Annotated in this window: 55 protein-coding genes and 1 tRNA gene (2 of these 56 only partly in view); 28 read left to right on the top strand and 28 right to left on the bottom strand. The window is 70.7% G+C overall.

Going from position 1 to position 57109, the window contains the following annotated elements:
- The 5 genes from BEK98_RS02015 to BEK98_RS01995 all read left to right on the top strand — a co-directional run.
- On the top strand, positions 1 to 328 hold the final stretch of the coding sequence (locus BEK98_RS02015; RefSeq protein WP_094214577.1) for a FadR/GntR family transcriptional regulator. The gene continues 368 nt to the left of window position 1, outside the view; only the last 328 of its 696 coding nucleotides appear in the window; its start codon lies beyond the left edge, outside the window; it ends in the stop codon at positions 326 to 328.
- 97 nt (positions 329 to 425) lie between these two features.
- The gene (locus BEK98_RS02010; RefSeq protein WP_094214576.1) at positions 426 to 1865 is read left to right on the top strand and encodes a four-carbon acid sugar kinase family protein; all 1440 of its coding nucleotides are present in this window, start codon (positions 426 to 428) and stop codon (positions 1863 to 1865) included.
- Complete coding sequence (locus tag BEK98_RS02005; RefSeq protein ID WP_094214575.1) at positions 1865 to 2716, top strand: class II fructose-bisphosphate aldolase; 852 nt, start codon at positions 1865 to 1867, stop codon at positions 2714 to 2716. The genes BEK98_RS02010 and BEK98_RS02005 overlap by 1 nt, the downstream gene beginning before the upstream one ends.
- A gap of 250 nt (positions 2717 to 2966) precedes the next feature.
- Positions 2967 to 3914: an NAD(P)-dependent oxidoreductase gene (locus BEK98_RS02000; protein WP_094214574.1), complete on the top strand. Its 948-nt coding sequence runs from the start codon at positions 2967 to 2969 to the stop codon at positions 3912 to 3914.
- The gene (locus tag BEK98_RS01995) at positions 3911 to 5362 is read left to right on the top strand and encodes a GntT/GntP/DsdX family permease (RefSeq protein WP_094214573.1); all 1452 of its coding nucleotides are present in this window, start codon (positions 3911 to 3913) and stop codon (positions 5360 to 5362) included. The genes BEK98_RS02000 and BEK98_RS01995 overlap by 4 nt, the downstream gene beginning before the upstream one ends.
- A gap of 64 nt (positions 5363 to 5426) precedes the next feature.
- Here BEK98_RS01995 and BEK98_RS01990 read toward each other — a convergent pair whose 3' ends face one another.
- The 9 genes from BEK98_RS01990 to BEK98_RS01950 form a co-directional block, all read right to left on the bottom strand.
- Complete coding sequence (locus tag BEK98_RS01990) at positions 5427 to 6104, bottom strand: DUF8185 domain-containing protein (protein WP_094214572.1); 678 nt, start codon at positions 6102 to 6104, stop codon at positions 5427 to 5429.
- On the bottom strand, positions 6101 to 6514 hold the full coding sequence (locus BEK98_RS01985) for an acyl-CoA thioesterase (protein ID WP_094214571.1): 414 nt from the start codon (positions 6512 to 6514) through the stop codon (positions 6101 to 6103). Before BEK98_RS01985 ends, BEK98_RS01990 begins: the two co-directional genes overlap by 4 nt.
- 6 nt (positions 6515 to 6520) lie before the next feature.
- Positions 6521 to 8185 (bottom strand): energy-dependent translational throttle protein EttA, encoded by a 1665-nt coding sequence (gene ettA / locus BEK98_RS01980; protein WP_094214570.1) that lies wholly within the window; start codon positions 8183 to 8185, stop codon positions 6521 to 6523.
- A 219-nt stretch (positions 8186 to 8404) separates the two neighbouring features.
- On the bottom strand, positions 8405 to 10480 hold the full coding sequence (locus BEK98_RS01975; protein WP_244201713.1) for a CDP-glycerol glycerophosphotransferase family protein: 2076 nt from the start codon (positions 10478 to 10480) through the stop codon (positions 8405 to 8407).
- 210 nt (positions 10481 to 10690) lie between these two features.
- Positions 10691 to 11224, bottom strand: a complete 534-nt coding sequence (locus BEK98_RS01970; protein ID WP_094214569.1) for a putative immunity protein — start codon at positions 11222 to 11224, stop codon at positions 10691 to 10693.
- A gap of 89 nt (positions 11225 to 11313) precedes the next feature.
- Positions 11314 to 12723 carry a Cys-Gln thioester bond-forming surface protein gene (locus BEK98_RS01965; RefSeq protein WP_425276576.1) on the bottom strand — a complete coding sequence of 470 codons (1410 nt, stop codon included), beginning with the start codon at positions 12721 to 12723 and terminating at the stop codon, positions 11314 to 11316.
- 298 nt (positions 12724 to 13021) lie between these two features.
- Positions 13022 to 13570: a single-stranded DNA-binding protein gene (locus tag BEK98_RS01960; protein WP_094214568.1), complete on the bottom strand. Its 549-nt coding sequence runs from the start codon at positions 13568 to 13570 to the stop codon at positions 13022 to 13024.
- 601 nt (positions 13571 to 14171) lie between these two features.
- Complete coding sequence (locus tag BEK98_RS01955; RefSeq protein ID WP_107428247.1) at positions 14172 to 16499, bottom strand: YfjP family GTPase; 2328 nt, start codon at positions 16497 to 16499, stop codon at positions 14172 to 14174.
- Between the two features lie 3 nt (positions 16500 to 16502).
- The gene (locus tag BEK98_RS01950) at positions 16503 to 18110 is read right to left on the bottom strand and encodes a dynamin family protein (protein WP_094214567.1); all 1608 of its coding nucleotides are present in this window, start codon (positions 18108 to 18110) and stop codon (positions 16503 to 16505) included.
- A gap of 271 nt (positions 18111 to 18381) precedes the next feature.
- On the opposite strand from BEK98_RS01950, the gene BEK98_RS01945 reads away from it, so the two are divergent.
- Both BEK98_RS01945 and BEK98_RS01940 read left to right on the top strand, forming a co-directional pair.
- Positions 18382 to 18454, top strand: a tRNA-Arg gene (locus tag BEK98_RS01945).
- Between the two features lie 270 nt (positions 18455 to 18724).
- Positions 18725 to 19333 carry a hypothetical protein gene (locus BEK98_RS01940; RefSeq protein ID WP_143684066.1) on the top strand — a complete coding sequence of 203 codons (609 nt, stop codon included), beginning with the start codon at positions 18725 to 18727 and terminating at the stop codon, positions 19331 to 19333.
- 58 nt (positions 19334 to 19391) lie between these two features.
- Here the strand turns inward: BEK98_RS01940 and BEK98_RS01935 are convergent, their stop codons facing one another.
- Positions 19392 to 20543 (bottom strand): tyrosine-type recombinase/integrase, encoded by a 1152-nt coding sequence (locus BEK98_RS01935; RefSeq protein WP_244201712.1) that lies wholly within the window; start codon positions 20541 to 20543, stop codon positions 19392 to 19394.
- A gap of 216 nt (positions 20544 to 20759) precedes the next feature.
- On the opposite strand from BEK98_RS01935, the gene BEK98_RS01930 reads away from it, so the two are divergent.
- Positions 20760 to 21922 (top strand): IS3 family transposase gene (locus tag BEK98_RS01930; RefSeq protein ID WP_094214565.1). Its coding sequence is split into 2 segments (ribosomal slippage): positions 20760 to 21044 and positions 21047 to 21922, totalling 1161 coding nucleotides; the frame shifts between segments, so codons are not numbered across the junction.
- On the opposite strand, the gene BEK98_RS49795 is transcribed toward BEK98_RS01930, so the two are convergent.
- Positions 21891 to 22058: a nuclease-related domain-containing protein gene (locus tag BEK98_RS49795; protein ID WP_244201711.1), complete on the bottom strand. Its 168-nt coding sequence runs from the start codon at positions 22056 to 22058 to the stop codon at positions 21891 to 21893. The two genes, BEK98_RS01930 and BEK98_RS49795, sit on opposite strands and share 32 nt — an antisense overlap.
- Positions 22059 to 23111: 1053 nt before the next feature.
- Here BEK98_RS49795 and BEK98_RS01920 point away from each other — a divergent pair.
- The 7 genes from BEK98_RS01920 (at position 23112) to BEK98_RS01890 (ending at position 29420) form a co-directional block, all read left to right on the top strand.
- Positions 23112 to 23579 carry a hypothetical protein gene (locus BEK98_RS01920; protein WP_143684065.1) on the top strand — a complete coding sequence of 156 codons (468 nt, stop codon included), beginning with the start codon at positions 23112 to 23114 and terminating at the stop codon, positions 23577 to 23579.
- Positions 23580 to 23622: 43 nt separating this feature from the next.
- Positions 23623 to 23997, top strand: coding sequence for a hypothetical protein (locus BEK98_RS01915; protein WP_143684064.1), 375 nt, complete (start codon positions 23623 to 23625; stop codon positions 23995 to 23997).
- Positions 23998 to 24879: 882 nt separating this feature from the next.
- Positions 24880 to 25224, top strand: a complete 345-nt coding sequence (locus BEK98_RS01910; RefSeq protein ID WP_244201710.1) for a hypothetical protein — start codon at positions 24880 to 24882, stop codon at positions 25222 to 25224.
- Between the two features lie 781 nt (positions 25225 to 26005).
- Entirely contained in the window at positions 26006 to 27187 is a 1182-nt protein-coding gene (locus BEK98_RS01905; protein ID WP_094214562.1) for a nucleoid-associated protein, read from the top strand.
- A 49-nt stretch (positions 27188 to 27236) separates the two neighbouring features.
- A complete protein-coding gene (locus BEK98_RS01900; RefSeq protein ID WP_094214561.1) occupies positions 27237 to 28223 on the top strand; it encodes a nucleotidyltransferase family protein in 987 nt (328 codons plus the stop codon).
- The gene (locus tag BEK98_RS01895; protein WP_244201709.1) at positions 28220 to 28855 is read left to right on the top strand and encodes a hypothetical protein; all 636 of its coding nucleotides are present in this window, start codon (positions 28220 to 28222) and stop codon (positions 28853 to 28855) included. The genes BEK98_RS01900 and BEK98_RS01895 overlap by 4 nt, the downstream gene beginning before the upstream one ends.
- A gap of 58 nt (positions 28856 to 28913) precedes the next feature.
- Positions 28914 to 29420: a hypothetical protein gene (locus tag BEK98_RS01890; RefSeq protein WP_094214559.1), complete on the top strand. Its 507-nt coding sequence runs from the start codon at positions 28914 to 28916 to the stop codon at positions 29418 to 29420.
- 741 nt (positions 29421 to 30161) lie between these two features.
- Here BEK98_RS01890 and BEK98_RS01875 read toward each other — a convergent pair.
- The 5 genes from BEK98_RS01875 to BEK98_RS49790 form a co-directional block, all read right to left on the bottom strand.
- A complete protein-coding gene (locus BEK98_RS01875; protein WP_244201708.1) occupies positions 30162 to 31391 on the bottom strand; it encodes a DNA sulfur modification protein DndB in 1230 nt (409 codons plus the stop codon).
- A 485-nt stretch (positions 31392 to 31876) separates the two neighbouring features.
- Positions 31877 to 32179 (bottom strand): hypothetical protein, encoded by a 303-nt coding sequence (locus BEK98_RS01870; protein ID WP_094214557.1) that lies wholly within the window; start codon positions 32177 to 32179, stop codon positions 31877 to 31879.
- Positions 32176 to 32907: a GntR family transcriptional regulator gene (locus tag BEK98_RS01865; RefSeq protein ID WP_094214617.1), complete on the bottom strand. Its 732-nt coding sequence runs from the start codon at positions 32905 to 32907 to the stop codon at positions 32176 to 32178. The genes BEK98_RS01870 and BEK98_RS01865 overlap by 4 nt, the downstream gene beginning before the upstream one ends.
- 8 nt (positions 32908 to 32915) lie before the next feature.
- Positions 32916 to 33140: a hypothetical protein gene (locus BEK98_RS01860; RefSeq protein WP_094214556.1), complete on the bottom strand. Its 225-nt coding sequence runs from the start codon at positions 33138 to 33140 to the stop codon at positions 32916 to 32918.
- Between the two features lie 523 nt (positions 33141 to 33663).
- Positions 33664 to 33942: a hypothetical protein gene (locus tag BEK98_RS49790; protein ID WP_094214553.1), complete on the bottom strand. Its 279-nt coding sequence runs from the start codon at positions 33940 to 33942 to the stop codon at positions 33664 to 33666.
- 78 nt (positions 33943 to 34020) lie between these two features.
- Between BEK98_RS49790 and BEK98_RS01840 the strand changes: the two genes are divergently transcribed.
- On the top strand, positions 34021 to 34776 hold the full coding sequence (locus BEK98_RS01840; protein WP_094214552.1) for a GntR family transcriptional regulator: 756 nt from the start codon (positions 34021 to 34023) through the stop codon (positions 34774 to 34776).
- Positions 34777 to 34826: 50 nt separating this feature from the next.
- The gene (locus BEK98_RS01835) at positions 34827 to 35024 is read left to right on the top strand and encodes a hypothetical protein (RefSeq protein ID WP_094214551.1); all 198 of its coding nucleotides are present in this window, start codon (positions 34827 to 34829) and stop codon (positions 35022 to 35024) included.
- Between the two features lie 212 nt (positions 35025 to 35236).
- Here the strand turns inward: BEK98_RS01835 and BEK98_RS01830 are convergent, their stop codons facing one another.
- Positions 35237 to 35698, bottom strand: a complete 462-nt coding sequence (locus BEK98_RS01830; protein WP_094214550.1) for a GNAT family N-acetyltransferase — start codon at positions 35696 to 35698, stop codon at positions 35237 to 35239.
- Between the two features lie 121 nt (positions 35699 to 35819).
- Entirely contained in the window at positions 35820 to 37877 is a 2058-nt protein-coding gene (locus tag BEK98_RS01825; RefSeq protein WP_094214549.1) for a hypothetical protein, read from the bottom strand.
- 205 nt (positions 37878 to 38082) lie between these two features.
- On the opposite strand from BEK98_RS01825, the gene BEK98_RS01820 reads away from it, so the two are divergent.
- Entirely contained in the window at positions 38083 to 39042 is a 960-nt protein-coding gene (locus BEK98_RS01820; protein ID WP_094214548.1) for a D-2-hydroxyacid dehydrogenase family protein, read from the top strand.
- A gap of 85 nt (positions 39043 to 39127) precedes the next feature.
- On the opposite strand, the gene BEK98_RS01815 is transcribed toward BEK98_RS01820, so the two are convergent.
- Positions 39128 to 39733: a DUF2087 domain-containing protein gene (locus BEK98_RS01815; RefSeq protein WP_094214547.1), complete on the bottom strand. Its 606-nt coding sequence runs from the start codon at positions 39731 to 39733 to the stop codon at positions 39128 to 39130.
- 185 nt (positions 39734 to 39918) lie between these two features.
- On the opposite strand from BEK98_RS01815, the gene BEK98_RS01810 reads away from it, so the two are divergent.
- Positions 39919 to 40218: a chaplin gene (locus BEK98_RS01810; protein ID WP_094214546.1), complete on the top strand. Its 300-nt coding sequence runs from the start codon at positions 39919 to 39921 to the stop codon at positions 40216 to 40218.
- Positions 40219 to 40326: 108 nt separating this feature from the next.
- On the opposite strand, the gene BEK98_RS01805 is transcribed toward BEK98_RS01810, so the two are convergent.
- From BEK98_RS01805 to BEK98_RS01770, 8 genes are all read right to left on the bottom strand, one after another.
- A complete protein-coding gene (locus BEK98_RS01805; RefSeq protein WP_094214545.1) occupies positions 40327 to 41193 on the bottom strand; it encodes a tyrosinase family protein in 867 nt (288 codons plus the stop codon).
- Positions 41177 to 41683, bottom strand: a complete 507-nt coding sequence (locus BEK98_RS01800; protein WP_094214544.1) for a tyrosinase cofactor — start codon at positions 41681 to 41683, stop codon at positions 41177 to 41179. Before BEK98_RS01800 ends, BEK98_RS01805 begins: the two co-directional genes overlap by 17 nt.
- Before the next feature lie 145 nt (positions 41684 to 41828).
- Positions 41829 to 42341 (bottom strand): hypothetical protein, encoded by a 513-nt coding sequence (locus BEK98_RS01795; protein ID WP_094214543.1) that lies wholly within the window; start codon positions 42339 to 42341, stop codon positions 41829 to 41831.
- 132 nt (positions 42342 to 42473) lie between these two features.
- A complete protein-coding gene (locus BEK98_RS01790) occupies positions 42474 to 43058 on the bottom strand; it encodes a vitamin K epoxide reductase family protein (protein ID WP_094214542.1) in 585 nt (194 codons plus the stop codon).
- On the bottom strand, positions 43058 to 43558 hold the full coding sequence (locus tag BEK98_RS01785; protein WP_094214541.1) for a DUF5949 family protein: 501 nt from the start codon (positions 43556 to 43558) through the stop codon (positions 43058 to 43060). Before BEK98_RS01785 ends, BEK98_RS01790 begins: the two co-directional genes overlap by 1 nt.
- 113 nt (positions 43559 to 43671) lie before the next feature.
- Complete coding sequence (locus tag BEK98_RS01780) at positions 43672 to 43965, bottom strand: hypothetical protein (RefSeq protein WP_094214540.1); 294 nt, start codon at positions 43963 to 43965, stop codon at positions 43672 to 43674.
- Positions 43966 to 44200: 235 nt separating this feature from the next.
- A complete protein-coding gene (locus BEK98_RS49785; protein ID WP_244201707.1) occupies positions 44201 to 45082 on the bottom strand; it encodes a hypothetical protein in 882 nt (293 codons plus the stop codon).
- 168 nt (positions 45083 to 45250) lie between these two features.
- On the bottom strand, positions 45251 to 45490 hold the full coding sequence (locus BEK98_RS01770) for a chaplin (protein WP_094214539.1): 240 nt from the start codon (positions 45488 to 45490) through the stop codon (positions 45251 to 45253).
- 340 nt (positions 45491 to 45830) lie between these two features.
- Between BEK98_RS01770 and BEK98_RS01765 the strand changes: the two genes are divergently transcribed.
- Genes BEK98_RS01765 through BEK98_RS01730 form a run of 8 tightly spaced genes read left to right on the top strand, consistent with a single transcriptional unit; the run spans position 45831 to position 55168 of the window.
- Positions 45831 to 47063, top strand: coding sequence for a glycosyltransferase (locus BEK98_RS01765; protein ID WP_094214538.1), 1233 nt, complete (start codon positions 45831 to 45833; stop codon positions 47061 to 47063).
- A complete protein-coding gene (locus BEK98_RS01760; protein WP_094214537.1) occupies positions 47060 to 48481 on the top strand; it encodes a sugar transferase in 1422 nt (473 codons plus the stop codon). The genes BEK98_RS01765 and BEK98_RS01760 overlap by 4 nt, the downstream gene beginning before the upstream one ends.
- Before the next feature lie 3 nt (positions 48482 to 48484).
- Positions 48485 to 49843, top strand: coding sequence for an O-antigen ligase family protein (locus BEK98_RS01755; RefSeq protein ID WP_094214536.1), 1359 nt, complete (start codon positions 48485 to 48487; stop codon positions 49841 to 49843).
- Entirely contained in the window at positions 49840 to 51456 is a 1617-nt protein-coding gene (gene murJ / locus BEK98_RS01750) for a murein biosynthesis integral membrane protein MurJ (protein ID WP_094214535.1), read from the top strand. The genes BEK98_RS01755 and murJ overlap by 4 nt, the downstream gene beginning before the upstream one ends.
- Complete coding sequence (locus BEK98_RS01745) at positions 51440 to 52201, top strand: polysaccharide deacetylase family protein (RefSeq protein ID WP_208642979.1); 762 nt, start codon at positions 51440 to 51442, stop codon at positions 52199 to 52201. The genes murJ and BEK98_RS01745 overlap by 17 nt, the downstream gene beginning before the upstream one ends.
- A complete protein-coding gene (locus BEK98_RS01740; protein WP_094214533.1) occupies positions 52198 to 53361 on the top strand; it encodes a glycosyltransferase in 1164 nt (387 codons plus the stop codon). Before BEK98_RS01745 ends, BEK98_RS01740 begins: the two co-directional genes overlap by 4 nt.
- Positions 53358 to 54014, top strand: coding sequence for a YveK family protein (locus BEK98_RS01735; RefSeq protein ID WP_094214532.1), 657 nt, complete (start codon positions 53358 to 53360; stop codon positions 54012 to 54014). The genes BEK98_RS01740 and BEK98_RS01735 overlap by 4 nt, the downstream gene beginning before the upstream one ends.
- On the top strand, positions 54011 to 55168 hold the full coding sequence (locus BEK98_RS01730; RefSeq protein WP_094214531.1) for a GNAT family N-acetyltransferase: 1158 nt from the start codon (positions 54011 to 54013) through the stop codon (positions 55166 to 55168). The genes BEK98_RS01735 and BEK98_RS01730 overlap by 4 nt, the downstream gene beginning before the upstream one ends.
- Here the strand turns inward: BEK98_RS01730 and BEK98_RS01725 are convergent.
- Positions 55141 to 56109, bottom strand: a complete 969-nt coding sequence (locus BEK98_RS01725; RefSeq protein WP_107428244.1) for a glycoside hydrolase family 26 protein — start codon at positions 56107 to 56109, stop codon at positions 55141 to 55143. The genes BEK98_RS01730 and BEK98_RS01725 overlap by 28 nt on opposite strands.
- Before the next feature lie 173 nt (positions 56110 to 56282).
- On the opposite strand from BEK98_RS01725, the gene BEK98_RS01720 reads away from it, so the two are divergent.
- Positions 56283 to 57109, top strand: the 5' portion of a protein-coding gene (locus BEK98_RS01720) for a carboxylate--amine ligase (RefSeq protein ID WP_094214530.1). 445 nt of this gene lie beyond the right edge of the window; the window shows 827 of its 1272 coding nt (coding positions 1-827); it begins with the start codon at positions 56283 to 56285; its stop codon lies beyond the right edge, outside the window.

Below are 57109 nucleotides of genomic sequence, written 5' to 3'. Positions count from 1 at the left end.
GCACCTCGCCACGATGCGGGAGGCCGCCGACGAGGCCGACACGGAGAAGTTCGTCCAGGCCGACATCGACTTCCACGCCACGGTGATGCGCGCGACGGGCAACCTCTTCGTCCCCCTGCTCTTCGAACCCTTCGGCCCGCTGCTCGCCGAGGGCCGCCGCGAGACCTCCGCGGTCCCCCGGATCCGGGTCAACGCCATCGCCCACCACGAAGTGGTCCTCGCGGCCCTCGAAAGCGGCGACCCGGACAAGGCCCGCGAGGCCATGAACGCCCACATGAACCAGACGGCGCACGACTACCGCACCCACGTACTGAAGTCGGCCGAGTAAACCGACCGCTTCCTCTCCACCACAGCTGCGTCCCGCAGGAGGCGCCGTAGCTGCGGGCGGTCACGCCCGAACCCGCATCCCCACCCCAGGAACCGCCATGTCCCTACCCCGCCATGCCCTCCCGGAGTCCGAAGTGCTCCGGTACGTCCCACCCGTCCGGCCGGTCTCCCCCGCCGACGTGGCCGCCCGTGTCGCCGAGGCCCCCCGCCTCGCCGTCCTCGACGACGACCCCACCGGCACCCAGACCGTGAAGGACATCCCCGTCCTCACCACCTGGACGGTCGAGGACCTGCGCTGGGCCCTGCGCCAGGACAGCCCCGCCTTCTTCGTCCTCACCAACACCCGCAGCCTCTCCCCGCAGGACGCCGCCACCCGCAACCGCGAGATCACCCGCGCCCTGCACGAGGCGTCCCGGGCCGAGAACATCCCGTACGTCATCGCCTCCCGGGGAGACTCCACCCTCCGCGGCCACTTCCCCCTCGAAACCGACGTCCTCGCCGAGGAGTTGACGGCGACCGGCGCCGCCCCCGACGGAGTCGTGCTGGTTCCCGCGTACATCGAGGCCGGCCGGCTCACCGTCGACTCGGCCCACTGGATGCGCACCCCGGACGGCCTCCTCCCGGTCGGCGAGAGCGAGTTCGCCAAGGACGCCACCTTCGGCTACGTCTCCTCCTCCCTCCCGGACTGGATCGAGGAGAAGACCAAGGGCCGCGTCCCCGCCGGCCAGGTCCTCCGCATCACCGTCGCCGACCTGCGCACCGGCGGCCCCGCCCATGTCGCCGACCAGCTCCGCACGCTGCGCGACGGCGCCACGGCCGTGGTGGACGCGGTCGGCGACGACGACCTCCGCGTCCTGGCCCTCGCGGCGGCCGAGGCGGAGGAGTCCGGCACCCGGCTCCTCTACCGCGTCGGCCCCTCCTTCGTCCGCGCCCGGGCCGGCCAGCCCGCCCACCCCCCGCTCACCGCCGCCGAACTCGCCCCACTGCGCGCCCCCGCACCCCACGGCCTGATCGTCGTCGGCTCCCACGTCTCCCTGACGACCCGCCAGCTGAACCGTCTGCGCGAGCGCGCGGGAGACGTCGTCGAGTTCGAGCTCGACGTGGCCCAGCTCCTGGACCCGGCCCGCCGCGACGAGCACATCCGGGACATCGCCACCTCGGCGGCCGACGCCATGAAGACCGCCGACACCGTCATCCGCACCACCCGTACGGTGGTCACGGCCGCCGACCCGGACGAGAGCCTGGCCATCTCCCGCAGTGTCTCCGCCGCCCTGGTGGAAACGGTCCGCCTGATCACGGCCACCCACCGCCCCGCCTTCGTCATCGCCAAGGGCGGCATCACCTCCAGCGACACGGCGACGCACGGCCTCCGGATCCGCCGCGCCTGGGCCCGCGGCACCCTGCTGCCCGGCATCGTCTCCCTGTGGCAGCCCGCCGACGGCCCGGCCGCCGGCATCCCGTACATCGTGTTCGCCGGGAACGTCGGCGGCGACGACGCCCTCGCCGACGCCCTCGCCCTCCTGAGGAGCGCCGCCTGATGCTGCTGACCGGACCCGAGGGCCTGAAGGCCCTGACGACGGCCTACGAAACGGGCCGCGCCCTGCCCGGCTTCGTCGCGTACAACCTGGAGACGGTGCAGGGCATCGTCGCCGCGGCCGAGACCCACCCCGACCACCCGGTCATCCTCCAAGCCGGCTCGAGCCCCTTCAGACACGCGGGCCGCGAGCCGCTCATGCGTCTCGCCCTGGACGCGGCCGCCGCCTCCTCGGCCCCGCTCGGCGTCCACCTCGACCACAGCCGCGACCTGGACGAGATCACCGCCTGCCTGCGGGCGGGCTACACCTCGGTCATGGTCGACGGCTCCCACCTCCCCTTCGCCGAGAACATCGCCCTCACCCGTGAGGCGGTACGCCGGGCCCGCGATCACGGCGCCTGGGTGGAGGCCGAGCTGGGCGCCCTGCCGGGCGACGAGGACGTCTCGACGAACGCGACGGCCGGCGCGACCGCGCTGACGGACCCGTCCCAGGCGGCCGAGTTCGTGGCGGAGACCGGCGTCGACGCCCTCGCCGTCGCGGTCGGCAACGTCCACGGTTTCACCGCCCACCCCGTACGCCTGGACCTGGACCGCCTGACCGCGATCCACTCGTCCGTCCCCGTCCCCCTGGTCCTCCACGGCGCCAGCGGCCTCCCCACCGACCAACTCCACACCGCGCTCACCCAGGGCGTGGCCAAGATCAACGTCAACGCAGAACTCCGCCGGGCCTATCTGCAGGCGGTCGAGTCCAAACTCCCCACGGCTCTCCCGGGCTCGGATGTGGTGGCCCTGTGGTCGGCGGGCCGGGACGCGGTGACGGAGACGGCTTCCCGGATCATCACCCAACTCGCGTAGCCGCAGCAGCTTTCGTACGTAGCTGCTGGCCGCCGTGACGCCGAAGCGCCGCCCACCCAGCAGCGGCTGCCGTACCACCTGCGTAGCTGCGGGCAGTCGTGCCGCTGGGGCGGCACGGGTGGGCGCAGCGGCACCCCGCAAGCGCGGGCAAGCGAAACCCACCCCCCGCCCAGCCCCAACTCCGGCCACCCCACCGGAAACAGCACCACCGCTCCCCGACCCCGCTCAGAAGAAAAGGCACCCCACCCCAATGACCCCCCGTCCCCACACCGCAGTGATCGGCCTGGGCGCCATGGGCCTCCCCATGGCCACCCACCTCTCCGCCCACCTCCCCGTCACCGCCTACGACATCTCCGAACCCCGCCTCGCCCAGCTCGCGGCAGCGAACGGCACCCCCGCCGCCACCCCCGCCGACGCCGCCGTAGAAGCGGACGTCGTCCTCCTCGCCGTACGCGACCAGCAGCAGGTCGAGACCGCCCTCTTCGGCGAGAACGGCGAGAACGGCGTCACCGCCACCCTCCGCCCCGGCGCCACCGTCATCCTCACCAGCACCGTCGGCCCGGAAGCCGCCCGCGCCACCGCCGCCCGCCTCGCGGACCTCGGTGTCCACACCGTCGACGCACCCGTCAGCGGCGGCCCGGTCCGCGCCGGCAACGGCGACCTCCTCATCGTCGTAGGAGCGGACGACAAGGCCCTCGACCTGGCCCGCCCGGTCCTCGACCTGCTCGCCTCCACACTCACGGTCGTCGGCCCCCGCCCCGGCGACGGCCAGGCCCTCAAGGCGATCAACCAGCTCCTCGCCGGCGTCCACATCGCCGCCGCGGCGGAGGCGCTCGCCCTCGCCCGCGGCCTCGGCCTCGACCCGGCGACGGTGGTGGAGAGCCTGCGCCACGGTGCCGCCGGCTCGTTCATGTTCGCCGACCGCGGCCCGCGCATGGTCCAGGCGTACGAGGACGGTCCGGACCCGGAGGTGAAGTCTCGCCTGGACATCTTCGTGAAGGACATGGGCATCGTCACCGGCGTCGCCAAGGACGCCCACGTGCCCGTGCCGCTCGCCTCCGCCGCCCAACAGCTCTACCTGCTCGGTGAAGCCGCGGGCCTCGCCGCCCACGACGACTCCTCGGTCGTCACGGTCCTCTCCCCGAAGTCCCCGAAGTCCTCGAAGTCCCCGAACTCTCCAGAGGGAGGCACCCGATGAGCCACACCGCTCTCCTCCTCATCGCCGCCGTCGGCGTCGCCACCCTGCTCCTGCTCATCCTCCGCGCGAAGGTGCAGCCCTTCGTCGCCCTGGTCGTCGTCTCCATCGGTGTCGCGCTCGCCGCGGGCGTCCCCGCCGCCGACCTGGTGAAGACCATCGAGGAGGGCATGGGCTCCACCCTCGGCCACATCGCCACGATCATCGCCCTGGGCGCCATGATCGGCCGGATCATCGAACTCTCCGGCGGCGCCGCCGCGTTCGCCCACTCCCTCATCGACCGCTTCGGCTCCAAGCGCACCCCGCTCGCCCTCACCGTCGCCGGTTTCGTCCTCGGCATCCCGGTCTTCTTCGAGGTCGGCCTGATCATCCTGATGCCGATCGCGTACGGCGTCGCCCGCGCCTCCCGCAAGCCGCTCCTGGTCTACGCCCTCCCGATGGGCGCGGCCATGCTCACGGTGCACGCCTTCCTGCCCCCGCACCCCGGCGCGGTCGCCGTCGCCCAGGCCATCGGTGCCGACCAGGGCCTCATGCTGCTCATGGGCATCCCGGTCACCGCGGTCGTGATCCTGTTCGGCTACCTGGTCTCCCGCCGGATGACCCGCCGCGAGTACCCGATGGACCCGGCGGTCCACGCGGAGGTGTACGGCGAGGAGCCCACCACCGCCGAGACCGGCGGCGGCTCCGCTCCCGCGTCCACCGGGCCCAAGGCCGACGACGGCCACGGCACCGCCGTACTCACCAGGCCGGAACCGACCACGACCGACCCGGCTTCGCAGCCGCCCTCCGTCGGCACGGTCCTCGCCCTGATCGTCGCCCCGATCCTGCTGATCCTCCTCGGCACCCTGGGCCAGAACCTCCTCGCCGACGGCTCCGCCCCGCGCGCCGTCCTCACGGTGCTCGGCGCCCCGATGGTGGCCCTGCTGATCGACGTGGCCCTGTGCGCGTACGTCCTCGGCGCCCGCCGCGGCTGGGAGCGGGCCCGCATCGCCGACGTGATGACCTCGGCGCTGCCCCCGGTGGCCATGGTGATCCTGGTGGCGGGCGCGGGCGGTGTCTTCGGCAAGGTGCTGGTGGCGAGCGGCATCGGCGACGCGATCGCCGACGTACTGGACCGGACCGGCCTGCCGGCGCTCTTCCTCGCCTTCCTGATGACGCTCGCCCTGCGCGCCGCCCAGGGGTCGGCGACGGTGGCGCTGATCACCACGGCGGGCATCCTCACCCCGCTGCTGCAGCGCGCCGACCTGTCCACCGGCCAGCTGTCCCTGGTCGCCCTGGCGATGGGCGCGGGCGCACTCGCCGTCTCGCACATCAACGACGCGGGCTACTGGATGTTCACCAAGCTGGCCGGCCTGGACGTGGCCTCCGGCCTGCGGACCTGGACGGTCCTGACGACCGTGATGGGCGTGGCCGGATTCGGCCTGACCGCCGCTCTGTGGCCGCTGGTCTGAGCGGTCCGGTGCCTAGGTCCTGTCGTCAAACTCCGCGGGGCAGACGGGAGTTTGACGACAGGGCCTAGCGGACGGTGACGTCCAGCGCGCCGAGTCCCGCACGCCGTACGGCGATCGACCCGTACGGCGTGCGCAGCCGCAGCCACGCGCCCGACGAGAACAGGGCCGGGTTCCCCGCGGTCTGCGTGGGACGCAGGAAGCCCAGCGACTGGGCCGCGTGCACGGCGCGCACCGGAAGGTTCGTGTCCCCGACCGTCCGGGACCAGATCTCCCGCCCGATCCGGTCGAGTTCGGCGCGGGTACGCCGCTCCGGCGCCAGCTCCTGCGTACGGGAGCGGAATTCGGCCACGGCGGCGGCGACCATGGCGTGCAGCGCGTCCGGTGCCGGCAGCCCCGGCTCGGTCCGCCAGCCGCCGCGGGGCGGAAGCAGCCCGGCCCACGGCGGACCGGTCACCGCGGACGGGACGACGGCCGTGGCCGCCGCCTCGTCGATGGACTCCAGCAGCTCACCGGCGGAGACGGTCACGTCCAGCGTGAGGTCGAGACCGTTCTCGTACGGCTTCGCCAGCCGCACCGCGCGGACCGCCAGCACCTCGAAGGACGGCGGCCGCCCGAACACGGCGAGTGCGGTCCCGGTCGCCTGCAGGCGCACCGCGGCCCCACGGTCGTAGTGGAGCAGCCGGGAGAGGAAGGCGGCGAGGTCGGCCGCCTCCGTCTCGTCGGCGAGGTGGAGCACCGTCATGCGGCGACGGCCTCCTCGTCGGCCGCGTCCGTGTACTCCTCCAGGAACTCCCGCTCCTCCTGGGTGATCCGGCGCGGCCGCTGGGTCTCGAAGTCGAACGGCACGACCACCGTCGAGGCCCGTACGTAGACCACGTCCTCGTCCTTCACCTCGTAGGTGATGGTGAAGGACGCTGCCTTGATCGAGGTGACCCACAGCTCGATGTCCACCGGGTGGTGCCGGTGCACGAGCTGGCGCTTGTAGTCGATCTCGTGCCGCGCCACCACGGACCCCTGCTTGAACTCCTTGTCCGGGCGGAACAGGAAGTTGATACGGGCTTCCTCCAGGTAGCGGATGAAGACCGCGTTGTTGACATGGCCGTACGCGTCCATGTCGGACCAGCGCAGGGGGCAGCGGTAGATGTGACGCAAGATCGATCAGCCCCGGGTCAGCTTCTTGTAGGTGGCGCGGTGCGGACGCGCGGCGTCCGGGCCGAGCCGCTCGATCTTGTTCTTCTCGTACGACTCGAAGTTGCCCTCGAACCAGAACCACTTCGACTCACCCTCGTAGGCGAGGATGTGCGTGGCGACCCGGTCCAGGAACCAGCGGTCGTGGGAGACGACGACGGCACAGCCGGGGAAGTCCAGCAGGGCGTTCTCCAGGCTGGACAGGGTCTCCACGTCGAGGTCGTTGGTGGGCTCGTCGAGGAGCAGCAGGTTGCCGCCCTGCTTCAGGGTCAGCGCCAGGTTGAGGCGGTTGCGCTCACCACCGGACAGGACGCCGGTCGGCTTCTGCTGGTCCGGACCCTTGAAGCCGAAGGCCGACACATACGCCCGGCTCGGCATCTCGACCTGTCCGACGTTGATGTAGTCGAGCCCGTCGGACACGACCTCCCACAGCGTCTTCTTCGGGTCGAGGTTCTCGCGGCTCTGGTCGACGTAGGAGATCTTGACGGTCTCGCCGACCTTGATGTCGCCGGAGTCCGGGGTCTCCAGGCCCTGGATCATCTTGAACAGCGTGGTCTTGCCGGCGCCGTTCGGGCCGATGACGCCGACGATGCCGTTGCGCGGCAGCGTGAAGCTCAGCCCGTCGACGAGGATCTTCTCGCCGAAGGCCTTGTTGAGCTGGTCGACCTCGACGACGATGCTGCCCAGACGCGGGCCCGGCGGGATCTGGATCTCCTCGAAGTCCAGCTTCCGCATCTTCTCCGCTTCGGCGGCCATCTCTTCGTACCGCGCGAGACGGGCCTTGGACTTGGCCTGACGCCCCTTGGCGTTCGACCGCACCCACTCCAGCTCTTCCTTGAGCCGCTTCTGCCGCTTGGCGTCCTTCTGGCCCTCGACCTTGAGGCGGGTCGCCTTGGTCTCCAGGTACGTGGAGTAGTTGCCCTCGTACGGGTAGGCGCGCCCGCGGTCCAGCTCGAGGATCCACTGGGCGACGTTGTCGAGGAAGTACCGGTCGTGGGTGATGGCCACCACGGTGCCCGCGTACTTGGCGAGGTGCTGCTCCAGCCAGTTCACGGACTCGGCGTCGAGGTGGTTGGTGGGCTCGTCGAGGAGCAGCAGGTCGGGCGCCTCGAGGAGCAGCTTGCAGAGCGCGACGCGGCGCTTCTCACCACCGGAGAGGTTGGTGACGGGCCAGTCGCCGGGCGGGCAGCCCAGCGCGTCCATGGCCTGCTCCAGCTGGGCGTCGAGGTCCCACGCGTTGGCGTGGTCCAGCTCCTCCTGCAGCTTGCCCATCTCGTCGAGCAGCGCGTCGGAGTAGTCGGTGGCCATCAGCTCGGCGATCTCGTTGAACCGGTCGAGCTTGCCCTTGATCGCGCCGACACCGTCCTGGACGTTCTCCAGGACGGTCTTCTCCTCGTTGAGCGGCGGCTCCTGCAGCAGGATGCCGACGCTGTAGCCCGGAGACAGGAACGCGTCACCGTTCGAAGGCTGCTGCAGTCCGGCCATGATCTGCAGGACCGTCGACTTACCGGCACCGTTCGGGCCGACCACACCGATCTTCGCGCCGGGCAGGAAGCTCAGCGTTACGTCGTCAAGGATGACCTTGTCGCCGTGCGCCTTGCGCGTCTTGCGCATGGTGTAAATGTACTCAGCCAAGAGAAACCGTCCGGCAGCTTGAAATCTGGCAGTGGGCAGATACACCCCATCTTGCCTGACCGCCACCCCTGGATGGAAACCAGTACAGCCGGACGCCTGTGACCTGGGATTTCGCAGATCTCGTCCATGGCTGATCACGGAACGAACGGCCAAAGGGGCCGCCACACCCGGAGACCCGGCGTGTGGCAGCCCCTTCCGCGCTTCCTGGGACCTGCGGACTCAGCCCCTGACGTGCTCGCTGTCCAGCGTCGACTCGGCGTCCCGCTGTGTCGGGATCACCGGGAGCGCGCGCACCGCCATGGCCGCCCGGTGTTCGTCGGCCTCGGCGCACAGCGCACGGGCCGCCTCGTTGAAGCGGACGACGGACGGCGGGTCCGAGGGGCCCAGCAGGTGCAGCTTCAGCTCCGTGCGGGCCTCGGCGTAGGTGTCCTTCTCGGGGTGGCGCACCGACTCCAGCAGGGCCGGTATGCCGGAGGCGTCCGGAGTGAGGACGGCGCCTGCCCGGACCGTCGGGAAGGTGACGCGGAAGTCCTGCTCGGGAAGGCCGCTGGTGTTGGCGACGGCGTACGGCTTCTCGCTCTCCAGGTAGTCGGAGATGACGCTGGAGACATCGCTGATCAGCACGTCGGCCACGTTGAAGCAGGCGTACACGGTCGGCCGCGCCCCGGTGACGATCTGGTGCTCCCACGCGGGGAACGAGGCCCAGTACGCGGCCTCCCAGGCGGCCGTCGCGGCCGTCACGGCCGCGGCCCGACCCGGCTCCGGAGCCGTCTGGAGCAGCATCCGCTCCGCGTCGTCCGCGCCCGGCCGGGACGAGGACGTGGTCAGCCGGTCGAGTTCGGCGGTCCGGGCGGCCAGTTCCGCCGCCGCGGAGGGCGCGGGGCGCTCATCGGCGTGTTCCGCGGCACGGGCGGCGCTCGCGGCGCGGATCATCTCCTGGATCCGGGTGTTCGCGGCTCCCGCCCGGGGCTCGACCGAGCCGGTCAGCGGGTGCGGCTTGTACAGGAGCCGGACCCCGGGGTCGGCCAGGAGGGCGCGGACGATGTTCTCGCCGGCCTCGATGACCGAGGTGTTGCCCGGGTTGCCGTCCCAGCCCTCCCACGTGGGGGCGTAGAGAACCGTGGTGTACGGGCCCGTGGGCGCACCGGCGTACGGCTGGATCACGTCCAGCTGCGGGCGTCCGATCTCCACGACGTCCTTGTCGTCGACACCCACGGCCGCCAGGGCGTACCGCTCGCGCGCCGCGGGACCGGCCACCCACACCTCGTCGTACGCCTTCGCGTACGGGTTGCAGCTGGACAGCTTGTCGCTCTCGCCGTGGTTGACGAACGCGTGCTTGATCGTGGGGATCCGCAGCACCTGCGAGGTCTTACCCGAGTTCGACGGGTGGATCAGCATCTTCAGCGTGGACTGCTCCAGCCTCATCAGGTCGGCGACCTTCGGCAGGCACACGATCGGGATGTCGGTGGACGCGATCTTCCGCACCATGAAGCGCTCACGCAGCACGATCAGCGGACGGCCCTCCAGCCGGGCCAGCGGCTCCAGCCACATGTTCGCCTGGTAGGCCGAGCTGGTGCCGCCGGAGAAGTACATGCCCACCGTCGGCTGGTACTCCGCGAGCCAGGCCTCGAACCACTCCAGCGCCTCCTCGCTCGTCACCGGCCTGCGTCCCGGCCGCAGTCGCAGCAGCAGCACGGCGACGGCCACCACCGCGAAGGCGGCGGACAGGGCGATGCCCGCGGCGGCCAGCCGGGCCGAGCCGGTCACCGCGGCGGCCAGCAGGCCAACCGAAGAGGGCAGACCGAACATGAGGAGCCGCTGCCCGGCGCGCTGCATCAGCAGAGCGGGGGGAGCGGGCCTCAGCCGCAGCGCCGAGGCGTCGATGTTCCGCGTCACCACGGGGAGGGTGCGGGTGCGGCGGACGGAGATCGCCAGCGCCTGGCAGGCGAAGTGCAGGGCGTAGAAGACCAGCAGACCGCAGACGAGAGCCAGGTACTTCGTCTCGTAGTCCTGCTCCTCGATGCGGAGCAGGCCGGTCACCATCAGCAGGTCCCGGACGGCCTGGCGCACGGTCACGGTCGCGTTCAGCTTCCCGAGGGCGCTGGCCATGCCCCGCTGCCACCGGTGCAGGGCGATGTCCGCAGCCAGCCCGACCGCGGCGGCGGCCACGAGCAGCGGAACGCTGGGGAGGAGGGCGCCTACCGCCTGAACGGCGAACGACAGGGCGAGCACCGTCGGTAGGAGGAGGCGTGCCGCTGCGGTGCGCAACCGAGCGGGCAGGGGCGATGCTGACACTTCGCGGGCTCCAGGCAACTCAACATCCTTGGGCACGGACTCGCCGACCGGCGCGCTCAGATGGCCGCGGTTCGGAAGCCGGTGCGTACGGATGTTCTCCTAATAGGTGGTCGGACTTTACCTGTGTGTCAGCTTGTTTGGCTCCTGGGGTGGGCGTGAACAGAGGCACAAGCGGTTGCCGACCCCTCCGAAGCCGGCTGTGGGGGGCTCTCAGACGCGGAGCGCGGCGTCCAGGTCGCGGATGAACTCCCCCACGCGCCCGCCGCCGGGAGGCGCGGCGGGCAGGCGGCCGAGCACCTCGGTGACCGCCGCCGGTGCGTGCTGACGCGCCCATTCAAGGGTCCCCGCGGTGACACCCCGGTCTTCTCCGGATGCCAGCTCCTCCGCTCGTGCCGCATGCGCGGCCGCACCGAGAATGTGCTTCACCTGATGAGCGTCCGCCAGGGGATGCAGATACGCGGCAGCGGCCGCATGGCAGGCCGCTCGGGCCGCGTCCTCCGCGGCCGGTGAAGCGGCTTCCTGAGCCGCCCTGAACGCGGCCCACCCCCGCTGCCGCAGCGCCCCCGTGCGCCGGCCGCCCGCGGCGAAGGCGTCTGCCGCGTCGATGGCCTCGCGAGGGCGCGTGTCAGCGGGAAAGCTCTCTTCGAAGATCGACAGCGCCCGGCGCGCACAGTCGGCCGCGTAGCCCGTGATCTCACGAAGTTCGTGTTCGCTCAGCTCGATCTTGTCCGACTTGGTAGGCACCGCTCAATCCTGCCGCAGGCCGCCGGCGGGCGTGGTTCGCCGCGGTGTCCGTCACTCGCCCGTGGGCGTCTCCCTTACTCCCCTGCGGGCTACTCCCCCGTGGGCGTCTCCTTGCGGCGCAGGAAGACCAGGACCGCGCCACCGATCACCACCAGGCCGATGGCCACTCCGGCGATCATCGGGGTGATCGCGGAACCGCCCGTGGCGGCGAGGTCGGTGTCGGGCGGGGTGGTGATGCCGCCGACCGTGGCCGGGCTGGGCTCGCTGAGGGTCTGGGTGGTCTTGGTGGTCAGCGTGCCCTGGGTTCTGCAGTCGAGGAGGCCGGTGAAGCGGTGGCTGAAGCCGTTCGGACCGGTGATCGTGAAGTCGTAGGGCTGGTCCTCCTGGAGCGGGACCGTCACCGTGCGGGTGGCGCCCGCGGGGATGGTGTGCTCGGCTCCCATCAGCTCGAAGGTGAAGGGCTGGTCGCCCTTGTTGACCGCGGTGATGTCCACGCCGCCCTTGGCGCAGTTCGTCCTGGCCGACACCGCCGGTAGGGCGCCCTTGTCCGCCCAGGTGGCACTCGCGGTCGCGGAGACCGTGGACTCGCTGGAGCCGGCCAGGATCTGAGTCTGGCTGCGGCTCTCGGAGGCGAAGGCCCGGCCCACCGGCACGGTGGTCGACGCCTGCACGGTCAGCTGCGCCGACCCGTCCGCCGCGTCCTCGGGGATGTCGAAGAACAGCTGGCTGCCGTCCTTCGCCGACGTGATCACCTTGCCGGTCCGGTCGATGATCCGCACCCCGCTGGCGGCCGCGTCCGCGGGCGGGCTCACCGTCACGCTGTCCGCGTCGGTGTGCACGGTCACCGGGCCGAGCAGATCACCGGGGTGGCCGGAGACCGCGGGCGGGTCCAGGGTCAGCGAGGCCTGCGGCTCGGCGGTGCCGCGGGCACTCTTCTGCAGGTAGTCGGCCAGCTTCTCGGCCTGCGGGTCGACGGCGTCGACCTTCGCCCCGTCCGAGTAGCGCCAGATGGCCACCTGGGTGCCGGCCGCCGCGTCCTGCTCGGTCAGTCCGCTCGCGCCCGCCTTCCGGGCGAGCGCGGCGAGGTCGTTCACCTGGGGGTAGGAGTTCTGCAGGATCCAGCGGATCCGGCCAGCGTCCTTGTTGGTGCCCAGCGAGGTGCCGCTCCAGGGTGTCTCCTGGTAGCGGGCGTCGCGCTGGGTGGGGTTGTGGAGGTCGACGCAGTACGTCTGCAGGGTGCCGCCGCCGTCCACGGACATCTCGAACAGACCCGCGGCCACCCGCTGGTCGCCGCCGTCCTCGTGGATCACGGCCTCGCCGTAGGTCTTCAGACCGTTGATCGTGGCCGTCGCACCGCCCTGGGTCTGCGGAGTCCCCTCGGCCACGGCCATGCCGGAGCCGGCCAGCACACCCGCGGCCACCACGCCGGACACCAGCGTCACGGCGCCTAGGCGGGCCACTTGGGCGGACCGAGGAAACCCAGAGAACGCAGCAAGCACAGAATTCCCCTTCGAGCAGGACCCGTTGGACGTGGGGGACGGTCCCACCAGCAGAATCGGCAAGCCCCGAGGGGCATGCCGGGCATCCTATGGATCACGCGGACCTCGCCCGGCCGGTCAGATCGTCTGATAGCCGATCCGATCCGGAATCGTTATCGCCTGGACGGGATGTGAGCTGGGCTTATCGACAAATCCACCCATTCGGTGGGGGTGTTCGGAACGCATGCGCCGACAAGCCGCAGCTCGGCCAGGACCCGGGCGGACAGCGCCGACGGAACCGGCGGCGGCTCGACTTACGTCACGTCACCACCGCTGGTTCGGGGTGCTGTTGGGCCAGATCTCCGGCCGGGGCTTCGGCGAGTGGTGTCTCCCAGCTGGGCTCCGGGCTTGCCGCCGCGGACGGTGTCTCCCAGGTCGGCTCCGGGCGTCCGGCCGCGAGCGGTGTCTCCCAGGCCGGCTCCGGGCGTACCGCCGCGGGCGCCTCCGGCCTGGCCGCGCGGCGGAAGAGGGCGGTGCCCCGCGCCAGGTCGTGGCCGATGGCCACCGCGTCGATGTCGGCCGACGCCCAGTTCTGCTGCCCCTCGCGCACCTCCGAGCGCACCTTCAGCCGCCCTTGGACCACGACGGGCTGCCCCACCTCCACCGACGCCGCCACGTTGACGGCGAGCTGGCGGTTGGCCCACACCGTGAAGAAGTTGGTGTGCCCGTCCGTCCAGGCGCTCTTCTCCCGGTCCCAGTACCGCGAGGTCACCGCCAGCCGGAACCGCGCCGACGGGCCCGCCGACAGCTCCCGGTACACCGGCCGCGTCGCCACGTTGCCCACCACGCACACCACGGTCTCGTTCATCGCGAACCCCTCCCTCACCCGGCCCTTCGACCGGGCTGACACGCGTACGGGCCCCTCCCGTACGGCTGCGTCTGCCGCGCCGGCGCACCCGATCCGCGCACACCGGCTCCCGACACGCCGATCGCCGGCGCCGCCCGCCCTCCACTCGTCGGACGTGCGACGCGATCGCCGTGGCACCAGACTGCCTCCGCCGGGCCGAGCCCGCTGAGCGCTGTGGACGGCCAGCCGCCTGTGGAAAATCCCCTCACCCGAACGAGTGGCCAACGTGTTCCCCGGCGCCTCACCCACCCTCGCCGGGGTCACTCGATGCCGACGGCTCGGCGCCGGCCGGCTTCATCCCACCCCGGCCTCTCAACCAGCCCCGCCGGGCTCGCCTCTTCCCGCCAGCCTCATCCGGCCCCGACGGCCCGGCGCCGGCCGGCTTCATCCCACCCTGGCCCCTCGACCACCGCCGCCGGGCTCGCCTCTCCCCGCCAGCAGCCTCATCCGACCCCGACTGCCCGGCGCCAGCCGGCTTCCACCTCCGGCCCCTCAACCACCCACGCCGGGCTCACCTCCCCCGCCAGCCTCACCCGACCCCGACGACCGGCCCCGGCCAACCTCACCCCACCCCGGCCCCGCTCCGGATCACCCGCCCGTACTGCTCCCGTACCTCCCGGTACCGCAGCAGCTCCGCCGCCACCGGATCGAGCACCCGGGCCCGGCCGCAGCTCGAGGCCGCCTCCCGCAGCCGCCGTTCCGCCTCCATGCCGTACCGGCGGGCCGGCCCCCGCGCCGCCATCCGGCAGCCCCACTCCACGAGCGGCCCGCCGACGATCCCGCACACCATCAGCAGCACCGGCACGCCCAGGTTGGGCGCCATGGCCCCGGCGATCTGGCCCACCAGCCACAGGCCGCCCACGATCTGCAGCAGGGTCATGGCCGCCTGGACCAGCACGGCCACCGGCCACCACCCCGGGCGGGGCGGCCTGCCCGGCGGCATCCCGGCCCGCGCCGCCAGCTCGTCCAGCGTCTCGGACAGCCCCTGGGAGCCGCGTACGGCCGCCTCGCGCACCGCCGCCGCCCACGGCGTCGGCAGACCCGCCGAGGCGCGGTCGGCGACCGTACGGACCGCCTGTTCGACCCGCTGGCGGGCCGTGGCCTCCTCGTCCGTCTGGGCGCGCACCCGGACCCGCCCCGTCGTCGGTCCGCCACGGTCCTGGTACCAGCGCCACAGCCGCAGCCAGGGCGTGCCGCAGGCGCGGTTGGCATTGCGCATCCAGGCGCGTTCGGCGGCCTCGCCGGCCGCGGTGGCGCCCACGGCGGCCGCGAGCCGGGCGGCGAACTCCTCCCGCGCCTCCTCGCTGAGGCCGACGCGCCGGCCGGTGGCGTAGACGGGCCGCAGCTGCTCCGCCGCGGCGTCCACGTCGGCCTCGACCCGGCGGGCCGCCGCACCGCGCTCCGTCACGAACTCGCCGAGCGACTCGCGCAGTTCGGCGACGCCGTCGCCGGTGAGTGCGGACAGCGCGAGCACGGTGGCGCCCGGTTCGCCGTACTCGCCGAGCGCGACGCCGTCCTCGTCGAGCAGTCGGCGCAGATCGTCCAGGACCTGGTCGGCGGCCTCCCCGGGCAGCCGGTCGATCTGGTTGAGGACGACGAACATGACCTCCGCGTGGCCGGCCATGGGCCGCAGATAGCGCTCGTGCAGTACGGCGTCCGCGTACTTCTCGGGGTCGACCACCCAGATGACCGCGTCGACCAGCTTCAGGATCCGGTCGACCTGCGTACGGTGCTCCACGGCCGCCGAGTCGTGGTCGGGCAGGTCGATCAGGACCAGCCCACGCAGCTGCCCCTCGGCCTCCGCGCTCTGCACCGGGCGCCGGCGCAGTCGCCCTGGGATGCCGAGCCGGTCGATGAGACTCGCCGCGCCGTCGCTCCAACTGCACGCGATCGGCGCCGCGGTGGTCGGGCGCCGTACACCGGTCTCCGAAATGGCCACTCCGGCGAGCGCGTTGAACAGCTGAGACTTTCCGCTGCCGGTAGCACCCGCGATGGCGACGACGGTGTGCCGCCCGGAGAGCTTGCGGCGGGCAGTCGCCTCGTCCAGGACCCGGCCCGCCTCGGCAAGGGTGCGGGTGTCCAGGCGGGTGCGGGAGAGGCCGACGAGTTCACGCAGGGCGTCGAGACGGGAGCGCAGGGGGCCGTCGTACGCCAGGGGTGCGGGGGTGTAGCTGCCCGCGCCGCGCGAGGGGGTCTCCAGTACGGAGGCGCGCTCGGCGGCGAGGGCGGCGGCGGTGCTCTCGGTCACGCGGCGTGCGATGAGCCCGTCGTCCCAGGCGTCGGCGGGGTCGGGGTCGGAGTCGGGGTCCGCGTCGGAGGCAGGGCCGGGGCCGGGGGTTTCGGCATCCTTGGGGCCGGTGCGCTGTCCACTGTCGGCATCGGCATCGACACCGGCTCCGGAGGTCTTCACGCGCGCGTGCGGCTCCCCGTCTCCGTCCCCGTCCCCGTCCCCGTTCGGCTCGGGTACGCGCGCGTGGGGCTCACTCTCCTTGCGCTCCTGGGGAACCCACGCGTGCCACTCGCTCTCCCCGCGCTTCTCCAGTACGCGCGCGTGCAGCTCGCCGTCCGTATCGGCGTCCCGTTCCGCGGCGCCGGCCTCTGCTACGGCTTCGGCGTCCGTGTCGGTTGCCTCGGCACGGTGCCCCTCCGGGCCCGGGCCCTGTCCCGGAAGACCGTCCCCGGAGCGACCGTCCACCAGCGGGAGGCTGTCGCCGAGCGGAAGTCTGTCACCGTGCGGAAGGCCGTCGCCCAACTCGCCCTTGCCCCCGAGGCCGGGCTCCACTCCCCCGGCCCCCTCCGCGTGCTCCGAGTGCTCCGCGTACTCCATGTGTTCCATGCGATCCATGTGGTCCGTGTGGTCCGTGTGGTCGTGGTCAGTGACGGCGGTCACCGGTCACCTCTCCTTCTGCAGTACGGACAGCGCGGCGATGAGTTCGGCCTGGGGCTCGGCCTGGACGTCCAGGGCGTCGAGCGGGGCGAGGCGCCGCTCGCGTTCGGTGTGCATGACGCGGTCGACGTGTTCGGTCAGTAGGCGCCCGGCCCGGTCGCGCAGCCGCAGCGCGCCGTGGGCGCTGATCCGCTCGGCGAGCCCCTCGCCCGCGTTGCGCGCCCGGCGCCCGCCCAGCAGCACGGTGGCGACCAGGGCGGCGACGACCTCGGCGTCGGGGGCGATGCTGCGCTCGAGTTCCCGTACTTCGTCCTCGGCGTACTCCTCCAGCTCCCGCCGCCAGCGCCGTACGGCGATCCCGATGCGGTGCTCGGCGCTCTCCAGGCTGGGTTGCCGGTCGGCGAGCCCGGGGGCACCCGCGGCAGGCTCGCGCCGCCAGGCCTCGTCGACGCGCTCGTCGGCGGCGGTGACAGAGCACAGCAGCAGCGCGGCCAGGCTCTCCACGAGGGAGTCCAGCAGCTCGCCGGGGGTGCAGTCGAGGGGGAAGGCGCGCCAGCGCTTGAGGGCGTCCCCGGCGAGCACGGCCCCGGACTGCAGTCGGCCGCGCACGCGCGCGTGCTCGCTGTCGTACGCGCTGTCGACGGCGGAGGTGAGCCGGAGGGCGGCCGCGTACTGGGCGGCGGTGGCGCTGGCCAGCTCGGGCAGGCGCGACGTCAGCGAGTCGAGGAGGCCGTGCGCCGTGCGGGCCATGACGTGCTGGCGGGCCGTGGAGTCCTGGGCGTGGTGGACGAGCCAGGTCCGCAGGGCCGCCACGGCGGTGGCGGGGAGCAGGCCGCCGCCCCAGGCCGATTCGGGCAGCTCGGGCACGGTGAAGCGGGGTACGTCGCCGAGACCGGCCTTGGTGAGCAGGGCGCCGTACTGGCGGGAGACCTCGGAGACGACCTGGTGGGGCACGCGGTCGAGGACGGTCACCAGGGTGGCGCCGTACTCCTTGGCGGTGCGCAGCAGATGCCAGGGGACGGCGTCGGCGTAGCGGGCGGCGGTGGTGACCATGACCCAGACGTCGGCGGCGCAGATCAGCTGGGCGGCCAGGACGCGGTTGTCGGCGACCAGGGAGTCGATGTCGGGGGCGTCGAGCAGGGCGAACCCGCGCGGGAGGGTGTCGGCGGTCTCGACGCGCAGCACGCGCGCGTGGTCCCTGCCGGAGGACAGGAGGTCGTCACCCGGCTCCTGGTCAGGCACCCACACGCGGGTGAGGTCGGGGAGGACGCGCATGGCGCTGAACCAATGATGGTCCTCCGGATGGCATACCAGCACCGGTGTGCGGGTCGTCGGCCGCAGCACGCCCGCCTCGCTGACCCGGCGCCCCACAAGGGAGTTCACGAGAGTCGACTTGCCGGCCCCGGTGGAACCGCCGACGACGGCCAGCAGGGGCGCCTCGGGCTCCCGCAGCCGGGGCAGCAGGTAGTCGTCGAGCTGCGCCAGTAGTTCGTCGCGGTTCGCACGCGCGCGTGGGGCCCCCGCCAGGGGCAGCGGAAAGCGTGCGGCGGCGACACGGTCGCGCAGCGCGGAGAGTGTGTCGAGCAGCTGAGGCCGTACGTCCAAGGTCACCACATGCGAAGAATGCCCAATTTTAGGGGAATTCTGAAGCATATGGACATCTCAGCGCGCCGATGGAACACATCGGATGTAAGGGATGACTGGGACACGGGCACAGTCCAGGCATAACGAGTGCACAACACCCTGTGCGTCACGGGCCAAAAGCGGTGCACGATTCGTACCTGCCTGCGATTATCAGGACCGCTTCACCGAACCTCCACATCGAGCCACGGAGGCGAAGCAACCGGGTCAAGGAACGGGGAGCTTTATCCTTGTCCCGCACCAGGCCCCCGTAGCTCAGTGGATAGAGCAGGCGCCTTCTAAGCGCTTGGCCGCAGGTTCGAGTCCTGCCGGGGGCGCCCCCTCTCCGCCCTCCTTCGGGAGGGCGTTTTTGCTGGTCAGAGTAGGTGCACCCGCACTCAGACAAGCGCCGGACCCTCCCCCGATGATCGCGGGGAGGGTCCGGCGCTGTCCGGCTGCCACCGGGTTTCTGCGGGTGGCTGCGGTGAATACGCGGGGAAGTTTGCAGCGCGCACGTCTGCGGCGGCCTGAGTCCGCTGGCCCTGGGTAGCAACGAGCCAGGCTGGAAGCACGTCGGGCCCATGGGTCCCATAGAGCAAAATCGCTTCATGGATCCCACGACCAAAGGCGCGATCATCGGCGCTTGCGCGACCGCTATCGGTGCCGTGATCGCTTGGCTGGGCGCTCGCGCTCAAGCGAAGGCGGCCCTGAAGGCGGTGCAGGTCCAGGTCAGAGCCCAGCGAATGGACGGGCTTTGGCAGATGCGCCGCGCTGCCTATGCCGACTTTCTGGACACCATCGAAGCCATACGCACCCAGATTGGCCTCACCATCGGGCACGCCAATCACCAGGGCGGGGGGTCCAGTGCTGCCGAACTCCTCGACGCCCGCGAGCGCCTGTTGGGCTCTACATCGGACATGTACCACAAATGCACGCTTCTCAGCCTGTCTGTCACTGCTGCTGAGGCTGCCAGCGCGCGACGCTTCACCAACACGGTCGATGGTGTGATCAGGGATCTGGATGCCTGGATCGTTGCCGTCGGCAGCGGCAGCGCGGAGCAGGCAGAACTCAGTCAGAGACTGGACCGCGGACTGCGTAGCCTCCGCGACACGATCGATCGTTTCATCGAAGATGGGCGCAGCTACCTTCAGACAGTTCACGACCTGACGGCAGGTACGGGGATGGGTCGCCTCACAGGATCTAACCCCAGCCGCTGACCCCGCCAACCTTCGTGGAGCCTCCCACCTGAGCCGGTGGGGGCTCCACGATTCCAGCTCAGGCCAAGGTTTTGGGCAGATCTCCCCAGTTCTCGATCCGCTGCTTCAGATCTCGGAGCTGTCCCGAAGTGCAGCGAGCGTAGATGGCCAGCAGGACAGGGACACTGTTCCCAGCCCACTCGGCCACCTGGGCAGGGGGCACTCCGGCGTTGAGCCAGTTCGTCAGGCAGGTGTGCCGCAAGTCGTACACCCGCTTGCCCAGCGGCGACGCGAACTCCTCCGCGGTGAGCACTTCCGCGCGAGCCCTCCGCCATGCCCGCCGGATAACCGAGCCCGCGAGCATGCCACCCTTCTCGCCCTGGAACAGAAGATCCCCCGGCTTCAGGCTCTCCGCCTTCATGTGCTCGCGCAGGATCCGCGTCAGCGACGGGTGCCCCGGCACGACGCGCGTGTCGTCCGAGGCGCGTCCCTTCAGCCCGCGCTCTTCGTGGATCTCGCCGTCATCCGTCCAGTTCTTCCCGACCTCTGGCTGAGCCGTGTGGAACAACAGCTCACACCACTGGTCTTCGGCGTCCTCATCAGGCAAACGAACGTCCGCAACGTCCATAGCCACAACCTCCTCCGGACGCGGCCCGGCGTAGTACATCGTGGCGAAGAAGGCGTACAGCCGCCTACCACCGCGAGGACGCCGGCGCACCCACCCCAGCAGGCGCGCCGCCTGCTCCGGGTTGAGGAGAGACCGCTTGTCGACCGCGGACGACGTCTTGGGCACCGCCCCTCTCCCCTTCGGCAGGGGATTCGCTCGCAGGATCCGGTGCTTGACGGCGTACTCCATGGCCACGTTTAGGATCCGCCGGTTGCGCTTGACGGAGCTTGCCGCGGCGCGCGTGCCGTCCAACTTCGAGCCGACGGCCCGAAGTACCTCATCGACCTTGGCGGGGTCCTCCCATGCGGCCATGGTCAGTGCGTTGCGCTCCACCCACTTCAAGATGGCGGCCACCTCGGGTGGAGCGTCTTCCCGGCGCCGTGTGTTGAACGCGAACTCGCGCAACGCCGTGCGCACGTCGACCGGCCGGAACGTGGTCGGCGATGTGCGCAGCAGGGCAACGGTGGTCGCCATGAGCGCCTTGGCTGTGTTCTTGCGGTTGTTCCCGCCAGTCCGGTCCCACTGAGCATCCGCGAACTGGACCGCGAAGTCGTACCAGTTCACCGCGCTCGCCCCGGACTGGTGCGAGACCGGGCGCCCCGTGGCGAGGCTGAATGCCTCGCCACGGCGCGTGGCACTAACCAGCTCGGAGCGGAAGGCGTCCGCGAGTGCCTTCGTGTCGAACGGTGCTCGCCACTCCTTGCCGTCCAGGGGTCTGCTGCACGATCGGGTGACATCTGAACTGGCTTGCCCTGTGGGGCGGGTGGGAAGGATGTCGCTGTGCCCAAGCCTTATCCGGAAGAGTTCCGCGAGGACGTCGTACGGGTCGCAAGGAACCGCGGACCGGGCGTGACGGTCGAGCAGGTGGCCGCCGACTTCGGAGTGCACGCGATGACGCTGTGGAAATGGATGCGTCGCGCGGACATCGACGACGGGACAAGGCCCGGAACGACCAGCCAGGACAACGCGGAACTACGGGAAGCGCGTCGGCGGATCAAGCTGCTGGAGCAGGAGAACGAGGTCCTGCGCCGGGCCGCGGCCTACCTGTCGCAGGCACATCTGCCGGGAAAAGGATCTACCCGCTCGTGAAGGAGCTGGCCACGGGTGGAATTCCCGTCACGGTCACGTGCCGGGCCCTGAAGCTTGCCCGCCAGCCCTACTACCGCTGGCTCGACCGGCCGGTGACCGATGCCGTGCTGGAGGAGGCCTACCGCGCGAACGCCTTGTTCGACGCCCACCGCGAGGATCCGGAGTTCGGCTACCGCTTCCTGGCCGACGAGGCCCGCGACGCGGGTTCGGTCATGGCCGACCGGACCGCGTGGCGGATCTGCCGGGACAACCGCTGGTGGAGCGTGTTCGGCAAGAAGCGCGGCAGGACCAAGAAAGCCGGTCCGCCGGTGCACGACGACCTGGTCCGCCGTGACTTCACCGCGGATGGCCCCAACCGCCTGTGGCTCGCCGACATCACCGAACACGCCACTGCCGAAGGCAAGTTGTATCTCTGTGCGATCAAGGACGTCTTCAGCAAGAGGATCGTCGGCTACTCCATCGACGCACGGATGAAGTCCCGCCTCGCCGTGACCGCGCTGAACAACGCTGTCGCCCAGCGTGAGAATGTCGCCGGGTGCATTCTGCACAGCGATCGCGGATCGCAGTTCCGGTCACGGAAATTCGTGCGGGCGCTCGACGGCCACCAGATGGCCGGTTCGATAGGGAGAGTCGGGGCAGCCGGCGACAACGCGGCCATGGAGTCCTTCTTCAGCCTGCTGCAGAAGAACGTTCTCGACCGCCGTTCGTGGGCCACCCGCCAGGAACTGCGGATCGCGATCGTGACCTGGATCGAGAGGACCTACCACCGGCGCCGGAGACAAGCCTCGCTCGGCCGGCTGACCCCCGTCGAATTCGAAACCGTCATGACCACACCGGCCCTCCAGGCCGCGTGATCGAACCTGTCACCCAAACCTGCAGCAGACCCCCTGGCCCGATGAGCAGGTGGTCGAGGTCCACTTCCCGGGGCAGCGGGACAGAGTGCAGTACCCGCCACCCTTGAGGCCGAAGTCGATCGAGTTCGGCTCCCACACGTCGCTCCCCAGCCAAGCCCTTACGCCACGAGTCCCCTGCAGCGGGACGCCGGAGAAGCCGGGCCCACAGCCCGCGTCGGAAGTCCTGCGCTCTCTGTCGCGAGCCGCTCCTGCAACACCTTCCCGGGAGGGTTCTCCGCGTGGTCGTCGTCGGCACGCAGCGGCGGCAGCAGCCCAGAGGCCTGGCTGGGAGACATCGGCCCGCGTGCCGGCGTGTGCTCCAGGCTGACTAAGTGCCGCTGCAGCGTGGCGATCACAGCCTCCTCGTACTGCCTGAGCAGAACAGTGATCCGGCCTGTCTTGCAGTCAGCCCAGCCAACGGCTGTGCCATCGGGAAGATTGGCGTACAGACGGTCGCGACCGTGCCTCTTCCAGCGTGTGACTGTCAGCTCGACCATGGTCCCCCCAGAGACTCGTCAGCATCGATACCGCCATGCCAACAGCGGGAGCGTCCGGCCACAAGAACGCGATCGGGATAGAACTTTCCCTACTTCATCAAGTGCGGCTCGCTCCGCTCCCCGCGCGCGGCCCGGCCCCCGGCCGGGCCTGCGCTCATGTCTCCGCCCCGCTCCAGCCCGGCCGGTGCCCGTGCCGCGCGCACAGCAATCAGCCACCTCATGCCAGAGAAGGGGTACGTCGTGGCTGAGGCGGTCGGCTCCACGGCTTTATGGAGCCACTTTGGCGCGAGCCTCGAAGATCATGGCCCCAACGTCGTGCTTTACCAGGCAGGTCCACTACCTGCCCGACACGCCGGAAGCTTACGGGGCCATGATCACTCGCGCCAAAGCAGCGCCACCCCAAAGCCACTCCACCGACCTCAATCGGCACGCCGCGGATGAAATTTGGAAAGGATATTGACCCCGCAATAAAACCGGACAGTCGAGCGTCGATTGTTCGAGCTCTAAGGCTTGGCCGCCACGATGGCCCGCTGGCCGTCTCTCTCTTGAGCCCCTAAGCTTGTAGCAGCAAGGAGTCATGCAAGTCGTTACTTCGAAGGCTGAGGAATCGACTGGCAAGGATGTCACACCCCGCGAGAGCGAGGGAGTATGCCATGGGCTGGATGCTGAGATATGAAAGATGGAGTCAAACAAACCCGACTCTCACCGTACCCGCCGAGGCCGTTCAGGCATATCTGATTGAATATCAGCAGTGCATGGAAAGCTATCGACACACGTACGCCACCATCTGGCAGGCTGGCGGGCTGTTTGTTGCGATCAGCGCGGGCGTGTTAGCTCTGGGTAAGGGCAGCTATATTGTAGCCCTTGCCCCTATCCCTATTGCCTTCTGGTATTTTGGGATATTCCTTCCCATGAACAGGTATGGCGAGATTCGGAACGCCCGCCTCGTTGACATTGAGAAGAAACTGAACGAGACCGTACCAGGCCTCAAAATGGAGCATTACGGGCGCCTCAGTAAGTTTCGATCCGAAAAACGTCTACGTGTTTCCCGGGCTGTCGCCATCTTTGTGGCGGCCATGGTTGCGGGCGAGCTTGCTTACCTAGCCTTGCTGATCCGGTGACCCGACCGGGGATGCGGTCGAAGAGCCACTGTACAATTCTGGCGTGAACGAGGAAAAGCTAACCACTCCCCTGCTCATCTATATGGCCTGCCCGAGCAGGATGGCGAACCAAGCAGATAAGTTCCAGAACCTTGTAGTCGAGCAGGGGCACGCGCCGCTCAACCCGTTCAGAGCATTGCCCTATGCACTTTTCGAGGGCGGCCTTCCAGGCCGCAAACAGACCCTTGAGTGGTGTTGTCGACTCATCGACGTCTGTGACCAGATGTGGCTCTTCGGGATCTCCGCCGGCACGCTCCTTGAGGTACAGCACCTCCTTGACCGGGGGCGCCGAAAAGATCTCCGCGACTTCACCCACATCTACGATGACGAGGTCGATACGCGCCGGTTCGAGTTGGACCGGATACTCAGTTCGTCTTGACTCACCAAGAGAGTGAGGCCCTCTCACGGTCATCTCTAGTGCGTGGTGAGGACAAGTACTGCTCAGGCCATGTCGCTGTTTTAGTTCAGGCTGAGCATGAGGTGCTTGAGCACGCCCGATCCACGAGTGGCAGCGGCCACGGATGCCGTGGGCTACCCGCGGTCGGGGAATCAGCCGTGCCAGAACGTGCGGGGAACCACGGGGAACACCGGGGAACCAGAGGACCGCCCCTCGGGTGCCGGCAATCCGCCGATGCAGGTCAGCCCAGCAGCAAACCCTCGATCACCTCAGCTTCCCAAGCTGAGAGCTTTGCGAAGCGATCAACTCTGTTCCGTCCCCACGGCCCGGCCGGCGCGGCTTGCTCCCGTCGACGGCAGTGCAGCGTGGTCGAGGCCGGTGGGGGTGCAGCGAGACACACGCGCGCCTGGTCGGTCGGTGCACCCGCCGTCGTGGCTGGCTGTCGTCGGCTGAGGCTCATGCGGCTCGTATCGGAGGTGTCCGTCGTCGGTCAACCAGCCGGTCCGTGATGATCAGCTCTGGGCCGTCTCTGGGCCGTGCGAGGGCGCCCGAGGCCGACCAACAGCGACCGACAATGACAGATGTCCCGCCGTCGCCAGCGATGAAAGCCCAGGTCAGAGCCCTCAGGCCTAACGGGTTTCCATCCAGGGCTAGCGGTCAGGCAAGATGGGGTGTTTCTCGCCAAACCCCGGAGCTGTAGCGCTCCGCCCATCGAGTGATTGTGGAGCGCTGTGCTAGCCCTGTACGTTCCCGCTCGCGGATGAACGTAGCTCAGGGGGCAGGATGTCTGCATATGGTCGGGCGGACAGTGAATGGGACGAGCTGGTAGATGCCGGGCGTGCCTTCCTAGTAGAGCGAGCGAAGTTGGGCAAGCTCACCACGTACACCGAGCTCAGCGTGACTCTAGCCAGACGAACGGGCTGCCGCCCCTTCGACTTCGAGCGCGCTGACGAGCGGGCCTCGGTGGGGCATTTGCTCGGACTGATCGTGGAGCGAGATCCTGAGATCGATCCCTCGGACCCACCTCTCATGCTCTCGGCTCTCGTGAATTACTTGGGCGCCAACGACGCTGGCTCCGGTTTCTATCAGTTGGCCAAGGAACTGCAACTGCTTCCCATGAGCGCGTCAGCGGACGAGAAGTTCGGCTTCTGGGTTAAGCAAGTGAAGCGACTCTACGAACGCCATGGAGCCGGTCCAGCAGTGGCCTGAGACCGAAGCAGTCAGACCAGGCCCGACGAGCCCGTAGTAGCCGGTTTCGCCGCGCGGCAGGACGGTGAACCCGGCAGGGATGACGTGGGCGGTAAGCCAGTCCTGCCCGCAGCCGCAGTGCATGGCGTGGTAGCAGGACCACTTGCTGTCCAGCGGCTCGTCCTCTAGCCGATCGCCGTAGTGCTTCGGATCTCTCGCGAACCCAGACACGGCCCGTAGTCTCCCACCATCCCCGGCACCGCCCGGCGCGGACAGCGCTCCCGTGGTGCAGGTGTGTGCGTCGGACGGCACCGGGGCCGTGTGTGGCTTGGGCTGGTCAGGTCAGGGGCCAGCAAGGACAACGGCGATGCTCAGGCACGCCAGAGTTCACTTAGCGGGGCGCTAAAGACCTTAGCCGCCCCCTGGGCTGCCCGCGGCGTGGGCGCGGGCCGAGCAGCGACCGGCGGTACGCGGCTAGCCGGATGGTGCCCCACAACGTATGGGGCAGCACAGACAGGGTGACCGGACTTCGCTGGTGCGCGCGCCCTCGCCCGGGCAAGTCGACCGCTGGAGTTCGGCCACCAACTTGATAGTCCGTCTGCATCTGCCGCCTACCCCGTTACGATGTGCGACACGGTTTGCGGCATGTGACACGGACAAGGCAATCGGCGGTCTCTGTCGTGAATCGTGCGAGGCAATGCAGCACAGGTGTGCGCCAGACAGGGACCTCAGCGCCCCGGATTGCGCCTGGCGACAGTACGTCCGTCACTGGGGGTGCGGGCGGGGATGCGTAGGGTGGGAAGTGCGGACTGACTTCGGAGACCTTGTCGTTGACCAGGCCATCGTGCACGAGGTGCCTCAGCGCGCCAAAGACGAGGAATCCCTTCCCCTCAAGCTCAGCGAGACGGTATGCCGATTCGACGATGACGTGCGTACAGCTCTGCAGTCGAAGCTCCGTGACGTGCTCGACCGCCTGGGACGCGAGGTCGTGGAGGACCCGGAGCTGAAGTCGCCCCTGCCAGACGCTGTTCGGGCCTTTCTGAGTGGTGAACAGGATCTCGTGCAGGTCTCCGGTGAGCTCGCTCATGCACTGCGTGACAGCCAGACGGGGAAGAGCCCGGCAGGCCTACTCCTGGTCGCCGCTGCCCGCCTGGACGGTCACCCAGCTCTTCTGATGGTCAAGCTGGAGCAGGAAACCGGCATGCAGGCGAACGGGATTCTCGCCGACGGGCTGCGGACCTTTGACATGCAGTATTTCGCCAACCTCTTGTTCACCGAGAAGTCGAAGGTGTACAAGGTGGCCCTCTTCTCCGAAGAGGGGGTCACCGAGCCAAGGCTCCAGGGCTGGGCCGCCGACCCCCAGACATCGGGCAAGGACGTGGCCCGCTTCTTCCTCGAGAAGTTCCTCGGCTGCCGGCACCAGAACGACCCCAGGGAACTCACACGCCGCTTCCATGACACGGCCATGGATTGGGTCAACACCCGCTTCGCCAGCTCCGATGTGCGTGTCGACTATGTCATGGCCGTCATGGTTGAGCTTCAGAGCGCTGCTCCGACACTGGACCCCAACGCCTTCATCCAAACACATCTGCAGGAAGCGCACCGCGACGACTTCGCCGGGTTCCTGGCGGAGAACGACGTACCGATCCGTGCCTTCGACAAGAACACCGATCTCATCGGCAACCGGATGGAGAAGGTGCGGGTGGACCTGTCCAACGGGGCCTTCCTCGTCGCGCCGCTAGAGGCCGTGAGGGACGGCTCAGTGACCGTGGAGGATCTCGGGGACGGCCGGACCACAGTCACCGTCACCGCCACCCTCGACAAAGCCAGCAGCGGTGCCGCGGCGGGCCGCCGGCCCAAACCTGTCAACCGTGCGGAAGACCCCGTTTCTCGGGCAGAGATGATTCCGGGGCTTGAGGGGGTCCTCCCTGTGCCAGCCCAAGCGATGCAGACGAACATGGGCACCGAGCAGTCATCGGCATAGGCATGGGCATCAGCGACGGCATCTTCCTGGCCTACCCGGCGGAGTCCACATGTCTCTGAGTGTCGAGGAGGCCTTCCAGCGCTACCAGCGGGAGCGGCCGCGGATCGAAGAGGCAGTCGAGGCGACGAAGACCCACCTCGAGGAGCACCTTGCTCGTCGGCGGGTTACCTGTCAGGTGACCGCCCGAGCCAAGGAGGTCAGCAGCTTCCAAACGAAGGTGTACCGCAAGAACTACACCGACCCGTGGAAGCAGATCACCGACAAGGCTGGCGTGCGTGTCGTCGTGCCCCATGGAGGTCTCCTCGACCCTGCCCTGGACGAGATCAAACGTTGTCTCGACGTCGTCGAGGTACAGGACGACCGCCACACACCCGGTCATGAGGACCGTCTGCGCTATCCACGCCTTCACATCCAGGCCATCATGGTCGGGAACGAGGCGGACCCCGACGGTACGCCCTACGAGTGCGAGATCCAACTACGTACCGAGGCGGTCGACCTGTGGTCGCGTATGTCTCACAAGCTTCTCTACAAGCCCGGTGCCGCACCTCCAGCCGATGTCAGTCGTTCGCTGTACCGTCTGATCGCTCTGGTCGAACTGTTCGACCTCGAGGTTGAACGGGGGGTAGAAGCCATGGCGCAGCACCCCGAACTCGCCCGCAGTAACCAGCTCCTCGACGTGGTCGAGCAGGTCTACCGCACCTTCACCGACCACCCATTCAGCACAGAGCTGTCCTACAACGTCATCGACGTCCTGTCGCGGACCATTGATGACCCCGACGGCTACAGAGAACACCTGACCCAGTTCGCCGAACGCTTCCGCGACAGAATTGAACGGGCCTACACCGACTACGGGCCCAACAGTGCTCACTTTCTGAGGCACGGTCGCTACCTGCTGGCCAGCCAACCGGAGAGTCTGATCATTTTTGAACGGCTGTCCAACAATGCTCGCTACCGTCTTCGCAGTGCCTGGGACACTGGCGAGCTACCAGACAACATGCTCACCGACATGGCACAGGTTTGGGGGGTCGCCCTATGACGAACTCAACGCAGCCGGAATCTCCTGCGCTGGTCGCAGCCACTGCTATGTTCGTTGAGGTCCTCGTGATCGGCATCGGAGGTCTCACCGCGGCAGTACTTGTGCTGATTGCCCTCATCGGGCCGGCAGCAACAGCCAAACTTGCGCCCGTAGCTGGCTCGTCAGCGGCCACGGGAGTGGCACTCGCCGCAGCCTACGCTCTTGGCATCCTTCTCGACCGAGCTGCGGACACGATTCTCACCCCGTACCGCCGCCGCCTGCGCAGTCGCTTCTTTCCCACCAACAGTGCCTACGCCGCGGCGCGGCTACAGCTGGCCGCCTTCCCCGTCCTGGTCGCCCGAGCCGACTACGCGCGCTCCCGCATGCGCATCTGCCGCGGCTGGCTCTTCAACTGCCTTGCTCTGGCTCTGACTGCAGACTTGGCCATGCTGCGTTACTCCTTCGACCACCGCCTGCTCACTCTCTGCACTGCCACAGTGCTCGGCATCGTGATCGCCTACGGCTTCTTCCGCGCATGGCGCGCCCTGACCGTGACCGGTTACCGCAAGCTCGCCGAACAGACCGCAACAAGCCCGACCAGCCCGTCGCTGCCCGCCCAGCCCGGTTCCGTATCACCGTCAGAAGTCCAGTGAGCAAGCTTTCTCGCGCGACAGCCCAGCTGCATCGCTGGGACGACCTAAGGGGGAGGCTATGACGCAGTGGGAGCTGGGGTTGGTCGGCCCCGCGCAGAGCGACGATCTGTACCACTTCGCCGGCCGCAACGGGGACAGGCCCCAGTGCGTGCCTGAGGAGATACGGCAGATGACCGGGCAGCAACGGCTGGAGCGGATCCTGCACGAGGAGCGTATTCGGGCCTTCGCCCCGTTCGGCACGACGACTGCGTGCGTGTGCTTCTCGGAGAGCCCGCCGAACCATCTCGGCCATCTCATTCAGACGGGCCGCTTCTCGCCCTGGGGCATCGTCACCAGCCGCGCCACCCTATTGAAACTCGAAGGCGGCGCCGTCGCGTATGTGCCTGACGCCGGCTACGCCCGGTTTAAGAGATGCGGACTGGAGCACTGGGCCGTGCGCACGGGAACGGCTCAGCGTGGATGCACGAGCGGGAGTGGCGCCTGCCCTCCTCGGAGGGAGGACGCCCAATTGGCGCGGTGCGCGCGATCTTGGTGGGCGACGCCTCGTGGCGACTTGCCCCGGTGATCACGGAGTGGCACAACGGCCTGAATGGGGAGCGACTGCTCGGCCCAGACGGGGACCCGTTTACCCAGCCGGTGGAAGAGCTGCCCTGCCTGTGGAGGGAGTCGGAGGTGTGGGTGTGGAGCGCTGCTGATGAGCAGCTGGTGAAGTACCCGCCCGGAGCATTGTGTTGACGGGCTAGGCTGCCGTACCCCAGGTCCACGGCAGCCCACCAAGCGGAAGGATGATGCCCGGCGGACTTGTCGGACGCTGTGGCGGTGTGCCGGTCGACATGTCTGGTGGGGCTGGGCTGACCGGCCGGGCAAGCCGCTGGAGATCTGCCTCTTCCCAAAGCTGTTCCGCTGACGTCCACGAGTGACATCAACGGCAGCTTTCAAAGCGGTGCTCATCCCGGGCCGTCTCTGGGCCGTCCGAGGCCACCCGACACCAACCAACAACGACAGAAGCCCACGGCTCTGAGCAGCTCAGAGCCGTGGGCTTCGTCAGTCCCGCTGGTCGGCGGGACCGGTGATCAGTAGACCGGCTACTAACCACACCTCAGTTGTGGTCAGGTCATCGAGTCGTGCCACGAGGGTCGCTGAACGAGGGGGGCCGGGAAGCACAGCAACGAATCCCAGGCCGAAACGAGATCAGCCCCTGGCCAAACTTGCTGGTCAGGGGCCGACTCCACTTGCGTGGCGGCGCCAGGATTTCGCACCTCGGTACGCCTAGCCGACGGATCTCAATCCTTTCGCGAGAGCGAAGCTAGAACCGTCCGCGGATCTGCTTACCCGTGTCGCTCTCCGGGTGGTTCAGCGCGTCGTAGACCTTGTGGCCGGAGTCACGGGCGCCGCCAGCCCAGGAGACGCCCCGGTCGGTCACCTTGGCCGCGACACCGCTCCAGTACTTCGCCTCCCGCTCCCACTGGATACCCTCCAGCAGGCGCTCCAGGGTGAGGCCCTCGGGCAGCGGGTCCGCGCTCCAGGACATGGCGCGGTTCATGGTCGCGCCGAGGCCGGCCACGACGGCGGGGGCGGTGATGGCAGTCTTGGCATGGAAGAGCGCGGCGTTCTCCTGGAGAAACGCGCCCACCATCTCCATGACCTCGCGCTGGACGACGGCCTTGTCCGGACGGTCGCCGCTCTTGTTGGCGGGGATGTCCTCGTGCTCGATGCTGGTCGACGCGGCGTGGATACCGGCCTTGCCGAGCATTGCCGTGGCGACGAGGGTCCGCAGGACCGACATCGTCATCCACTCCACGGCCTTGTCCGAGACCTGGCGCTTGCCCGTGAGAATCAGGCTGGACAGCGGAACCGTGGTCTCACCGAGCGGCACCTGCAGCGACTCCATCAGCTTGCGCGTCACGGTGGTGCCAAAGTCGCGGCCATCCATGGACATGGCCAAGGACTTGTCGACCGGAACGCCCTTCAGGTTGCGGTCGTGGAAGATCTGGCGGGCGGCCATGACGCTGATGCCGTGGAAGATCTCGAACGACAGCGGGATCGCGCCGAAGTCGAAGTCCGCCAGGTCGTACGCCGCCGGGTTCCTCTTGATCCGGTGCCAGGCGGTGACCTGAGTTTCGCTGTCGAGAGCGTAGAGGCCATCCTTGATCGGCAGGGCCGACGAGCCATCCTCAGAGATGACCAGCGGGCGCGGCGACCACAGGGTGATCTGCGGCAGCGACCAAGCGTTGTCGAAGTCCCCTCGCAGACCGGCCGCAATGTAGTCGGCGTACTCGCCGACGTTTTTGGCCTTCTTGCTGCTCGCAGTGCCGATGAGCCGCTGGATGTCGGCTCGCGTGCGGGCGTACTCACTGATCGGCTGTCCAGCCTTCTGGGCGCGCTTGGCGGCGTCCTCGACCTCCTGGGGGTCGTTGACGATCGCCAGCAGGTTCTCGCAGTCGATGACGCCGTTCGCCATGACCCCCTTGCGGATCTCCCGGAGGTCGACAGGCAGGCCGGTGGTCACCGGCCTCAAGGACGTGGTGATGCTCAAGATCCCTCCCCTTCACGGGCGTCACCTTTGACGCACCGTCATGTTCGGGGACGCTATCGGACGGGCTGTCAGAGAGTCAACTGAGGTGGCCAAAATCCTCCATACCCTCTGCCGCAGTCGATGCTTTTCGCACTGCGGTAGGTATAACTACCCTGGATGTACGGCTGCGGTGAGCCATCTTCAGTCGTGCCAGTTGTCCGCGGAAACGTCACATCTCGTAGGAGCAGGCCTTGACCCACTGAGGCCATGACGGTCGCGCTTGTGTGTCTGACTGCGTGACAACCACACCGGACGGCGCCGGCCAGCCACGGACTGTGCCGGTCTTTCGCCTAGTTCAGGCCAGCAGTAACCCGACGCCCACGGCACCTGAGCGGGTCAGGACCGTGGGCTTCATCAGCCCCACTGGTTAGCGGGACCGCTGATCAGCAAGCCGGCTGGTTACGCCGTGCTGGACAAGCCGTGACCGTCAAGCGCAGCTGTCCACTTCAGAAGCGATGAGGGTCGCTCATCGTCAGGAGAAGACCGCGGCTGGTTGCGACGCGGAGCACGTCTCGCAGCGCCCGGGTCAGTTCCTGGGCCAACCGTCGCAGGTCCTCTAGACCCTGGTTCTGGTCGTCGAGGGTGTCCGAGGCATGCTCCAGCAGCTCGGCTGCCGTTCCCAGCTGTACCGCTTCGATGTTGTCCGCCAAGCGGGACATGTAGCCGCCCCTGTCGTCCGTGTTCAGGTAGCAGGGATTGCCCTCCGGTCCCGTCCACGGGAGAAGCCGCAGCTCCCTCTGTGCCGTCATCCTTGCGTCTGCCTCTCATCGATCACGTGGTGGGTGGCGAAGACCGCGTCGACGCGATCCCCTGGGAAGACCAGAAGCGCGGCTTCAACGACTCGCCCAGCGGAGTCAGTCGCGATGCGTGTGATTGCTAGGACGGCCACGGTGGAGCCGATCCGGAGGGCGGATGCTTCGTCCGGTGTCGGTAGGCGGGCACATACCGTCTCCCGAACAGCAGCCGGCGGCGGACCGAGGACGGCGAATCTCGTAACCGCCTCTTGACCCGAGGACTCGTCGTCGACCACTGCGCCCGGCGTCAGGTCACACGGGACGTAGATGCGGGCCAGCCCGTGCGGCGATCCCCCTGCAAGGCTGACGCAGGAGAACTCGGTGAGAGAGCTGCCCGTGGGCACCTTCAGCAAGGTGGCCAGATGTCCGTGGGCCTGAACCGTAGTGCTGCGAACGGTGACGCGCAGGGCCGCTTCAGCGGCGGTCCACGGGTCCAGCGTCCCCCATCCGCCGACGTACATGATCTTGCGAAGTGGACGGCGAACGAAGTTCCCCTTGCCGTGGATCTTCTCGACGAAGCCTTCCCTCTGAAGTACCGCGAGGGCACTCCGTAGCGTCACCGTGCTGACCTCGTACCGGTCGGCCAGGCCGGCTTCGGACGGAAGACGTTCACCGGGCTTGATGCGGCCGGTCGTGATCTGGTGCCGGAGGTCGTCGGCGATGTCGTGGTGGCGGGAAGACACGGACCCGATCACCGCCCTCTCAGCATCCGTACGGCTACGAGCCGAGTTCGCGTATGTATGGTCAGCAGCTCTCCCGACTCGAAGAGGAGCTGCTTGGCGCCTTGGGGGAGTTGGAAGAGGTCTCTCACTCGGTAGGCCCGGCCACCGAGTTGGATGATGTCGCCGCGTTGCACGGTGGCCGCGCTGACCTCGATGTTGGCTACCAGCGCGCCGCCGGGCGCCCGGCCGCTCACCGCTCCACCTCCCCGGGCGTGGACTGGTCGGACGCCGAGTGACACGGGCATGCGCACGTCTCGTAGACAACCGGCAGGTCGACCGGTGCGGAGACCGGGGAGGACTCCGCGCAGGCAAGGTGTGTACCGATACGGCAGGCGGTCGACCGGTAGGCGACGGCTGAGGCGTCGGTGATGTAGGGCTGTTGGCTAGGGGGCATCAGCGGACCCCCACGAGGGACGACCAGGCCTCAGCGGGCAGGTGGGAAGCGACTACCACCGCGCGTGGCCGTACTCGTTCCTCCCAAGTCAGCACGTACGGGCGGACGATCGCGTTTTCCTCACCCCTGAGCGGGTGTCGGTGGTTCGCGGTGTCGGAAGCCCGGTCCAGGAGGACCGTCGACGCGTCAGCGGACGCAAGGTAGGCGGGGGCGGCCGGCGGCCGGGAGGGCGTTAAGGGGAGGCGGTGCCTGCCCTTGGGGAAGTACCGCGCTCTGGTGAGCGAGACGGCACGGCGGATACGGTTGAGCACGCTGCTCAGCTCCTATCGCTGATGGCTCGGTCCCCCGACAACGCCCGTCGTGGGGACCGCTTTGCGTACGACCGCCCAGAGGGTGCGGCCGTTCAAGCTGGTGGCGAGGAGGCCGAACCGATCGGCCTCGGCCACCACTTCCAGAACCTCCCGCCATGACTCGGCGGAGAGCGATTCCGGCACCTCTGCTTCGACTGACGTGTACCGGGCGTGCTCCTCCACGCGCGCGGGAAGCCCGACGGCGGACAGCCGGGCAGCGATGGCCGCCGCGCTAACTCCCGAAGCGGGCACAGGGCAGCCTCCGTCACCGGCGATCACTTTGAGTGAAGCTAGTTAACTAGATTAGAGCTAGTGGACTAGATTTTCCATATGCCTGAGCAGCCGCCCTATCTCCGCATCGCTGACGAACTCCGGCGGCGCATCGCGGAGCATGTATGGGAGCCCGGGGACCGCCTGCCCTCCCGCACCCAGATCGGCCAGGAGTGCGGGGTGGGCGAGAACGTGGTCCGCCGGGCTCAGGAGTTGCTGATCTCCCAGGGTGTGCTGGAGGGCCGCGCTGGTTCGGGTACGTACGTCGCCGAGCCCCGGCAGCGGGTGCGGGTGGTCCGTTCGTCCGCGCGTGAGCAGCCCGACGGGTCGCCGTTCCGGGCGGACATGAAGGCCGTCGGCAGGCAAGGGGATTGGGAGAGCCGGACCGAGGCCAAGGTGCCGGCTCCGGCGGACATCGCGGCGCGGCTCGGCATCGCCGAGGGCGACCTGTGCGTGCGGACTTCGTACGAGTTCCTGGCCGACGGCAGGCCGGTGCAGCTGTCGACGAGTTGGGAGCCGTACGACCTCACCGCCGGCACGCTCGTCGTCCTCCCGGAGGGAGGGCCGCACGCCGGGGCGGGGGTCGTGAACCGCATGGCCGCGATCGGCGTCACCGTCAGCCATGCCGTGGAGCAGCCGGAGCCGAGGCAGGCGAGCGCCGAGGAGGCGTCGCTCCTGGGCATCCAAAAGGCCGCGCTCGTCACGCATATCCAGCGGACGTACTACAGCGATCAGGGACGGCCCGTGGAGACGGCGGACATCGTGGTGCCCGCCGCCCACTGCGAGATCGTCTACGAGATCCCCATCAACCGCTAGCGGGACAGCTCCGCGTCAAGGTCGTATCCCTCGGCTCGTATCGTGACCGCATGCGCAATGAGAGGCACGATGAGCGGCTGTCGGACGAGGAGATGGAGCTGTTCCTCCAGTACCTCCACAGGTTCGCGAATCATGACCTGGATCTCTTCGCCCTCATGCAGGTGGGAGACCCTGAGTACCCCGCCTACGTGACCTTCACGAGGGAGCCCGAAGCAGGTGTCGACCCCTCGGCCTATCGGCGGCCGTAGAGGCCGCAGTGGGCTCTGGGCCGTGTCGAATGCGTGTCGACGGCAGGTGACAAGCCGCCAGCTGAACGGGTAGCTGCCCAGGTCAGGGGCCGATTGCAGGCAAACACCCAAAGCGCCTTCTAAGCCCTTGGCCGCAGGTTCGAGTTTGCCGGGTCGCCACCCCTCGCCCGCCCGCCCGGGAGGGCTTTTGCTGCCCAGCAAGGTCAGAACGCTCAGGACGCGGCCGACGCAACCGAGGCCGGCTCGCGCGTCATATACACGTCCACCGCATCCTCGGACTCAAGAACGAACCCATGCCGCTCATACAGCCGCCGAGCCGGACTCCCCTGCAGCACGTTCAGTCGGACCAGGGTGCCCTCGCGGTCGCACCGCTCCAGCAGCTCTCGCAGCACGGCGCCGCCGATGCCGCTGCCCTGCAGGTGCGGGGCCAGGAAGAAGTGCTCCAGCCAGTGGGCGTCCTCGGCCGGTCGCAGTGCGACGCAGCCGGCGAACGTGCCGCCCACCTCGATCACCGAGGTGTGCGCCGGCACGAACCCGTCCCGCAGCCGCTGCCGCACCCGGTGCTCGTCGTACCGCCCGAGCCGCTCCAGATCCGGCCGCATCACCACGGCCCGCAGCTCGACCGCCGGCTCGAGGTCCGCCACCGAAGCCGGCCGTATCTCCCAGTCCGCCATGATCGCCAGGCTATCGCGCGCCGAACTGCACGGTCCCGCCATAGTTCCCGATACGAGCTCCTCGATGCCTACTGCCCACCGACCAGGATTGACGCAGCCTCGGATACGGCTCAACCTCCGCTCAGGCCGCCAGTTCCGCACCCCCCGAAGCACCTCCCGAGGCACCCCCCGACCCACCCCCCTCCGACTCCCTCTCCGCCCGCTCCGCCGCCGCCCGCTCCGCCAACGCGTTCGCCGCCGCGTTGAAGCGTTCCATGGAGGTCGGGTGGTCCGGGCCCAGGACGTACTCCTTGAGGGTGCGGCGGTCGAGGGTCATCGGGTCGGTGTGCGGGGGGCGGACCGCGTTCAGGATCTCGGGGAGGCGGGTGCAGTCGCGGTCGAGGAGGTAGGCGCCGCCGGCGGTGGTGTAGGTGGCCCGGAAGTCGTCGTCCGGGAGGTCTTGGGCGTTGGTGAGGACGTACGGCTTGAGGCTGGCCACGAAGTCGGCGACCACCGAGGAGACGTCGCTGATGAGGATGTCCGCCTGGTTGAAGCACTCGTACAACGACGGCAACTGCTTGAGGATCACGTTGTGGCGGACCGGACCCCGGGTCTCCCAGAAGATCCGGTGCCACTCGGCGCGCAGTTCCTGCCACTCGGCCGCCCCCGCGCGGTCGGGCACCCGGGACTCGCGCAGCTGCTCGGCGTCGTCGCCGCCGAGCCGGCCGGCCAGTTCGTCGAGGCGGGCCTGTATCTCCTGCAGCCGGGGCTTGGCCTCGGCTACCGCGGTCTGCGCCTCCGCTGCGCCGCGCTGTTCGTTGTCGGCCCGCAGCAGCTCGCGGATCGCCTTGTCGGCCGCGGCCGCCTCGGCGGAGCGCTTGCCGGTGAGCGGGTGCGGCTTGTAGATGACCCGGACGTTCTCCGCGAGGAGTTTCTCGATCAGGGGCACGCCCATCGGGATCAGCGAGGTGTGGCAGTCGTCGTCGCTCCAGCCCTCCCAGGTCGGCGCGTAGAGGACGACGGGGAGCGGGCCGGGCGTGTGCTCGGCGTGCAGGCGGATCGGGGACAGCTGCGGGCGGCCCACCTCGACGATGGCGCTGTCGCTGATGGCGTGCCGTACGCGCTGGTAGCGGTCGCGGCCGGCGCGGCCGGCCACCCAGATCTCGTCGTACACCTTGCTGACCCGGTTGCTGCTGGCGAGCTTGTCGCTGTCGCCGTGGCCGATGAAGACGTGCTTGGCCTCGGCCACCCGCAGCATGTGCACGTTCTTGCCCGCGTTGCCCGGGTAGAGGACGACCCGGACGTCGGACAGCTCGAGTTCGGCCAGGTCGTCGGCCTTGGGGACGCAGACCACCGGGATCCAGGTGCGGCTGAGATAGCGGAACGAGGCCCGCTCCCGAAGGATGATCACCGGGCGCAGGTCGAGCTGCTCCAGCGTCTCGATCCACATGTTGACCTGGTACATGAAGTCGCGGGAGACGGAGGCGAAGCTGAAGTACAGCGCCACCTCGGGGCGGTATCCGGCGAGTTGGCGGTTGACCTCGGCGAACACCTCGTCCCGGGCGGGCATACGGCGGACCCTGCGGTACTGGCCCAGCAGCGCGAGGACGCCCGCCACGGTCACGCCGACGGTGAGCGCGAAGCCGGCGTACGCCGGACCCCAGGTTCCGGCGGCCAGCGCGGCCAGGAGGCCGGCGTGGGCCGGCAGGTCCAGGTGGAGGAGTTTGCGCAGGAAGCGCCGGTAGAGGACGGCGGGCGGCTGCTTCGGGACGGGCAGCCCGCTCATGTCGAGGTTGCGGACGACCAGCGGCAGCACCCGGCGCCTGCGGACGGCGTGATGCACCGCCGTGTACAGCATCATCAGCGCGAAGTGGGCGCTGAAGACGGCGAGCGCGGCGACCAGCACCTCGTCCGGCGCGTCCATCCGGCTGGCCAGGGCGAGCACCATCACCGTGCGGACGGCGAACCGCAGCGGGCGGGTGAGCTGCAGCGTCGCCAGCCTGCGCACGAAGCCCGGAGCCCTGGAGTGCAGCACCTCGTCCACGAGATACGTCACCGCCGACGCCGCGGCGAAGCCCCACAGGGACGGCAGCAGCGCGAAGACGGGCAGCGCGGCGAAGCCGGCACCGAGCAGGAGTACGAGGAGCAGGTCGGCGGCCCCGCGCACGCGCAGGACACCACACAACCGACGGATCGTCATGGTCAGGATTCCTCTTCCGGGATCGTGTGCGCGCGCCGGGGCAAACGCCGCTGTTCACCGGTTCGACGTAAGAAGAGGGTGAAGAGTTGTACACCAGACAGAAAGAAAGGGTTCACGTTCCGTTTGGCCGGGGTACGGTGCCCGGCTCATGCTCCCGGCCGGCCGGTACAGTCGCCGCCGGGACGGGAGAGAGGGGAGAGACGACGTGCGACTTCGCTGCGCGGTGCTGGACGACTTCCAGGGTGCGGCCACCGAGTCGGCCGACTGGTCGGTGATCGAGGAGCAGGTGGAGGTCGTCGCACTGCGCGAGCACCTCGACGGCGAGGACGCCCTCGCCACGGCCCTCGCCGACTACGACATCGTCGTCACCCTGCGCGAACGCGTCCCGTTCCCGGGCTCGCTGATCGCCCGTCTCCCGCGGCTGAAGCTGCTCGTCGCCTCCGGGATGCGCAACAGCGTCATCGACTACGCCGCCGCCGAGGCGCACGGCGTCACCGTGTGCGGTACGGCGAGTTCGTCGACCCCTCCCGTGGAGCTGACCTGGGCGCTGCTGCTGGGTCTGGCCCGCGGGATCGTCGAGGAGAGCGGCGCGCTGCGCTCCGGCGGGCCCTGGCAGTCCACCGTCGGCGCCGACCTGCACGGCCGCCGGCTCGGTCTGCTCGGGCTCGGGAAGATCGGCAGCCTGGTGGCACGGGTCGGGCTCGCCTTCGGCATGCGGGTCGGCGCCTGGAGCCAGAACCTGACCAAGGAGCGGGCCGCGGAGGTGGGCGTGGAACTCGCCGCCTCCAAGGAGGACCTGCTGGCCACCAGCGACTTCGTCTCCGTCCACCTGGCCCTCGGCGACCGCACCCGGGGCCTGGTCGGCGCCGCCGAACTGGCCCTGATGAAGCCGACCGCCTACCTGGTCAACACCTCCCGCGCGGCGATCGTGGACCAGGACGCCCTGCTGGCCGCGCTCCACGAGGGCCGGATCGCGGGCGCCGGTGTCGATGTCTTCGACGTCGAGCCGCTCCCCGCGGACCACCCGATGCGCACCGCACCCCGCCTCCTGGCCACGCCCCACCTCGGCTATGTCTCCCGGGCCAACTACACGACGTACTACGGCCAGGCGGTGGAGGACATCCAGGCCTACCTCGCGGGTGCTCCGGTACGACGACTGCCCTGAGGCTCCGTCACACGGTCTCCCCGCATGCGGACGACCGCTCGATCCCCTGTCAGCCGACGCATACAGACGGCCGCCCGATCCCCCGTCAACCGACGTCCGGGCGCCGGTAGATCCCCTCGCTCCGGTGCAGATGGTGGAGGTCCACCAGATAGCGCCGGAGCGTCACATGGTCGATCTCGTCGGAGTCCTCGCACCAGGCCCGCAGGCGCTCGTTGACGACCCGTTCCGGGTACTCGACGCCCGGCTCGAAGGTCTGCTCGGCGATGTGCCGTAGCACCAGCTTCTTACGGGTCCACTGAGCGGGCAGCCGTACCAGCCGCCGGTCCCGCACGAAGGTGTCCAGGACGGCGTCCGGTCCGGCCCCGGACCGTGCCGCCGGCCGCTCCCGTCGGGCCAGCCCGCGGAACAGGCCGTAGGAGACGGCCAGTCCGCCCTGCGCGCCGTCCGCCGTCACCACACCCTGTTCGCGCAGCCGCAGCAGCGCCAGTGCCGTGTCCTTCGCCGACAGTCCGGCCGTCTCGGCGATCCGCTCGGGGCTGTCCGCGCCCAGCGCCACCGCCGCGAGGGTGCGCAGCCGGCTCTCCTCGGCCAGCAGCCCGATCAGCTGCCGGGCCTGCTCGGTCGTGTCGGTGTCGGTATCGGTGTCGGGTTCTGTGCCGGTATCGGTGTCAGGTGCGGATTCGGTGGTCATGGCCGGAGGGTAGGGGGGCGGTCGCGCGCACCGCCTCCCATTAACGCCGGCCTGCGCCGCCGCCCTTGTTGAAAGGGTGATCCGCCGCTGATCGCCGTGACCAGCCCCACGCCCCGCCGTTGAACGGGAAGTGCGGTGGCTGGTCCTGCCGCCGCGCGCTCGTCGAGCAACAAAAGGAGAACGTAATGTCTCGCATCGCGAAGGCAGCCGCCATCGCTCTCGGCGCCGGTGCCGTGGTGATCAGCGGGGCCGGTCTGGCCCTTGCTGACGCGGGTGCCCAGGGCGGAACCGCCGAGTCGCCCGGCGTCCTGTCCGGCAACCTGGTCCAGGTTCCCGTCCACGTTCCCGTGAACCTGTGCGGGAACACGGTCGACGTCATCGGCCTGCTGAACCCCGCCTTCGGCAACGGCTGCGCCAACCCCGCCGAAGGCAAGACCCCCGGCACCCCCGGCCCCGGCAACTACGGCAGCACCTACGGCAGCTGATCCGAGCACACAGGGCAGGGCCCCGGCACCTCGAGCGCCGGGGCTCTTCCCATGTCGTGACACGCCTGCCGTGAGCGAACTGCCGTCACACGACTGCCGTCACGCGGCTCACGCGTACCGGTAGATCCGGCTCATGTCCTCCAGCCCGTCCGGCGTCACGTCCCAGGGCGGCAGCTTCTGGTGCCGGGCGACGATCCGTTCGTGCTGCGGGTCGCCGAGGCCGGGCGGCTCCGCGGGCAGGTAGCGGTGGCTGCTGTGGGCGCGCTGCCACCGGTACCACTGCAGGTCCAGGAAGGTGTGGTGCAGCCAGAACACCGGGTCGTTGACGGAGGCGCCGCCGAGCATCACGCCCCCGACCCAGCGGTGCACCCGGTTGTGGTTGCGCAAGGAGGCGCTGCCGCTGCCGCTCCCCCAGCCCTCCAGCTTGTTGCGGAAACCCCGGGGGACCGTGGAGTCCCAGGGCCGCACGTCGTAGACGGGGTCGTCGAGGGCCCACTGCAGCTGGCTCCTGGTGGGCAGCTCGAGGGGGGAGGCGGGGCGGCCCAGGTCCCGGGTGAGGAACCGGCCGTCGGTGATCCCCTCCTTGATGGTCCAGTGCCCCGCCGAGTAGGCGAACGGGCCGGTCATCACCTGCCGGTCGGAGCGCCGCCCGTTGCCGCCGAGCAGGTCGTTCGTCCAGGGCACGGACGTCGTCGTACGGTCCCGGGTCCAGTTCCAGTACGGCATCGTCACCGAGGAGTCCACGCGGCGCAGCGCCCGTTCCAGATCCAGCACGAACCTGCGGTGCCAGGGCAGGAAGGAGGGAGCCATGTGGGCGGTGCGCAGGCCGGCCTCGCCGTCGGAGGTGTAGTAGTCGATGTGTAGGCGCACGAACTCGTCGTACTCACCGCGCCGTTTGAGCTCCAGCAGGGCGTTCACGAACCGCCGGCGCTCGGTGCGGGTGAGCGTGCTGACGTCCTTACGCACGTACGCCATGCTCGCCCTCCATGTGCATATGTTCCGCCGGTGACCCGCCGACCGGGCCCGGGGCGAGGTCGCGCAGTCGCTGGCCGGGGCCCATCTCGTCGACGGCGGCGCGGGTCGCCGCCAGCGGGGTGGGGTACGAGCTGTAGTGGTCGACCATGCTCAGCCAGGTGCCGTCGGCCCGGCGCATCAGGTGCAGCGGGCGGCCGTCGACGGTGACCTGCCATTCGCCTTCGCCTTCGCCTCCGGGCGCGGCGCGTCCGGTGAGTGGCGTCAGCAGGGAGCCCTGGATGCGGCGGCCCCGGTAGGTCTCGTCGAAGGAGGCGCCCTCGGGGCCGTCCGCGGAGGGTACGGGGCGCGAGGCGGCGACGACCGGCGCCAGCGCCAGGGCGGCGACCGAGGCCAGCAGCCCTCGCGTCACCTCCCTCCGCGTCACTCTCCCCGCACCCGCTCTGACCTGCTGCTCCGCACCCACCGCCACGCCACCGGCACCGATGACCATCGCTCACTCCTCGTCCGGGATCGGATATCCGTAGGGATAACCGACGGAACGCGGACGGGGTCACCGCCACAGGGCCATCCGGTGGGTACGACGACCTCCGTAGCGCGAGCTACAGGCCCGGGTCGAGGCCGAGATCGACCGCCGGCTACAGGCCCGGGCCCAGGCCCAGATCGGCGCCGGGGACGGTCTGCAGGACCGGGGCGACGACGCCGGCCTGCGGGAGCTTGAGGTCCGGGAGGCCGAAGTTCTCCGGGTTGGGCGCGGTCAGGGGGGCGTCCAGTGCCAGGCCGGGGCCGAGGGTGCGCAGGTCGGAGGCGGGGGCGCCGACGCCGACGTGGTCGAAGTCGTCGCCGAGGACGTGCGGCACGGGTGCCCTCAGGTCCGCGCCGGGCAGGCTGCCGGTCACCGGCAGCTGGGGCAGCGTCCGATCGGGCAGAAGCCGGCCGGTGACGTACCGCGGCCCTTCGGGGGCGCCCGGCTTCAGCAGCGGCACCTCCAGACCGAGCTTGGGCACCTCCATGTTCAGGGACTTGGAGACGCCGTCCAGCGGTACGGGGACGGGGACCGTGCCGACCGCGGCGGCGGGGGCGGCGGCCCCCACGGCGGCCGCGACGCCCGTGACGACGGCGGCAAGGGTTCCTCGGGTGGTCGACTTCATGTCAGGTACGGGCCCTTTCAGGATGCGGAGGGTTCGACGTCCGTACCGCGTAACGAGCCGGAAAACGGCACCAGCGCACATTTCGCCCGGGTGCAGCAATTGTCTGCTCGTCACTCTTCAGCTCATCACTCATCAGCTGGTCCAGAAGTCCCACCATCGCGTCAGGACGAGCATTCCGATGACACCGATGTGCAGGAGCGGAAGCACCCAGGTGAATTCCGCGAAGAAGTTCCTGAGCCATCCGGGGGCGGGCAGGAACCCGTTTCTGACGACGAGTGAGGTGGCGTACCAGAACATGAGGATCGTGGCGACCCACGCCAGACAGCACCACAGGCACAGCGCGTTGATCCGGTACAGCGACTCGAACTGCAGCCAGGAGCAGAAACCCACCCCGAACAGGCACCCGGCCTCGAACAGCAGCCAGTACCAGCCGGGGAAGCTGGCGTCGGCCAGCAGGCTCACGCCGACGCAGACGACGATGCCGTAGGCCACCAGGCCCAGCATCGGGTTGGGGAACCCGAAGGCCGAAGCCTGGTCGCTCTTCATCACGCTGCCGCAGGACACCACCGGGTTCAGGCTGCACCCGGGGACGAAGTTCGGGTTCTCCAGCAGCTTGAACTTGTCCAGGGTGATGACCCAGGAGGCGAGCAGTCCGGCCGCCCCGGTGATCACCAGCAGCAGCCCGAACCCCCTGCCGCCGGCCAGGGTCCGGGGCATCAGCGGCGCAGGCTGCGGGCCGGCAGGACGACGTGTGCGGCGGACGTCAGGGTCTCCTCGGCACCGGCGAAGGCGGCCAGCGCGGCGGGCTCGACGGGCTGGCCGGGCTCGCCCTCGGGCCAGGCGCGGGTGGTGAAGACGAGGTAGGCGTAGCCGCGTTCGGCGACTGCGGCGAGCCACTCCGGCGGCGCGTCGGCCTGGGCGACCAGCTGCGGCATGTTGAGGACGGCCTGGCCGGCCTCGACGAGCAGGGTGACGGGCAGGCTGGGCTTGGTGGTGCCGTCGACGAGCGCGCCGCCGACCGGCAGGCCGTTGCCCACCAGCAGTTGCTCGACCGCGGCGGCGGTGGCCTCCGGACCGCCCTCGGCGTCCCCGAGGGAGTAGGCCAGCAGGTAGGGCATGTCGCTGCCGTCGGGTGCCTCGCCGCTCCAGGCCAGGACGACGAGCGTGCCGAGTGCGGGGGCACGGAAGGGGCTGGTTTCGCTTGAGGTTGAGGTCACCGCGCGACCTTATCGACGGGGTGTGGCGCGGCCCGGCGGCTCTCACCCTTCCGGCCCAGCGCCCGGGACCGCTCCACACGATCGAGGGAAGAGGCCTCGAACCGCCTCGAACCTCAGCTCTGCAGGGGCAAGCCGCCGAGCAGCGGGTTGTGCTGGTTCAGGGCAGCGGTGGCGCCCTTGACGGTGTTGAGCACGGAGTCCTTGTTCTCGGTGTCGAGCGCGTCCGACTGGTGTTGCAGCGGCATGACGTCCTTCAGGGTGAAGCCGCCCTTGGTGAGCGTGTTCACGGCGCCGTTGAGGCTGGTGGGCGTCAGGTCGGCGGTGCTGTGGGCGGCGAACGCGGGCGCGGCGACGCCGGCGAGGGCCACGGAACCGGCAACGACAGCGGCAGCCTTCAGGGACTTCATCGTGTTCCTTTCTTCGGCAACTCACGTCACCCCAGGGATTCTGACGCCGTGCCTAACGAGTTCCCTCCGGGCCGGAAACCCCGCGCCGAGAAGACATATGAGATCCCCTTCCCGCGCTATCCCCTTTCCGCCGTGAACAGCCGTGATGAACAGCCAGGGTGAACAGCCCTCAGCCGCCGTGCCCGACGGATACGTACGACGGACACGACGGCTGAGGCCGCGGGAATCGCGTGGGTCACCCGGTGGGCAGCGACGGGTCCGCCGGCAGGCTGGGCAGGCTGGGCAGGGACAGCGGCAGGGACAGGCCGTCGAGGGTCGAGGTGATCAGGTCGACGAGGCCGCTCACGACTCCGGTGGCGGTCGCCAGCAGCGCGTCGAGGTTGGAGGTGACGGCCTTGAGCAGCGCGTCGATCGCGTTGTTCAGGTCGTCGGTGAGGTCGCGGGCCTGGGGCACCTTGACGTCACTCTTGGCGAACGTGGTCAGCAGGGACCCGGACGAGGCGGCGGGCACGTTCGGCGCCGCGGGCACACTCGGCGTGGCAGGCGTGCTCGGGGTGGCCGGCAGGGACGGGGCGGGGGGCTGGCTCTGAGAGGCTGACGCACTCGGCGAGGCCGCCGTACTGGGTGTGTTCGACGTACTCGGAGAAGCCGCCGTACTCGGCGTGGCCGGAGCGGTGGGCGTCGCCGGGGTCGTGGGAGTCGCCGGCGTGGTCGGCGTCGCCGGGGTCGTAGGAGTCGCCGGAGTGGTCGGCGTGGCCGGGGTCGTCGGCGTGGCCGGAGTCGTCGGCGTCGCAGGGGTCGTGGGCGCCATCCCTGCGGCCTTGGCGACGGCTTCCTTCGCCGCGTCGCCGAGCTTCCGGGCCTGGTCGGGGGTCAGACGGCCCTTCTGGAGGGACTGGTCGAGCAGGTCGACGACCGGGTTGAGAACCGGGTCGACGTCACGCAGGGATCTGACCTGGGCGAGCAACGTGTCGGCGCCGGGGACGGACGCGTGGGAGCTCGCGTGGGTGCGCTCCCGGGCCGAGTCGGCGGCGACGGCGGCCGGGCCGGCGATGCCGACCAGGAGGGCGGCGCAGAGGGTGGTGGACGCGAGACGCCGCGGGGGCAGCACACGCATGGGGGTTCCTTTCGGTGGGGCAGGGGCCTGTGCCCACCGTTGAACCCGCCATGACGTTCCGCAACCGCTCACATACCCGCAGTGAACCATCCGGGGGAGACCGGAACCGGCCGCCCGCCCGCGGACGAAGCGCGGGCGGACGGCCGGCCGAAGAGCTGCGTCCCGACGTCAGTCGTTGCCGCACTTGTTGCCGAACGCCGGGTTCAGCAGAGCGATGACGTCCACGGTGTCGCCGCAGGCGTTGACCGGCACGTGGACCGGGACCTGGATGACGTTGCCCGACGCCACGCCCGGCGAGTCGGTGGAGACGCCGTTCGCGCCGGAGTCGGCGGAGGCCACACCGGCACCGCCGGCGACGGCCGCGATGGCGGCGGAGGTCAGGACCAGACCCTTCGCGATACGCGACATGGAGAGGTGCTCCTTGAGATCGACACAACATCCGGGCGGGATGCCCGGCGCTGTGTCAACGCTCCGCGCTCCCCGGGGTTGTGCCGCCAATGGGGTGATGTCCCGTGGTCGTGCGCCCGTCGCGCCTGGCGAAGGGCGCGCTCCGGCGGATGCGGACGCGATCCGGCGCATGGCGTAGGGAGATCCACGATCCGCGCGGTGTGACCAGCGGGGCTTCCGGCTCGTTTCCCACCGGGACGCGTCGTGGGCCGGCGCGCTCTTCCGTCGCCGTGGGCGCGCAGGCACGACGCGCGTACCACCCGCAGCCCCGAGCGCCCCCCGTGAGCGAGGTAACCCCCGAATGCACCAGTCAGCACCCGTCTTCCGGCCGCGGGTCCTGCACCTAGCGCAACCCGTCGACGGCGGGGTCGCCCGGGTCGTGCTGGACCTCGCCCAAGCCCAGCTCGCGGCCGGTCTGCGGGTCACGGCCGGCTGCCCCGGCGGCGAACTCGCCGCGGGCCTGCGGGACCTGGGCGCCGGGGTCCACGAGTGGCGGGCCGGGCGGTCGCCGGGTCCGGGGCTGGCCGGTGAGGTACGGCGGCTCGCACGGCTGATCGACGAGGTACGGCCCGAACTGGTGCACGCACACAGCGCCAAGGCGGGGCTCGCCGCCCGGCTCGCCGTACGCGGGCGCATCCCGACCGTGTTCCAGCCGCACGCCTGGTCGTTCGAGGCCGTCGGCGGGACCACCGCCGCCCTCGCCCGGCGCTGGGAGCGGTGGGGGGCGCGGTGGGCCGACCGGGTGGTGTGCGTCAGCGAGGCAGAGCGCACGACCGGCGTGGGCGCCGGGGTGAGCGCCGCCTACGCGGTGATTCCCAACGGCATCGACCTAGAACGTTTCTCCCCCGCCCCCGCCCCCGCCGCACGCGGCTCCTCCCCCGCCCTCACAGCACCCGACCGCGCCGCCCTGCTGCCCGGCCTCGACCCGGCGGCGCCGCTCGTGGTCTGCGTCGGACGGCTGTGCCGGCAGAAGGGCCAGGACGTGCTGCTGCGGGCCTGGGAGCGGGTGCTGCGCGCGGTGCCGGGCGCCCGGCTGGTGCTGGTCGGCGACGGACCCGACCGCGCCACGCTGGCTGAACGGGCCCACCCCTCCGTCCACTTCACCGGCGCCGTGGCCGACCCCGTGCCCTGGTACCGGGCCGCCGACCTGGTGGTCCTGCCCTCGCGCTGGGAGGGCATGGCTCTCGCCCCGCTGGAGGCGCTGGCCTGCGGGCGGCCCGTCGTGCTCACCGACGTGGGCGGCGCCCGCGAGAGCCTGCCGCCCGCGCTCGCGGCCCGCTGTCTGGTCCCGCCGGAGGATCCCGAGGCGCTGGCCGGGGCCGTCGCCGCGCTGCTGCCCGACGCACCGTTGCGCGCGTCGCTCGGCAACCAGGGGCGCTGTCACGTCCGGTCCACGCACGACGTGCGGCACACCGCCGAGCGGGTCGCGGACCTCTACCGCGTGCTCCTCGGCACAGCCTCCGGCGCCCCGGAGGCGAACAGGGAAACACGCCCGCCCGTGCCCTCCGAGTGCAGGGAGTCCATCCACTCGTGACTGCGGACAGCACCGTCCCCTCCCCCGGCGCGCAGCCGTGGGACCACGGATCCTCACCCGTCTCGGTCAGGCCGGCCCGCCCCGCCGGCAGCTTCCGGTTCCCGGCGCGGCGGCGGCCCGCGCGGTCCGCCTCGCCCCTGCCGCTGCTCGTCGCCGATCTGCTCGCCGCACTGGCGGGCGCGGTCACCCTGGACGAGGCGAGCCGCCGGCTGTCGCTGGTCGTCGCACTGGTGCTGGGAGCGATAGTCCTGCGCCCGCGCTCGTCCCGGGCACTCCCCGGCGTGCTCGACGAACTGCCCGCCGTCTGCGGCCGGATCGCGGTCGCCTGGCTCTCGGCCGCCGCCCTGCTCGCCGCCTACAACCCCGGCCGCGCACTGACCGCCCGCACCCTGCTGCTCGGCTGGGCGGTGCACGCGGCGGCGGACTGCGCGGCGCGCGGCTGCGTGTACTGGCGGCGCCGTGCGGTGCTGCTGCGCCACCCGCGTACGGCCCTGGTCATCGGCCCCGCCGGCACCGCGCAGCGGGTGGCCGCCGCGCTGCTGCGGCACCCGCGTTGCGGGGTGCGGCCGGTGGGTGTCGTCGCCGAGCGCCCCGACGGCAGGGGCGGGCTGCCCGTGCTCAGCACCGGCGAGGAGGTGGAGCGGGCGCTCATCCAGAACGGGGTACGGGTCGTGCTCACCGTCGACCCGGCCGTGCCCGCCCAGAAGGGTCCGCTGCTGCGGGCGCTGGTCGAGTCGGGCTGCACGGTGTGGGAGGTGGACGCGGACGGCCCGTCGTACGAGATGCGCGACCAGCTCGCCGGGTACTCCGTACGCCGCCTGGACCTGGGCAACCGGCGGCGCGGCAGCCTCGGCAAGCGGCTGCTGGACGTGGTGGTGTCCGGGACCCTGCTGGTGCTGGCCGGCCCGGCGCTGCTGCTGTGCGCGGCCGTGCTCAGGCTCACCGACGGGCCCGGGGTCGTCTTCCGGCAGGAGCGCATCGGCAGGAACGGGCGCCCCTTCACGCTGATGAAGTTCCGCACCCACCGCCCGGTCGACGAGCACGAGGCGGCGACCCGGTGGAGCGTGGCGGGCGAGCCCGAGATGAGCCGCTTCTGCCGCTTCCTGCGCATGAGTTCGCTGGACGAGCTGCTCCAGCTGTGGAACGTCTTCCGGGGCGACATGAGCCTGGTCGGTCCGCGCCCCGAACGGCCGTACTTCGTCGCCCGGTTCAGCCGGGTCCATCCCGGCTACGCGGCCCGTCACCGCATGCGGACCGGCATCACCGGCCTCGCCCAGATCAACGGCCTGCGCGGCGACACCTCCATCGAGGACCGGGCCCGCTTCGACAACGCCTACATCGACACCTGGTCGCTGTGGCAGGACGTCTGCATCCTGCTGCGCACCGCGGCCGCGCTCGTGCGTTCCACGGGGAGCTGACCGATGAGCCTCGCCCTGCCCCTCGGCCGTCTGCGCGGTGCGTCCCCGGTGCTGCCGGTGGTGGCCGTGGTCGCCCTGCTCGCGCTGCCCCTCTCCCCCGGCGGCGAGGGCGGCGCGGGCCCGGCCGACGCGCTGTCCGCGCTGGTCGTCGCCTACTGCGTCGTACGGCTCCTGCGCGAGCGGCGGCGCCCGCTGTCCCGTACCGCCGCGGTGGTCCTCGGCCTGCCGGTGCCCGGTCTCGCGCTCGCCGCGATGGGCGCGGTGTCGCCGGGCGCCGGGATCACGGGCCTCGGCCGTTACCTCCAGATCTTCGTCCTCGTCCCCGCCGCCGTCCTCCTGCTGATCCGCGACCGGCGTGACTTCCGGCTGCTGGCCTGGGCGTTCGTGGGGCTCGCGGGGTGGCAGGGGGCGATCGGCGTCCAGCAGTACGCCACCGGGACCGGCGCCTCCTACCAGGGCGAGGACATCCGCGCGGTCGGCACCTTCGGGGCGCAGGACGTGATGGGCATGGCGACCGTGGTGTCCTTCGGGCTGGTGTGCGCGGTGGGACTGGCGCTCGGCCGGACCCGGGTGCGCGAGCGGTGGGCCGCGGCCGCCTGCGCGCTCGCCCTCCTGCTGCCCCTGGCGCTGTCCTTCAGCCGGGGCGCCTGGATCGCCACCGCCGTGACACTCACCGTCCAGCTGGTGCTGGCCGGGCTGCGCCGGGCGCTGAGGGTCGGGGCGGCCGTGGTGGCCGCGGGCGTGGTCCTGGTGGGCGGTCTCGGGGTGGGTACGGCGATGCTGCAGGAGCGGATCGACAGCATCACGCAGGTCACCGACGCGCCCGACCAGTCGGTCACCGACCGGTACACCATGTGGGCCGCGGCCACCGACATGTGGCGGCAGCACCCGCTGACCGGCGTCGGGTTGAAGGGCTTCCCCGAGTACCGCGACGGCCACGCCTCGCTCGCGCTGTCCTCGGGCAGCGACACGGAGGGCGCGGGCGCCGCCTACCGCAGGCAGCCGCTCCTGTCCCCGCACAACATGTATCTGCTGGTGCTCAGCGAGCAGGGCCTGATCGGGCTGCTCTGCCTGGCGGGCGGCTGGCTGGCCCTGCTGGTGTGCGCGCTGCGGGGTCTGTGGCGGGCCCACCGTTCGGGCCGGGGCGCGGAGTGCGCGCTGGCCGCCTGCGGGCTGCTGGTCTGGCAGCTCGTCGACTTCGCCTACGCCGACATCGGTGGCCCGTCGACCGTACTGACCGCGGTGTGCTTCGGGCTGGTGGCGTGGTGGGCGCTGGTGGGCGGGGAGGCGGTGGCCTGCGGCGAGGCCGCCGCGCTCGCGGACACGCGGGGAACGGTCGTCGGGGAGGCGGCCCTCCGATGACCACGCAGGCCACCACCCCCCGGGAGGACACCGCCCCCGAACACGCCCCGGCCACCCGCGGGTTCCTCGCCAAGGCCACCCTCGTCACCGCCTCTCTCTCGGTCGCGGGGGCGCTGCTCGGGCTGGTGCGGGACCAGTCGCTGGCGCGGCTGTTCGGGGCCGGGCAGGACACCGACGCCTTCCTGGTCGCCTGGACCGTGCCGGAGTTCGCGGCCACGCTGCTCATCGAGGACGGGCTGGCGTTCGCGCTGATCCCGGCGTTCAGCGGGGCCCTGGCCCGGCGTGCCCAGGGTGCCCCCGGCGACCCCGTCCGTGCGCTGGTGGCCGGCACGCTGCCCCGGCTGGCGCTGGCCTTCGCCGCGGTGGGCGCGCTGCTCGCGGCGGCCGCCCCGCAGCTGGTCGAGGCCCTCGCGCCCGGCCTGCACGACCCCGCGCTCGCCGTGGACTGCACCCGGCTCACCGCGACCTGTGTGTTCAGCTTCGGGCTCGCCGGGTACTGCAGCGCGGCCCTGCGGGCCCACCGCCGCTTCCTGGCCCCGGCTGCGATCTATGTCGCCTACAACGTCGGCATCGTCACCGCGATGTTCGCCCTCGGCGGCCGCTGGGGGGTGCGCTCGGCCGCGCTCGGGGTCGCGGCGGGCGGCTGCCTGATGGTGGCCATCCAACTTCCGTCTTTGGTACGGCAGTTGCGCAGCGGTCGTACGGCCGGGTCGGTGGCCGCGGACGTCGTCGGCGCGCGGCCCCTGGACATCGCGCTGATGGCCACCGTGCTGCTGTTCGCGCTGTGCCGGCAGTCGCAGGTGCTCATCGAGCGGTTCCTCGCCTCGAACCTGCCCGCCGGGGCCATCTCGCACCTGAACTACGCGCAGAAGGTCGCGCAGATCCCCATGACGCTGTCGATGATGCTGTGCACGGTCACCTTCCCGCTGGTGGCGCGGGCGCTCGCCGACGGCGACATCGAGCGGGCCCGCACCCGGGTGGAGCGCGATCTGGCGGTGGCCTGCTGCCTGGTGCTGCTCGGCACCGCGGCCGTGGTCGCCTGCGCCCCGCAGCTCGTCCAGCTCCTCTTCCAGCGGGGCGCGTTCACCGCTGAGGACACCGCGGCGACCGCGAGCGTGATGCGGGTGTACGCGCTCGGGCTGCTCGGCCAGACGCTGACGGGGGTGCTGGTCCGCTCCTACTTCTCCGCGGGCCGTGCCACCTGGTACCCGGTCGCCGCCATGGCCGCCGGCATCGCCGTGACCTCGTGGCTCGGCGCCTGGACGGTCGGCTCCTGGGGCGTCACCGGGATCGCCGCGGCCAACGCCATCGGCATCACGGTCACCGCCGGCCTGCTGCTGTCCGGCATGGGCCCGCGCAGCGTGCCGATCCGGACCGGGCGGGTGCTGCGCGAGCTGGGCAGGCCGCTGCCGGCCGCCGTGGTGGCCGCGGTGGCGGGGGCTCTGGTCGCGAGCCGGTCCGCCGCCCCGGTGGCCGGTCTGCTCGCCGGGGGCGCCACCGTCACGGTGGTGTTCGTCCTGCTCGGCCGGGTCCTGGGCGCCCAGGGCTGCGCGCCCGCACTCCGTTTCGTCCGCACCCTCGCCCGAAGGCTCGCCCATGCCGTCCTCCGTTGAGTCCCCGCTCCGCGCCGGGGCCACCAGACCCGGCCCCGTCCCGTGGATCGCCATGTACCACTCGGTCGGCGACTGCTCCGACGACCCGTACCGCGTCACGGTCACGCCCGGCCGGCTGGACCGGCAGCTGCGCTGGCTGCGCGGCCATGGCCTCAGGGGCGTGTCGGTGGCCGAACTGCTCGCCGCCCGCGCCCGGGGCGAGGGACGCGGCCTGGTGGGGCTCACCTTCGACGACGGGTACGCGGACTTCCTCGACAACGCCCTGCCCGCGCTGGCCCGTTGGGAGTGCACGGCCACCCTGTTCGTGCTGCCCGGCCGGCTCGGCGGCGACAACGCGTGGGACCCGCTGGGCCCGCGCAAGCCGCTGCTCACCGCCCACGGCATCCGGCACGCCGCCCGGGCGGGCGTGGAGATCGGCTCGCACGGCCTCACCCACGTCGACCTCACCCGCGCCGACGACACCGCCCTCAGGGCCGAGACCGCCGAGAGCCGCACACGGCTGGAGGAGGTGACCGGCATCCCGGTCACCGGCTTCTGCTACCCGTACGGCACGGTCGACCAACGGGCCGTCGACGCCGTACGCGAGGCCGGTTACGGCTATGCCTGCGCCATCGACCCCGGCGCGCTGAGCGGCCCGTACACCCTGCCCCGGGTGCACATCGGGCAGCACGACACCGCCGTACGCCTGTTCCTGAAGCACCGGCTGCACCGGCTGCGCCGCCGTCCCGTCGAGGGGCTGCGGTGAGGGCGCTGCACATCATCACCGGGCTCGGGGTCGGCGGCGCCGAGCAGCAACTGCGGCTGCTGCTGCGGCACCTGCCGGTGGAGTGCGACGTGGTGACGCTGACCAACCCCGGGCCGGTCGCCGAGGGGCTGGCCGCGGACGGCGTCCGGGTGGTCCACCTCGGCATGACCGGCAACCGCGACCTCGGCGCGCTGCCCCGCCTGGCCCGGTTCATCCGGGACGGCCGCTACGACCTGGTGCACACCCACCTCTACCGGGCCTGTCTGTACGGCCGGATCGCCGCCCGGCTCGCCGGGGTCCGCGCGGTCGTCGCCACCGAACACTCCCTCGGCGACTCGCAGATGGAGGGCCGGCCGCTCTCGGCGGGCGTGCGCGCGCTGTACCTGGCCGGTGAGCGGCTGGGCCGGTCCACGGTCGCCGTCTCCCCCACGGTCGCCGAGCGGCTCACCCGCTGGGGCGTGCCCGGGCCGCGCATCGAGGTCGTGCCCAACGGCATCGACCTGGAGCGGTTCCGCTTCGACCCCGTACGACGCGAGCGCACCCGCGCCCGGCTCGGGCTGCCCGAGGACGCGTTCGTCATCGGCGGCATCGGCCGGCTCCACCCCGGCAAACGCTTCGACGTGCTGATCCGGGCCCTCGTCGAACTTCCCGGCGACTGCAGGCTGGTGCTGGTCGGCGGGGGCGGCGAGGAGAGCGCCCTGCGCCGGGCCGCCGGGGAGGCCCGGGTCGCCGACCGGGTGCTGTTCGCCGGCGAGCGGCCGTACGACTGCGACGGCTCCCGGGGCCCGGACCTGCCCGCGCTGGCCTCGGCGATGGACGTGCTCGCCTCGCCGTCCCCGGAGGAGGCCTTCGGACTGGCCGTCGTCGAGGCGCTGGCGGCCGGGCTGCCCGTGCGCTACGCCTGCTGCCCGGCCATCGACGACCTGCCGCCCGAAGCCGCCCCGAACGCCCTGCGCGTCCAGGGCGGCGCGGCTGCCTACGCCCGCGCGCTCGCCGGGGTCCGCGCGGCCGGCCCCGGCCCGCGCACCGCCCCCGAGGCGGCCCGCCACTACTGCATCAGCCGCAGCGCCGCCCGGCTCATGGACGTCTACACGGCGGCGCTAGGCCCTGTCGTCACGATCCCCCAGCCCCGATCCTCCGAGGGAGTCACCTCGCCATGACCGAGAACCCCACCCGGTACCCCCGCCCGGACCGCTTCTCCCGCGCCCGCAGGCTGCCGCCCTGGTCGCTGGTGGCGGCCGGCGTCCTCGCGGGCGGGCTGCTGGGCGGTGCGTACGGCGTGCTGAAGGCGCCGACGTACACGGCCACCAGCTATGTCATCGCCGTACCCACCGAGCACTCCGACACCGCCTCCGCGCTCGGCTTCGCCCAGGCCTACGGCCGGGTCGCCACCCAGCTCGCGGTGCTCGGCGACGCGCAGGTGGCGGCCGGGGTGCCCGTGGACACCCTGCGCGACAGCGTGCGCACCGCCACCTCGCCGGACGCCCCGATGGTTGCCGTCTCCGCCACCTCCGCCCGCCCGGCCCAGGCCGCCGACATGGCCAACGCGGTCGCCCGGGCCCTCACCCGGCACGCCAACGACACCAAGACCGCCACGCACGTCGAACTCCTGCAGTTCTCCCGCGCGTTGCGGCCGACCGCGCCGACCTCCATGTCGGCCGGGGTGACCGCTCTGGTGGGGGCGAGCGCGGGTGGGCTGCTCGGCGGGCTGGTGCTGCTGGTACGGCCGAAGCGCCGGCCGGAGCAGGAGCCGGTGCGGTCGGCCTCGGTGCCCGGACCCTCGGTCGCCGCCGACGCGCGCGGCCAGCTGTGACGGCGACCTACACGGCGCCCCCGACGTACACCGCCGGGCTCGTCACCGACGGGGACGCCTTCGCCGAACTGGCCCCGGCCTGGGGGCGGCTGTACGGACGGTGCGCCGCCGCGACCCCGTTCCAGAGCCACGCCTGGCTGCACTCGTGGTGGCGGTCGTACGGCGACCGGGGGCGGCTCAGGCTGCTGCTGGTGCGTTCCGGCGGCGAACTGGTCGCCGCCGCGCCGATGATGCTGGTCCGCCGCCCGCTGCCCGCGCTGGTGCCGCTGGGCGGAGCGATCTCCGACTACGGGGACGTGCTGCTGGACGACGCCGACGACGGGCGCGCGGCCGACGCCCTCACCGAGGCCCTGTCGGAGGCGGCGCGCACGGCGCTGATCGACTTCCGCGAGGTGCGGCCGGGCGGCACGGTGGAGCGCGTCTACGACCGCTGGCGCGGGCCGCGCCGCACGGTCGGCGACTCGATGTGCCTGGAGCTGCCCGCCGTACCCATGGACGAGCTGGTCGCCCGGCTGCCGTCGAACAAGGCCCAGCGGGTGCGCGCCAAGCTGCGCAAGCTGACGGCGCTCGGCGTGGAGCGGCGGGCGGCCGGCCCCGAGGCCGTGGACGCGGCGCTGCACCGGCTGCTGGAGCTGCACCGGCTGCAGTGGCAGGGGCGGAAGGTGACGACCGAGCATCTGCATCCCCGGTTCCGGGAGCATCTGGTCCGCGCGGTGGGGCCGATGGTCCGCTCCGGCGACGCCGTCGTGACCGAGTTCCGGATCGGCGCCGAGGTGGTGGCGGTCGACCTGACGTTGCTGTCCCGGAGTCTGGCCGGCGGCTATCTGTACGGCGCCCATCCGAGCCTGAGGGAACGCAGGGCGGACGTGGCCGTGATGCTGCTGGATGCCTGCGCCGAAAACGCGGCGAGCGCCGCGAACGCCGGTGCGGGCGGGCCCGGCACGCTGAGCCTGCTGCGCGGCGACGAGCCGTACAAACACCACTGGCGTCCCGAACCGGTCGTCAACCAGCGGCTTCTGCTGGCCCGGCGGCGCACCGCCCCGCTGCTGTCGGCCGCGCTGTGCGAGGCGGCCGCCCGGCGGCGGGGCAAGGAGGTGCTGCACCGGTGGAGGAGACGCGATCAGGGTCAGCGGCCGTACAGGGCGGACCGGTAGGCCTCGGACGACTGGGGGTTGGCCGAGCACTGCCACACGCCGTGCGGGCAGTAGTCGGTCAGCGTGTTGTACAGCGGCCGGTGCTCGTCCATCCAGTCGAGCATGCGCCGCATGTACTCGGGGTCGTCGCCGTTGCGGAAGAGTCCCCATTCCGGATACGAGACGGGCTTGCCGTGGGATTTCGCGAAATCCACCTGCTGCTGAAGACCGTAGGGCTCTTTCACCTGTTCGTCGAAGGACATTCCGGCCGGCTGGTCGTAGGAGTCCGTCCCGATGATGTCGACCGTGGCGTCCCCGGGATAGCACGCGGTCCACGGAACGGCGTCCCGACCGCGGCTCGGGCTGAAGTCGAACCGGAATCTCTGGCCCGGCACCGCCCGCATCGCCGTGACGATCCTGTTCCAGTACGCCTTCCAGGCCCCCGGGTCCGGTCCGCAGCGATGGGTGTAGGTGATGCCGTTCATCTCCCAGCCGAGCACGATGACCGTGTCCGGCACCTTCAGCGCCACCAGCCGCTCGGCCAGGGCGCGGAAGTGCCGGTCGAACTGCCCGGCCGCGCCCTGCCGCAGCAGCGAGCGCACCTGGTCGTCGGGCACGTGCTCCTCGTTGCGCTCCTGCATGGGCACGTTGAGGACGAAGGTCCGGTCCGCCTTCTGACGCCGCCAGTGCGCCCAGGCGTCCAGGAAGCCGGGCGGCCCCTCGATGTCCTGCCAGCGGCCGCCGGGCAGATAGGTGTGCGCGACCTTCAGCTCGGTGCCGCCGAGCCAGTGGCTCAACTCGGCGATGCGGGCCACCCCGACCGTCCCGGAGTCGAGGAAGGCACCGAAGGGCGGGGGCTCCTTCGCGGGCTCGGGCGCGGCCGCGAGGGCGGCCGACGCGGTGACGGCCGCCGCGAGCACGGTCAGCCCCCGGGACCGGGCCCTTCGCCGCTGTGGAGCCATGCCTGCTCCTCTCCTCTCCGCTTCTGCTGCTTTGTCTCCGCTGGGCCGCGTTTTCGCCGCACAGTTCCTGTTATTGACACCCAGTCATATCGAAATGCATTCCGCCAGTGCGGCTACGGCTTTCAGGTGGCCCGAACCCCCGCACGGGCGAACGAGACGAAAGGAATACGCCCGTGTCGCTGCTCGACGAACGGGTCCCCGCGGTGCTGCTGCGGATCGACCGGAATCCCTTTCACCACGGCACCCTGGGCGCCGTACGTTCGCTGGGCCGGGCGGGCGTGGAGGTGCATCTCGTCGCCGACTGCGCGGGAAGCCCCGTGCGCAGGTCGCGTTACGTGTGCCGGATCCATCCCCCGCCGGCGCCCGGTGCGTCCGCCGGCGAGATCGCGGCCGCGCTGCGCCGGGTGGCGGCCCGGGTCGCACGGCCCGCGGTGCTGATCGCACTGGACGACGCGAGCGCCGTCGCGGCCGCCCGGCTGCGTGCGGAGCTGGCGCCCGCCTACCTGCTGCCGCAGCAGCCGGGTGCGCTGCCCGGCCGGGTGGCCGACAAGGCGGAGCTGGCCGGGGTGTGCGCGGCGGCCGCCGTCCCGCATCCGGTGACGCTGGTCCCGGACAGTGCCGAGGACGCGGCCGCGGCCGCCTGGCGGCTGGGGCTGCCGGTGGTGGCCAAGTGGAGCCGGCCCTGGCTGGTCCCGGACGGCAGCGGGCTGCGCTCCACGGTCGTGGTGAACTCCGCGAGACAGGCCCGGGAACTGTATCTGCGCTCCGCCGAGGCGGGCAGCAGCCTGCTGCTGCAGACCTTCCTGCCGCCGGGCCCGGACCGCGACTGGTTCTTCCACGGGTACGCCGACCGCTCGGGCGCCGTGCGCGCCGGCGGGCCGGGCCGCAAGCAGCTGGCCTGGCCGCGCGGGGCGGGCCTGACCGCGGTCGGCCGGTGGACACCCAACCCACAGGTGCAGGCGCTGGCCGAGCGGCTCACCGGCGAGCTGGGCTACCGGGG

This window comes from Streptomyces diastatochromogenes, assembly GCF_002242805.1.
GTDB lineage: Bacteria > Actinomycetota > Actinomycetes > Streptomycetales > Streptomycetaceae > Streptomyces > Streptomyces diastatochromogenes.
This window is presented reverse-complemented; position numbering and strand designations above follow the sequence as displayed.

Coding starts and splice junctions, on each gene's coding strand:
- BEK98_RS01870 (WP_094214557.1), bottom strand. CDS start 32,179: ATGACGGCACAGAGGGAGCTGCGGCTTCTCCCGTGGACGGGACCGGAG.
- BEK98_RS01895 (WP_244201709.1), top strand. CDS start 28,220: ATGACGAACTCAACGCAGCCGGAATCTCCTGCGCTGGTCGCAGCCACT.
- BEK98_RS01810 (WP_094214546.1), top strand. CDS start 39,919: ATGTCTCGCATCGCGAAGGCAGCCGCCATCGCTCTCGGCGCCGGTGCC.
- BEK98_RS01840 (WP_094214552.1), top strand. CDS start 34,021: ATGCCTGAGCAGCCGCCCTATCTCCGCATCGCTGACGAACTCCGGCGG.
- BEK98_RS01805 (WP_094214545.1), bottom strand. CDS start 41,193: ATGGCGTACGTGCGTAAGGACGTCAGCACGCTCACCCGCACCGAGCGC.
- BEK98_RS01795 (WP_094214543.1), bottom strand. CDS start 42,341: ATGAAGTCGACCACCCGAGGAACCCTTGCCGCCGTCGTCACGGGCGTC.
- BEK98_RS01725 (WP_107428244.1), bottom strand. CDS start 56,109: ATGGCTCCACAGCGGCGAAGGGCCCGGTCCCGGGGGCTGACCGTGCTC.
- BEK98_RS01765 (WP_094214538.1), top strand. CDS start 45,831: ATGCACCAGTCAGCACCCGTCTTCCGGCCGCGGGTCCTGCACCTAGCG.
- BEK98_RS01770 (WP_094214539.1), bottom strand. CDS start 45,490: ATGTCGCGTATCGCGAAGGGTCTGGTCCTGACCTCCGCCGCCATCGCG.
- BEK98_RS01790 (WP_094214542.1), bottom strand. CDS start 43,058: ATGCCCCGGACCCTGGCCGGCGGCAGGGGGTTCGGGCTGCTGCTGGTG.
- BEK98_RS01940 (WP_143684066.1), top strand. CDS start 18,725: ATGGATCCCACGACCAAAGGCGCGATCATCGGCGCTTGCGCGACCGCT.
- BEK98_RS01900 (WP_094214561.1), top strand. CDS start 27,237: ATGTCTCTGAGTGTCGAGGAGGCCTTCCAGCGCTACCAGCGGGAGCGG.
- BEK98_RS01780 (WP_094214540.1), bottom strand. CDS start 43,965: ATGAAGTCCCTGAAGGCTGCCGCTGTCGTTGCCGGTTCCGTGGCCCTC.
- BEK98_RS02000 (WP_094214574.1), top strand. CDS start 2,967: ATGACCCCCCGTCCCCACACCGCAGTGATCGGCCTGGGCGCCATGGGC.
- BEK98_RS01755 (WP_094214536.1), top strand. CDS start 48,485: ATGAGCCTCGCCCTGCCCCTCGGCCGTCTGCGCGGTGCGTCCCCGGTG.
- BEK98_RS01800 (WP_094214544.1), bottom strand. CDS start 41,683: ATGGTCATCGGTGCCGGTGGCGTGGCGGTGGGTGCGGAGCAGCAGGTC.
- murJ (WP_094214535.1), top strand. CDS start 49,840: ATGACCACGCAGGCCACCACCCCCCGGGAGGACACCGCCCCCGAACAC.
- BEK98_RS01990 (WP_094214572.1), bottom strand. CDS start 6,104: ATGACGGTGCTCCACCTCGCCGACGAGACGGAGGCGGCCGACCTCGCC.
- BEK98_RS01960 (WP_094214568.1), bottom strand. CDS start 13,570: ATGAACGAGACCGTGGTGTGCGTGGTGGGCAACGTGGCGACGCGGCCG.
- BEK98_RS01815 (WP_094214547.1), bottom strand. CDS start 39,733: ATGACCACCGAATCCGCACCTGACACCGATACCGGCACAGAACCCGAC.
- BEK98_RS01995 (WP_094214573.1), top strand. CDS start 3,911: ATGAGCCACACCGCTCTCCTCCTCATCGCCGCCGTCGGCGTCGCCACC.
- BEK98_RS02010 (WP_094214576.1), top strand. CDS start 426: ATGTCCCTACCCCGCCATGCCCTCCCGGAGTCCGAAGTGCTCCGGTAC.
- BEK98_RS49785 (WP_244201707.1), bottom strand. CDS start 45,082: ATGCGTGTGCTGCCCCCGCGGCGTCTCGCGTCCACCACCCTCTGCGCC.
- BEK98_RS02005 (WP_094214575.1), top strand. CDS start 1,865: ATGCTGCTGACCGGACCCGAGGGCCTGAAGGCCCTGACGACGGCCTAC.
- BEK98_RS01830 (WP_094214550.1), bottom strand. CDS start 35,698: ATGGCGGACTGGGAGATACGGCCGGCTTCGGTGGCGGACCTCGAGCCG.
- BEK98_RS01745 (WP_208642979.1), top strand. CDS start 51,440: ATGCCGTCCTCCGTTGAGTCCCCGCTCCGCGCCGGGGCCACCAGACCC.
- BEK98_RS01920 (WP_143684065.1), top strand. CDS start 23,112: ATGGGCTGGATGCTGAGATATGAAAGATGGAGTCAAACAAACCCGACT.
- BEK98_RS01825 (WP_094214549.1), bottom strand. CDS start 37,877: ATGACGATCCGTCGGTTGTGTGGTGTCCTGCGCGTGCGCGGGGCCGCC.
- BEK98_RS01890 (WP_094214559.1), top strand. CDS start 28,914: ATGACGCAGTGGGAGCTGGGGTTGGTCGGCCCCGCGCAGAGCGACGAT.
- BEK98_RS01735 (WP_094214532.1), top strand. CDS start 53,358: ATGACCGAGAACCCCACCCGGTACCCCCGCCCGGACCGCTTCTCCCGC.
- BEK98_RS01835 (WP_094214551.1), top strand. CDS start 34,827: ATGCGCAATGAGAGGCACGATGAGCGGCTGTCGGACGAGGAGATGGAG.